Annotated in this window: 31 protein-coding genes and 6 pseudogenes; 28 read left to right on the forward strand and 9 right to left on the reverse strand. The window is 42.4% G+C overall.

All coding sequences use genetic code 11. The features are described 5' to 3' along the window. The first annotated feature begins 143 nt into the window (after positions 1 to 143). The 5 genes and pseudogenes from DXA15_RS11525 (at position 144) to DXA15_RS11545 (ending at position 8,848) form a co-directional block, all read left to right on the forward strand. Complete coding sequence (locus DXA15_RS11525; protein WP_233567196.1) at positions 144 to 785, forward strand: RNA polymerase sigma factor; 642 nt, start codon at positions 144 to 146, stop codon at positions 783 to 785. Between the two features lie 59 nt (positions 786 to 844). Beyond that, complete coding sequence (locus DXA15_RS11530) at positions 845 to 2,038, forward strand: FecR family protein (RefSeq protein WP_128134111.1); 1,194 nt, start codon at positions 845 to 847, stop codon at positions 2,036 to 2,038. 143 nt (positions 2,039 to 2,181) lie between these two features. Further along, positions 2,182 to 5,574 (forward strand): TonB-dependent receptor, encoded by a 3,393-nt coding sequence (locus tag DXA15_RS11535; RefSeq protein ID WP_128134112.1) that lies wholly within the window; start codon positions 2,182 to 2,184, stop codon positions 5,572 to 5,574. 20 nt (positions 5,575 to 5,594) lie between these two features. Beyond that, positions 5,595 to 7,480: pseudogene (locus DXA15_RS11540) on the forward strand (RagB/SusD family nutrient uptake outer membrane protein). Between the two features lie 27 nt (positions 7,481 to 7,507). Continuing rightward, the gene (locus tag DXA15_RS11545; protein ID WP_128134113.1) at positions 7,508 to 8,848 is read left to right on the forward strand and encodes a DUF1735 domain-containing protein; all 1,341 of its coding nucleotides are present in this window, start codon (positions 7,508 to 7,510) and stop codon (positions 8,846 to 8,848) included. 124 nt (positions 8,849 to 8,972) lie between these two features. On the opposite strand, the pseudogene DXA15_RS11550 reads toward DXA15_RS11545, so the two are convergent. Further along, positions 8,973 to 9,089, reverse strand: a pseudogene (locus DXA15_RS11550) (helix-turn-helix domain-containing protein); the annotation flags it as partial. 66 nt (positions 9,090 to 9,155) lie between these two features. Here DXA15_RS11550 and DXA15_RS11555 point away from each other — a divergent pair. The 13 genes and pseudogenes from DXA15_RS11555 (at position 9,156) to DXA15_RS11615 (ending at position 26,891) form a co-directional block, all read left to right on the forward strand. Continuing rightward, complete coding sequence (locus tag DXA15_RS11555) at positions 9,156 to 9,704, forward strand: RNA polymerase sigma-70 factor (protein WP_122326698.1); 549 nt, start codon at positions 9,156 to 9,158, stop codon at positions 9,702 to 9,704. A 114-nt stretch (positions 9,705 to 9,818) separates the two neighbouring features. Then, the gene (locus DXA15_RS11560; RefSeq protein ID WP_128134114.1) at positions 9,819 to 10,754 is read left to right on the forward strand and encodes a FecR family protein; all 936 of its coding nucleotides are present in this window, start codon (positions 9,819 to 9,821) and stop codon (positions 10,752 to 10,754) included. Positions 10,755 to 10,963: 209 nt separating this feature from the next. Further along, entirely contained in the window at positions 10,964 to 11,515 is a 552-nt protein-coding gene (locus DXA15_RS11565) for a SusC/RagA family TonB-linked outer membrane protein (protein ID WP_158579653.1), read from the forward strand. Next, positions 11,512 to 14,361, forward strand: a complete 2,850-nt coding sequence (locus tag DXA15_RS11570) for a SusC/RagA family TonB-linked outer membrane protein (protein WP_128134116.1) — start codon at positions 11,512 to 11,514, stop codon at positions 14,359 to 14,361. Before DXA15_RS11565 ends, DXA15_RS11570 begins: the two co-directional genes overlap by 4 nt. A 19-nt stretch (positions 14,362 to 14,380) precedes the next feature. Beyond that, complete coding sequence (locus DXA15_RS11575) at positions 14,381 to 16,240, forward strand: RagB/SusD family nutrient uptake outer membrane protein (protein ID WP_128134117.1); 1,860 nt, start codon at positions 14,381 to 14,383, stop codon at positions 16,238 to 16,240. A 20-nt stretch (positions 16,241 to 16,260) separates the two neighbouring features. Next, positions 16,261 to 16,710: a hypothetical protein gene (locus DXA15_RS11580; RefSeq protein WP_128134118.1), complete on the forward strand. Its 450-nt coding sequence runs from the start codon at positions 16,261 to 16,263 to the stop codon at positions 16,708 to 16,710. A gap of 144 nt (positions 16,711 to 16,854) precedes the next feature. Then, positions 16,855 to 18,375: pseudogene (locus DXA15_RS11585) on the forward strand (sulfatase); the annotation flags it as partial. 779 nt (positions 18,376 to 19,154) lie between these two features. After that, positions 19,155 to 19,370 (forward strand): hypothetical protein, encoded by a 216-nt coding sequence (locus DXA15_RS11590; RefSeq protein WP_128134120.1) that lies wholly within the window; start codon positions 19,155 to 19,157, stop codon positions 19,368 to 19,370. A 111-nt stretch (positions 19,371 to 19,481) separates the two neighbouring features. Then, on the forward strand, positions 19,482 to 21,416 hold the full coding sequence (locus tag DXA15_RS25520) for a glycoside hydrolase family protein (RefSeq protein ID WP_199676297.1): 1,935 nt from the start codon (positions 19,482 to 19,484) through the stop codon (positions 21,414 to 21,416). Positions 21,417 to 21,424: 8 nt separating this feature from the next. Continuing rightward, on the forward strand, positions 21,425 to 22,345 hold the full coding sequence (locus DXA15_RS11600; protein WP_158579654.1) for an endonuclease/exonuclease/phosphatase family protein: 921 nt from the start codon (positions 21,425 to 21,427) through the stop codon (positions 22,343 to 22,345). A 12-nt stretch (positions 22,346 to 22,357) separates the two neighbouring features. Then, positions 22,358 to 23,842: a sulfatase gene (locus tag DXA15_RS11605; protein WP_122326705.1), complete on the forward strand. Its 1,485-nt coding sequence runs from the start codon at positions 22,358 to 22,360 to the stop codon at positions 23,840 to 23,842. Positions 23,843 to 23,884: 42 nt separating this feature from the next. Next, positions 23,885 to 25,274, forward strand: a pseudogene (locus DXA15_RS11610) (alpha-L-fucosidase). Positions 25,275 to 25,304: 30 nt separating this feature from the next. Further along, entirely contained in the window at positions 25,305 to 26,891 is a 1,587-nt protein-coding gene (locus DXA15_RS11615; RefSeq protein WP_122326832.1) for a sulfatase, read from the forward strand. Between the two features lies 1 nt (position 26,892). Here DXA15_RS11615 and DXA15_RS11620 read toward each other — a convergent pair whose 3' ends face one another. After that, positions 26,893 to 27,780 carry an AraC family transcriptional regulator gene (locus DXA15_RS11620; RefSeq protein WP_048316865.1) on the reverse strand — a complete coding sequence of 296 codons (888 nt, stop codon included), beginning with the start codon at positions 27,778 to 27,780 and terminating at the stop codon, positions 26,893 to 26,895. A 161-nt stretch (positions 27,781 to 27,941) separates the two neighbouring features. On the opposite strand from DXA15_RS11620, the gene DXA15_RS11625 reads away from it, so the two are divergent. From DXA15_RS11625 to DXA15_RS27610, 6 genes and pseudogenes are all read left to right on the forward strand, one after another. Continuing rightward, entirely contained in the window at positions 27,942 to 29,315 is a 1,374-nt protein-coding gene (locus DXA15_RS11625) for a sugar porter family MFS transporter (protein ID WP_048316868.1), read from the forward strand. 10 nt (positions 29,316 to 29,325) lie between these two features. Next, positions 29,326 to 32,612: pseudogene (locus tag DXA15_RS11630) on the forward strand (DUF5107 domain-containing protein). A gap of 73 nt (positions 32,613 to 32,685) precedes the next feature. Then, positions 32,686 to 35,472, forward strand: a complete 2,787-nt coding sequence (locus DXA15_RS11635) for a glycoside hydrolase family 2 protein (protein WP_128134121.1) — start codon at positions 32,686 to 32,688, stop codon at positions 35,470 to 35,472. A 20-nt stretch (positions 35,473 to 35,492) separates the two neighbouring features. Further along, positions 35,493 to 37,637 (forward strand): alpha-galactosidase, encoded by a 2,145-nt coding sequence (locus DXA15_RS11640; protein ID WP_128134122.1) that lies wholly within the window; start codon positions 35,493 to 35,495, stop codon positions 37,635 to 37,637. Positions 37,638 to 37,640: 3 nt separating this feature from the next. Next, complete coding sequence (locus DXA15_RS11645) at positions 37,641 to 38,483, forward strand: aldose epimerase family protein (RefSeq protein WP_255419955.1); 843 nt, start codon at positions 37,641 to 37,643, stop codon at positions 38,481 to 38,483. Between the two features lie 41 nt (positions 38,484 to 38,524). Continuing rightward, the gene (locus DXA15_RS27610; RefSeq protein WP_255419956.1) at positions 38,525 to 38,749 is read left to right on the forward strand and encodes a hypothetical protein; all 225 of its coding nucleotides are present in this window, start codon (positions 38,525 to 38,527) and stop codon (positions 38,747 to 38,749) included. A gap of 88 nt (positions 38,750 to 38,837) precedes the next feature. On the opposite strand, the gene DXA15_RS11650 is transcribed toward DXA15_RS27610, so the two are convergent. Next, positions 38,838 to 40,010 (reverse strand): aminopeptidase C, encoded by a 1,173-nt coding sequence (locus DXA15_RS11650; RefSeq protein ID WP_128134123.1) that lies wholly within the window; start codon positions 40,008 to 40,010, stop codon positions 38,838 to 38,840. Between the two features lie 31 nt (positions 40,011 to 40,041). Continuing rightward, a pseudogene (locus DXA15_RS11655) lies at positions 40,042 to 41,651 on the reverse strand (dipeptidase). A gap of 106 nt (positions 41,652 to 41,757) precedes the next feature. Between DXA15_RS11655 and DXA15_RS11660 the strand changes: the two are divergent. Continuing rightward, the gene (locus DXA15_RS11660; RefSeq protein ID WP_009860602.1) at positions 41,758 to 43,332 is read left to right on the forward strand and encodes a beta-N-acetylhexosaminidase; all 1,575 of its coding nucleotides are present in this window, start codon (positions 41,758 to 41,760) and stop codon (positions 43,330 to 43,332) included. Positions 43,333 to 43,401: 69 nt separating this feature from the next. On the opposite strand, the gene DXA15_RS11665 is transcribed toward DXA15_RS11660, so the two are convergent. The 5 genes from DXA15_RS11665 to DXA15_RS11685 form a co-directional block, all read right to left on the reverse strand. Next, positions 43,402 to 45,189 carry a DEAD/DEAH box helicase gene (locus DXA15_RS11665; protein WP_128134131.1) on the reverse strand — a complete coding sequence of 596 codons (1,788 nt, stop codon included), beginning with the start codon at positions 45,187 to 45,189 and terminating at the stop codon, positions 43,402 to 43,404. A gap of 123 nt (positions 45,190 to 45,312) precedes the next feature. Beyond that, complete coding sequence (locus tag DXA15_RS11670; protein WP_128134124.1) at positions 45,313 to 46,371, reverse strand: tyrosine-protein phosphatase; 1,059 nt, start codon at positions 46,369 to 46,371, stop codon at positions 45,313 to 45,315. 76 nt (positions 46,372 to 46,447) lie between these two features. Continuing rightward, positions 46,448 to 47,371: a carbohydrate kinase gene (locus DXA15_RS11675; protein ID WP_128134125.1), complete on the reverse strand. Its 924-nt coding sequence runs from the start codon at positions 47,369 to 47,371 to the stop codon at positions 46,448 to 46,450. Positions 47,372 to 47,391: 20 nt separating this feature from the next. Then, positions 47,392 to 48,003: an SIS domain-containing protein gene (locus DXA15_RS11680; protein WP_009860606.1), complete on the reverse strand. Its 612-nt coding sequence runs from the start codon at positions 48,001 to 48,003 to the stop codon at positions 47,392 to 47,394. Between the two features lie 58 nt (positions 48,004 to 48,061). After that, positions 48,062 to 48,856: a DnaJ domain-containing protein gene (locus DXA15_RS11685; protein ID WP_128134126.1), complete on the reverse strand. Its 795-nt coding sequence runs from the start codon at positions 48,854 to 48,856 to the stop codon at positions 48,062 to 48,064. A gap of 747 nt (positions 48,857 to 49,603) precedes the next feature. Between DXA15_RS11685 and DXA15_RS11690 the strand changes: the two genes are divergently transcribed. The 3 genes from DXA15_RS11690 (at position 49,604) to DXA15_RS11700 (ending at position 51,946) form a co-directional block, all read left to right on the forward strand. Further along, entirely contained in the window at positions 49,604 to 51,091 is a 1,488-nt protein-coding gene (locus DXA15_RS11690; RefSeq protein WP_233567199.1) for a hypothetical protein, read from the forward strand. Positions 51,092 to 51,299: 208 nt separating this feature from the next. Next, a complete protein-coding gene (locus DXA15_RS11695; RefSeq protein ID WP_128134128.1) occupies positions 51,300 to 51,674 on the forward strand; it encodes a DUF3244 domain-containing protein in 375 nt (124 codons plus the stop codon). Positions 51,675 to 51,685: 11 nt separating this feature from the next. After that, a complete protein-coding gene (locus DXA15_RS11700) occupies positions 51,686 to 51,946 on the forward strand; it encodes a hypothetical protein (RefSeq protein WP_128134129.1) in 261 nt (86 codons plus the stop codon). The last annotated feature ends 6 nt before the right edge of the window (positions 51,947 to 51,952 follow it).

Genomic DNA, 51,952 nt, shown 5'->3' on the forward strand with positions numbered 1-51,952 from the left:
AGAACTATGGAATAATAAATACAAAAATAGGGTAAAAAAGTATTATATCCTTTATAAAGGATGATATTCTATGAAAAAAAGAGATTTGTTACAAAAATGCAGTCTCTTAGGCCTGATTTTTTGGTCTGAATCAATAATATCTCATGCATATTTGGTCAATTTCTAATAAAAATGCATTTGTTCTACAAGAACCATGGAATAATGGTCCATTGCATAATAAATTAGGAAAAATGTTGAGAACAAAACAATGTGACTATAAAAGACTATATGAAAAATATGTAGGTCAGATGTATTCATATGGTAAGGCACTCGGTGTTGATGATGATGCGTTGTATGATCTGATTCATGATGTATTCCTACATTTTTTTGAACATCAGAATGAGATTGTTGATAATGATAATGTAAAATATTATCTTTTCCGGTGTTTAAAAAATCGAATGATTTCTGAAAAGCGAAAGGAAGTTACTATGGAAGATATCGATGAATCAGATGATTATCTGTTTTCTATAGCTGTGTCTGGACTGGATTATATAGAAGAAGAGGAGGAGCGAAAGGAAATTGCGGAACAAATTGAAAATATGTTATGCAGTCTTACGGGACGACAAAGAGAAGCCATTTATTTACGCTATATGCAAGAGTTAGAGTATGATGAAATTGCTGTATTACTGAATCTTACGACTAAGGGAACACGTAAATTAATATATCGCGCAATCGAACGTATGCGTGAGCAATATGGTCCTGTTTTATTTTATTTTTTTCTTTCCAATCATTTTTTTTCATTTTAATGGGGTCATATTTCTTCTTTGTGCGTATTTATTTAAATGAATACTCATAAAAGTAAGGAATGAGCGATAAACAAATACCAGAAATAGTACATCGATTGTTACATGACCACAGTTTTGTCATGTGGTGTATGGTACCGACCCAAGAGTTGGATATTAAATGGCATGCTTGGATAAAAGAACATTCGGAAAACCAACGGGCTATTGACGAAGCACGTTTAATATTAAGATCTGTACAGTTGAACGAGTATTCTATTCCGGATGAAAAATCAGAACAAATTTGGCTGAGGTTGCAAAACGAAATGCAGCAAAAGCGTTTTAAAAAGCGTAATCTATTTATGAGATATGCAGCGGCTTGTGCTGTTTTTGTAACAGTTAGTCTGGCAGGATACTGGTTAATGGATAGAGGTCTGTTTTCAGGAAATAATCTGATGACAGGTATCGGTATGGCTATTGACACGGTTCATACAGAGGTTACATTGATAACAAAGGATCAGAAAATTATAAATGTGGAGGACAATGCCTTGATCTCTTTCAACTCTGATGTAACGATGAAAAACTCTCAGAATGAAGGACTCATTGTAAAAAAAATTGAGACTGAAGGGATTGAAAAGAATATTGATGAGACAGTGATGAATACGTTGGTCGTACCCAAAGGGCGCCGTTCTTCATTATTATTGGCTGATGGTTCTAAAATTTGGATAAACTCAGGGAGTGTGTTGCGTTTCCCTTCCCGGTTTGATGGTGACGATCGTACTATCGAAGCGGAGGGGGAGATTTATATCGAGGTCGTAAAAAGTGGCAAACCTTTTCATGTGAAAACGGCTAATTTTACAGTCAATGTGTTGGGGACTAAATTCAATCTTTCTGTTTATGGTGACGAGCAGGCACAATCAGTGGTTTTAGTAGAAGGTAGCGTGATGGTTAACACAAAGGAAAAAGAAAATATACAATTAACTCCAAATCATAAGTTGACCCTTCAACCTGATAAACACGAAATTAATGAGGTAGATGTTTTAGACTATATCTCCTGGAAAGATGGCATACTTATTTTTAAAGGAGAAACAATGGAAAATATCCTGATGCGTTTAAGTCGTTACTATAATGTGCAAATTGAATGTGCTCCTGGTATTGCCCGGCGGACAAGTTCCGGTAAACTCGTCTTGTTTGATAACATAGAGCAGGTCATGGAAACTTTTTCAATGCTTTATAATGTTCATTATCGCTTTGAATCAAATACATTACTAATAGAATAATAACCTAAAAAGAATTGCCTATGGAATATAGAATATGAAAAACGCTTGAAATTAAAAGTCCGAACGATGGGCAAGATCGTCCGGACTTGTCAGAGATTTAAATTTTCCAATTAAAAATGAAAAACCTAAAGACATACAAATGTATGAAAAAAATCAGACATATTATTGTATTACTGCTGAGTATGGGTATAACCTGTGCTTATGCAAATAATGAGTCGTTTATTTCGATAGAACAAATACTGGAACAAAAACAGTCCACTATGCTGGACGTTCTTAAATTCATAGAGACCGAGACCGGTTATGTGTTTTTCTATTCCGATGAGATCAAAAGCGAGTTGAATAGAAAAGCGCAAACTGGAGTAGTGAAAGGTTCTATACAAGAAATTCTTAATCCGCTGTTTGAGAAGACAGAACTAACTTATCAGATAAATGGAAATCAGGTCGTGGTAAAAAGAAAAGCGATTTCTGGTCCTGCTTCTTTGCCTTCGGTTTCGCAAAAGAAGAGTATAACGGTAACTGGGGTTGTCAGCGATGCGACCGGTGAACCTTTGATTGGGGCGAATATCTGGTTGAAGAACAGTTCTGTTGGGGCTGTTACTGATATTGATGGTAAATACACGATTAAAGTTGACGGAGTTGGCGGAGTGTTGACCTTCTCTTATATGGGGATGAGGAGTGTCGATATCGCTGTAAATAATCAATCGACTATTAATGTGACATTGGAGTCGGATGATGAAGTGCTTGACGAAGTTGTGGTAGTAGGCTATGGGCGTCAAAAGAAAGAAAGTGTTGTCGGGGCTATATCTACCGTTGATGTTGCGAACCTGAAAGTACCAGGCGCTTCAATATCCAATGTTTTGGCCGGACAGTTAGCAGGTGTCGTGGCAATGAGCCGTTCGGGTGAACCCGGCAAAAACAGTGCAGCCGATTTTTATATTCGTGGCGTATCTTCTTTTAAAGGAAATTCGACTCCTTTAGTGTTGGTTGACGGTATTGAACGTGAACTGGATTTGGTTGATACAGACGATATTGCATCTTTTTCTATCTTGAAAGATGCTTCTGCTTCAGCAGTATATGGGGTACGTGGGGCAAATGGAGTCATCCTGATCACGACTAAAAAAGGAAACGTAGGAAAGCCTGTTATCAACGTACGTACTGAAGCCGGCATTACCAGTCCGACCAAAATGCCTAAAATGGTTAATTCTGCTCAATGGGCTGACTTGTATAATGATATTCAACCAGGTTATTATACGCCGGAAACGATAGAAATGTACCGCAACGGATCTGATCTGGATCTTTATCCAAATGTGAACTGGATTGATGCATTGTATAACGATCTGGCATCGAACCAGCGAGTAAACCTAAGTATTACAGGTGGTACGGAAATAGTTAAATACTATATTTCAGGATCATTTTATAATGAAAGTTCAATTTTTAAGAGTGCAGGCGATATATACGATTATAATTCATCGATTAATTATAATAAGTTTAATTTCAGGGCGAATGTTGATTTGGCTTTGACAAAGAGTACAACTTTGAATTTAAACCTTGCGAATATTTATGAGAAGTCTTTTGGTCCGGGTTTTGGCGATAATGATGATACTATTTGGCAATATACCTATTTAGTTTCTCCTAATGCTTTTCCTGTTCAGTATTCAGATGGTACAATTGCTGCGCCTTCCAGTGATTCTGGTTATAATCCTTGGAATATGCTTGTACACTCGGGCTATCGTCAACAATTCTGGAACTCTTCACAGTCGCTTGTCGGATTGACTCAGGATTTTGGGGTACTTTGGGAACCTTTGAAGGGATTGACCGGAAATTTCAAATTTTCATGGGATGCATGGAATACAACTATTCAGCGCCGTAGTAAAGAACCGACCCAATATCATGCCACAGGAAGGGATGAAGAGGGTAATCTGATTTTCGGTACTCCAATCCGTACGGGTAGTGGAGAGTTATCGTACGCAATCGGTCGTGACGGAACAATGACCACTTATATGGAGGCCTCTCTTAATTATGAACGCTTATTTAATGAAAAACACCGTTTGGGAGCACTGTTTTTATACAATCATAAAATACACACTCGCACACAGGAAGGTGATAAATTTAAATCATTGCCTTATAAGAACCAAGGTATTGCGGGACGTATGACGTATGCATTCAATGATACTTATTTTGCAGAAGTGAATGTCGGTTATAACGGTTCCGAGAACTTTGCGCGTGGGCATAGGTTCGGATTCTTTCCTGCTGGTGCGATCGGATGGATGATTTCTAATGAAAAGTGGTTTCAACCGCTGACAAAAGTGGTCGATATGCTTAAGCTGAAAGGATCATATGGTATTGTCGGAAATGATGATATCGGAGGACAACGTCGCTGGGTCTATGAATCGACAATTCTTGTAGGCAATGATGCTGGTGCTGGAAATTGGAACTATGGTTCTGCCGGAGGAAATGGAGGCGGAGGTATCCGAGTTGGTGATGTTGAGAATTTGACAGCATCATGGGAAGAGGCTCATAAACTTAATGTCGGAGCTGAATTTTCTTTATTTAATAAACTGCGTATTCAAGCAGATTATTTTTCAGAAAAGCGTACCGGCATTTTTCTGCAGCGTGCTGGTTTGCCTGCTATTGCAGGTTTATCCGTAATTCCTTATACGAATATTGGTGAAACAAAAAATCAAGGTTTTGACGGAACAATGGAATACTCACAGAAAATCGGACAAGTATTTCTGACCGGACGGGCTAATTTTACATATAATAGAAATGAATTGCTTAATAATGATGAGCCTGACTGGGAGTATAAATACCAAAACAGAATAGGAAAACCTTTTGGATCGGGTGGTGCTATGCAACCATTCGGACTTGTTGCACTTGGACTTTTTGAAAGCCAGGAAGATATTGATAATAGTCCAAAACAAACATTTGGTGAATATCGGGTCGGTGATATTAAATATCAGGATGTAAATGGTGATGGTGTAATTAACTCACAGGATCAGATAGCGATGGGATATACCAATTTACCTGAAATGATTTATGGTTTTGGTGCAACTGCTCAATGGAAGAATTGGGATGTGAATGTGTTTTTCCAGGGTGTTAATCATGTAAACTTCTTTTTAAGCGGATCAACCATAAAGACTCCTTTCGGTTCCGGAAATATGGAACGTGCCGCAATTAATGAGGATGTTTATAATAATGTATGGAGACCAGGTAATACCCCGGAACAAAATGCTGGAGCGATTTATCCCCGCCTGAGTTGGAGTGGATCGTCAGGTTCATCCAATAATGCCCAGACTTCTGACTGGTGGATGCGGGATGGCAGTTTTCTTCGTTTGAAAAACTTCGAAGTAGGATATACGATGCCGAAGAGCCTGATGAGTAAAACTTTTATTAAATCGGTTCGCTTCTATTTATCAGGAAATAACTTGCTTACATTCAGTAAATTTAAGTTATGGGACCCTGAAAAGGGGAATGGAGACGGTTCCGGCTATCCTCCGAACAGAGTAGTAACAGTTGGTTTTAATGCTAATTTTTAATCCTCTAAATAATTATGAATATGAAAATATCAATCATACAATCTTTTCAAATCATTTGTCTTCTGGTCGGAACCTCTTTTTTCGTATCTTGTGATGATTTTCTGGACAGACAGGAAGATGAAAAACTAACATTTGATAAAATCTGGGAAACCCGTAATAATACCAGAAGTTATTGGCTTAATTCGATGAGTTTTTTGCCGAATGATGCTGATGACTTTAATTATTCCCCTTGGTTAGGTGCATCTGATGAAGGATCGATTACTTATGACCGGGACACACGCTGGATCAATTTTGGCTCTTGGAATGCCAGTAGCGTTCCTTATTATAAAATGGATTTCTATTATAAAGGTATTCGTGAATGTAATATTTTTATGCAGAATGTCGACCGTTGTTCCGATCCTATTGTGACAAAGGAAGAACTGGCGCAATGGAAAGTACAAAGTCGATTCGCACGCGCTTATTATTATTTTATGATGATGCGTATTTATGGGCCGGTCTTCTTACTGGGGGATGAATTACTGGACTTTACAGCTTCAACTGAAGATCTTTACCGGCCACGTAATACATGGGATGAATGTGTGAATTATGTAGTGAGTGAAATGGAAGCCTGTATCAATGACCCGGCAATGGCTGAAAATTATTCGGATGCAGAAAAAGGATTGGCAACCAAAGGTGCTTGTCAGGCTCTTATCGCTCGTTTAAAACTTTATTCGGCGCGTGATCTGTTTAATGGAAATAAATTATATAGTTCCGTGATAAATCCGGTGACTGATAAATTCCCGGAATTATCAGGAGTACATTTATTTCCTCAGGAATACGATGCAAATAAATGGCTGGAAGCAGCTAAGGCTGCTAAAGTTTTGATTGATAATTCACTGTATAAATTATACCGTGCCGGCGACGGTTCTGACCCGTATGCAAATTATTATGGGATAACTCAGGAACATTGGAATTCTGAATTGATCTGGTCGACCGGTTATAAAGGCCGTTATACAATGGGCGTACATACAGTTCCGACCGGAATTTCCGGAACTGCTTATGGTGGCGTTGGCCCGACTCAGCAACAGGTGGATGCATATGCTATGTCTAACGGGCGTTATCCGATTTCCGGATATAGCGGAACAAATCCAGTTATTGATACACAATCCGGATATAGTGAAGATGAATTTGAAAAGACAACATGGGAATATCCGGCTTGGGGAGGTGCCGCAGCGTATGATTTGAATGCTCCGAACATGTATAAAGATCGTGAACCACGTTTCTATGTTTCTGTATTTTTCGGTGGAAATAAGTGGCACCATGGTAGTGGTATGACTTTGATTTCTTTTGCTAAAGGGGGGAATGGAAATAAATCGCATGATTATCCGAAATCCGGATATCTGATCAATCGTTTTTATGATCATACGCTTAACTCTGCCAGTGGTCAATGGGGAAATATAGTCTTTCCGACATTCCGTCTAGCCGAGATGTATCTCAACTTTATAGAATCGGTGCTCGAGTGTAAAAAACGAAATGTCGCTTTGCCTCGGGGTATGAAACACAAGCGATGGAGCTTTGGGGTGATCTACGTGACCGTGCCGGTTTGGCTTCGATTACTGATGTTTATCCTAATGCAACTACAGAAGAGTTGATCGAACTTTGCCGTCGTGAGCGTCGTATTGAACTCGCTTTTGAGAATCATCGTTATTTCGATACTCGTACATGGATGATTTCCAAGGAGGTTGATGGAGGACCGATATATGGTATGAATACGCAATTCCCCGGAAGTGGAGATGAGACTCCCGATGGTTTTTGGGAAAGGGTTGCTTTTGAAACACGTGTGTTTGAAGATAACCATTATCTGTATCCTTTTTCACAAAGAGAGTTGGATAGAAATAAATTGTTAACTCAGAATTATGGTTGGTAATTCTGATAATCTTAAAAGACATTGTTTATGAAGAATATATTAATAATATCATTCCTGTTTTCTTTAGGTGTGGCATTTACAGCCTGTGAAGATAATAAAGGTGAGTTTCTGAGTGATTATAGTACGATACTTTATTTCAGGAATAATGGTGAAATACTGGTTTCACTTTATAAAACAGGTGAGGATGGTGATTATCAATTGGTAATTAATAAATCAGGTTCTGATTTAGGAAGTATTACTGAAGTCGAGATCGAAGTATCGGATGATGTGTTGGCAAATTATAATGCTCAAAATGGTACTGGATATGTAAAACTGCCTGATAATTGTTATCAGATTGCAGAGGATAGAGTTGAGTTTGGAGCGGACAATTTGTATAAGCATGTAAATGTAGCGTTCAAAACTGATATTATTTTCAGTTTACCGGCAGAAGTAAAATATGCATTGCCTGTTTCTTTGAAAAACTCCAAAGATTCAATTAATGCAGAAAAAAGTCAGATGATTCTGGTTCCAACTGTATCGATCCCTTCTGTGTATTTCAGCCAAACGGGATATGTATCTAATTCTTTTACGGATGAAGGTGCTCAACAGGCTAAATTCACTTTACCGGTTACAATGCCATTAACAAATAAATGGACATTCGATTGTAAGGTTGAAGTTGACCAGGCATTATTGGATGAGTATAATAAGAAAAATGATACGAATTATTCATTGCTACCGAAAGATGCTTATATGTTGAGCGGGGATGGTGTTGTCGGATTTACACCTGATTCAAGTCTGGTAAATCTGGAAATTACGGTAGACCGTACAACACTGGAGTACGGTAATTATGTTCTGCCATTGCGACTGGCTAATTGTACACAGGAATATTTTGTTATTGATCCGGGTAAAAACGCATGTCTTTATGGTATTTCATATGTACCGGACGAAAGCAAATTGAAAAAAGTGGAATTGACAGCCGATATGCTTTCTTCAAATGCCGTTGAGCCGTCGGAAGGTTCATTGGCAAATCTGTTGGATGGAGATGTGGAAACTTACTTCCATTCTGCCTGGAGCGTTGCTGTGGAAGGTTCTCATTACCTTCAGGTTGCATTACCGGCAGAGACTACTGCGTTTAATTTCTATTATACGACACGTTCGGCAAATGGCAGTGCCGCACCGGCAAAGATCATTATTGAAGGTAGTCTGGATGGTGTATCTTTTAATAAGATAAGCACGCTGACCGACGGACTGCCGACTGGTGGTAAAGAAACTTATAATTCGAAGATTATGGTAGGAAAGCCGTTTAAGATTATTCGTTTCTCTGTTCCGGAAAATGCGACAGGAGGTAATTTCTTCGTATGGAGTGAATTTGGAATGAAGGTTTTCTAGACTTTATTTCCCAGACATAAGTCTTTTGTTATCAAAGGCGGAAGTATGGTTCATTAGATTCCATATTTCCGCTTTCTTTGTAATTGTTTTATAAAATAATCGAATATTGTAACTTGAAAAAGACTTATCCTTTCTTCTGCTTTTTATACTCCCTCGGCGACATCCCCATCATTTTACTGAACAGACGGGAGAAATAATAGGTATCTTCTATTCCTATCTTATAACAGATCTGGTTTACTTTCTATCCGAATATTTATATATACCGAATATTCTTTTTATTTTTGCCCCAGGAGGAGATGTTATAAATATGCCTGTAACCACGTTATTCAATAGTATATATGCACAATATTATGCCAAATCGTTCCGGTTTGCAAATTTGTATGTCCGGAATGATCTGGCTGCGGAAGATATTGTGACGGAATCGTTGCTCAAATTATGGGAAACGATGAAAAAAGAATCTGTGGAAAAACCACAGGCATTGTTATTGACTATTTTGAAGCATAAATCATTGGATTATTTGAAGGCGCGTGCTCACGAACAAGAGGCATTCGATGCTATGCAGGAGTGGCGCAGTCGTGAACTGGCAATTCGTATCTCGACTTTGGAGGCGTGCGATCCGGATTATATTTTTTCAGACGAGATACGTTCGATCATGGCTGATACGTTAAAAAAGCTTCCGGAGCAGACCCGGAGAATCTTTATTATGAGCCGTTTTGAGAATAAGTCGGGTAAAGAAATAGCCGACATATTGGGTATTACTGTTAAAGGAGTGGATTATCATATGGGCAAAGCCTTAAAAGCCTTGAGAATTTCGTTGAAAGATTATTTACCTATCCTCTATTTTCTGTTTTATTGATTTCCTGTTTTATCCGAAAGGAGAAAAAAGTTTCATTCGGATGGAAATTTTTTTTTCATTCGGGACTAGTGAACTTTCTCCGGTTGTCGTCTTATATATGTAAAGAGATAAAATATGGACGATAAACTATTGCAATTATATTTTGAAGGACGTACAACAGAGGAGCAATCACGTCTGATTACGGAATGGTTGGATGCTGATGCGGCAAACATGAAGCATTATCAGCAACTGTGCCGCTTGTATGAAATTGGTTTTTGGCATGAAAAACCGGAAACTGTCACACTGCCGTTGAAAGGAAAGTTCAGGTGGCGGAGTATTATGCGGGAGGTGGTGAAGATCACTGCTGTTTTTATGTTGGGATTTGCATTGAACTATTGGCTCAATCCAGATACGGAAGAAAATATTGCCATGCAAACCATACATGTCCCGGCAGGCCAAAATGCACAGTTGACTCTGGCGGATGGTTCAAAAGTCTGGCTGAATGCCGGGAGTACACTGAATTTCCCGACTCGCTTCGTTGAAGGAAAACGGCAGGTAACTTTGGTTGGAGAAGGTTTTTTTGAAGTAAAGGCCAATAAGGAAAAGCCGTTTATTGTTTCGACATCTACTTATGATGTTAAAGCTTTAGGTACATCTTTTAATGTACATGCTTATAATCAGTCAAAAGAATTTGAGACAGCATTGTTAACAGGGAAAGTCGAAATTTCAGATCGCATGACCAATCATTCCATATCCCTGACCCCGAACAACCGGGCTGTGATTGGAGATGATGGATTGTCGGTTATACCTATCGAAAGTGCGGACTATTTTTTGTGGCGTGAAGGTATTCTTTATTTTGATGAACCATTGACAGAAGTTCTGGAAAAGCTGGAATTATATTTCGATGTAAATATCCATGTGAATAATAAATCCGTATTGGAAAACAAGCGACATTGTACGGGTAAGTTCCGGACAAGGGATGGTCTGGATCATATTCTGAGTGTGCTGCAATTGACCAATCATTTTACTTATAAGAAAGACGAGGAAAAGAATCTGATAACTATTAACTGATTTTGATGTGTAACTTTTAAATTCTAATAGCCTATGATACAAACGTAAAGATATGAGAAAACCGGCAAGCGCTGCAACGCTTACCGGTTGTGGGTCAGAACCCCGAATTGGGAGATTTATCGAAGTACTAACTAATTATTAATTACAAAATTATGAATTATATTTTGTACAGGCAATCTATACTTAAATTTAAACATATATTTCGAATTATGAGAATCACTGTTGTTGCCTTATTTACTTGTATTTATACGCTTTTTGCGGTTGAAGCCGATTCGCAAAATGCGAAAGTATCCATACAGGCGAATGGTTTTTCCATCCAGAAAGTGATGCGCGAGATAGAGAGACAGACCGATTATTTGTTTGTGTATGACAAGAATGAAGTCGATGTAAATAGAAAAGTTTCAGTTGATGTGAATAATGAATCGGTATCAGAAGTTCTTAACAGAGTTTTTGAAGGTACAGGTGTATCTTATAAGGTGGTAGGTAAGAATATCACTTTAGTGAAAGGTGCTGTTGCCCCAGAAAATATGGTGAAACAACAAACCGGAAAGAAAGTAACGGGAACTGTTTTGGACCAGAATGGTGAACCGGTTATCGGTGCCAACGTGGTTGAGAAAGGAACTACGAATGGGACGATAACGGATGTAGATGGGAAGTTTAGTTTGGAAGTTTCAAATAATGCAATTCTTCTTGTTTCTTATATCGGGTATAATCCGATAGAGATACAAACGGGGAAGGACTCTGTTTTAGGGTCGTTATGAAAGAAGATACTCAGGCTCTGGATGAAGTTGTAGTTGTGGCCTATGGTACTCAGAAGAAAGTAAACTTGACTGCTGCCGTAGAATCGGTGGATAGTAAAGTTTTGGAGAATCGTCCGGTTAGGACTGCTACGGAAATGTTGGAAGGGGTTGTGCCTAACTTAAATATTTCGACAACTTCCGGTGCTCCCGATGCAAGTTCTTCTTTGAATATTCGAGGTTTTACGGGAATAAATACAAAAGGGGAGCCCCTTGTATTGGTAGATGGTGTAGAACAAGACATGGATTTTGTGAATCCCAACGATATAGAAACTATTTCCGTATTAAAAGATGCGGCAGCTTCTGCCATCTACGGTTCACGAGCTCCTTACGGTGTTGTTCTTATCACTACTAAAACAGGGGAAAAAGGCAAAAAAGCCTCTATACAATATTCCGGTACATATCAGATAAGCCAACCGTCTATGTTACCTAAATCTGCATCCTCTGTCGATTTTGCAAACATTCATAATCGTTCGTTCAGAAATAGTTTACAGGAAGGTCCCTATTCGGAAAATGTAATTCAGAAAATGCAGGATTACATCGATGGTAAACTGGCTACGTATAATGAGATTCAACCTAACGGCTGGTGGGGCGAACATTGGGATGCTTATGCTAATACGGATTATTACGATTATGCTTTTCGTGATGTAGCTCATAGTACGACGCACGATTTAAGTGTTTCAGGTGGAACAACCAAATCCTCTTATTATGCCGGTCTAGGGTATAACTACAAGCAAGGTATTTATAATTCGGATATAGATAAATACAAAAAATATTCAGCTATATTGAAGGTTGACACTGAAATAGCAGACTGGTTGTCGTTTAATATGAATACTCGTTATGTCCGTCAGGAAACGGTTCGTCCGAACTATAGAGGAGCCGATAGTTCTTCCAATTCTGATAGTAATTTCTTAAATAGCTTAGCTTATTTCCCCAATATACCAATTAAAAATCCGGATGGGTCATGGCATCGTCTCTCTGCTATGCCTGCTTTAACAGGAGCACAAGGACGTATGGATAAAACGATAGATGATTTTTGGTTATCTGGGGGATTGAAATTAACACCAGTCGAAGGACTGACGGTAAAAGGTGATTTTTCATGGAATATACAAAGTGCTTTGGATGACCGTTCCACACTGGTTGCTTATGTTGATGAACCAAATGGAGATAAAGTTCGTTCGGCACGTTCTTCTACGGTTGATAAATTGTGGAAAAAATCATACAGAAGTAATTATTACACAATGGATTTGACTGCCGACTATCATAAAGCGTTCGGAAAACATGATTTTAGCGTATTGGTAGGTTTACAAACGGAATACAAGCAAAATCATAATATGATAGGAACTCTCACCGGTTTATATACACAGAATATACCATCCTTTAATGTCTCATGGGGAGATAACATGAAGTTGACAGATGAAAAAAATCATTGGTCTACTATGGGTACATTCTTTAGGCTAAGTTATAATTATGACAGCCGCTATTTGTTGGATGTAAACGGACGTTATGACGCAGCTTCCAAATATCCTGCTGATACCCGTTGGGCTTTCTTCCCTTCCGTTTCTGCCGGTTGGAATATTGCTCGTGAAGCTTTTTGGCCAATCGAGCAAATATCAACGTTGAAAGTAACCGGTTCTTTCGGAAAACTGGGCGATCAAGCCGGGGGTAATTATTTATACATTCCGACTATGGGGACAGGTACTGTTGGTGGAATGGTGCTTGATGGCAATGCTCCCAAATATGTTTCTATGCCTGGAATTATTGCTAACCAGATAACATGGGCAAAACCACAAACATTAGGGTTCGGAGTGGAAGCTGCCGCTTTAGATAATAGACTGAGAGGTGAATATTATTGGTATCAGCGCACTGTTTACGACCAATTAGGACCGGCTAGTACTTTGCCGGAAGTTTTGGGAACCAATCCTCCGCAAACTAATAATGCCGTATCTGAAACAAGGGGGTGGGAAATGTCATTGTCATGGAGAGACCAAGCTTGTGTATTGGCCGGTTCTCCCTTGAATTATAACGTGCGGTTTATTTTATCTGATTATATAGGTTATGTTGTAAGTTATCCGAATAATGTAACAGGTTCGAGAAATTCATGGACTCCCGGACAAGTCTTCGGAAAATTGTATGGTTACCAATCTGCCGGAATTGCAACAGATAAAAACCAGTTACAGGGCAGTGTATTACCCGGTAATGGTTGGTATTATACCGGAGACTTGCTTTTTCAGGATTTGAACGGGGATGGACGTATTAATACCGGAACAGGGGGAACCTGGTATTCCATGGGCGATCTGAAAGAATTAGGATATACCTATCCCCGTATGAAGTATGCTATCAATCTCGGAATTGATTGGAAGAATATCTCTTTTTCCATGTTCCTTGACGGGGTGGGTAAAGAAGTCAGGTATATTAATAATTTCAATACATTCGGAGCGACGGGGAGTGCCTCTTCCCGAAGAATGTTCCAGCAGCATGTCGATTTAGCCTATTGGTCCGAATATTCAACAGGTGCATTTTTCCCCCGTGCATATACCGATAGCAAAAACTTTGCAAGTGCGAATAATCAATATATGATAGATTTGGCTCATTTGAGGATTAAAAATATCAGTCTGGGATATACGGTTCCGGCATCATTGATCAGCAAACTGAAGGTCAGCCGTCTGTCATTCAATTTAAGTGTTGAGAATTTAGGCTTTATCTACAATAAATCTTGGTTGGACTTGGATCCGCAAATGATTCGTCAGAGTGGTAACGGATATCCTATCCAAAGAACTTATTCTATAGGAGTTAAAGTCGGTATTTAATAACATAAAACGAAAGAATATGGAAACAGTAAAATATTATATTATGGGGTTGATTGGACTTTGTAGTCTGGCCGGATGTTCGGACTTTCTGGATCGTTACCCGCAAGATGCCATGAGTGACCAATCATTTTTTACCAGTGAAACAGACTTGGAGTATTATATGAACGGTCTGTATAATGAGAATATTATTCGGAAACAAAATGCTTATCGTTGGAACAGCTTGAATAATGCAAATGACGATGTTGTTGGCGGTAGTCCGGCGGATGCCCTAATGAAGCATTCGACATCGGGAGTGGCTAGTGAAAAGAATGATACTTGGAATAACTCTTATGATTATATCCGCAAAGCCAATTATTTTTTAGCAAACGCACACAAGGTTGGCAACATGTCTGCTGTAGGTAAGCATTTTCTTGGAGAAGGCTTTTATTGTAGGGCTGCCAAATATTTCGATTTGTTACAAACATTTGGTGGGGTACCTTATATAGATAAAGTATTAAATACCGAAAGTGAAGAGTTATATAAGCCACGTGATAGTCGCCAATTTGTTGCGGAACGTATAATTGCAGATTTGGATTCTGCCGTTATGTATCTACAGTGGAAAGGCGAAGGCAAAGCGAAGGCCGGTCGTATAAACAAAGAAGCTGCATTGGTTTTGCAAACCCGTGTTGCTCTTTACGAAGGGTCGTGGGAATATTATCATGGACGGAAAGGAACGAAGTTTCAGGTAAGTGGCCAAGATGGGACAACTTTTTTAAAAAAAGCTGTAGAAGCCGGTGAAATGTTGATACAAAAACATGGAGGCAACCTATATAAGGGTAGCGAAGGAAATGAGTATTTCGAATACTTCAATCAAATGGATTATTCCAATATTCCCGGAGCTTTTTTGTACAAATGTTATTCACGCTCTTTGGCTGTCATACAAACATGGTGCCGTTCTTATGCAGAAGGTATGGGAAGTCTTACTAAAAGTGCAGTTGATTCCTATTTAATGAGAGACGGGAAACCGGTAGAAATATCCAGTGTCATTTTCGATCCCAAATTGATGAATAGTTTGGCCGAAAATAAAGATCCACGTCTGGCTCAAACAATTTGGGTACCCCAAAAAGGACGTTTTTACGATTATTTGCCGACTATTCCCAATGCGTATAAAACAAAATATCCGGGTTTGATTCAAAATCAACAACGTAATCCATGTTACTCAGGATACCGGATATGGAAAGGGGTCTCTTTCGATGCTGCCGAATTTGATAACGGGGAGGTGGACGACCTGATCATACGTTACGAAGAGGGATTACTCAATTTTGCAGAAGCAAAAGCCATCTTGGGGACAATCACACAGGAGGATCTCAATAAATCGGTTAACTATATCCGTGCCAGAGTCGGCATGCCGGGCATGAACCTGTCGGAAATAAACAGTTGGAATATAGCATACAAGAAGCAGGAAGGATATGACACCGGAGCACCCAATATTGTCAATGAAATCCGCCGTGAACGCCGTGTAGAACTTATGTTGGAAGGGTTCCGGTTGGCAGATATCAAACGTTGGGCCATGTTTGACGATGTATTCAACGGATGGAAACCTGTTGGAGCGCACGCTCAGGAATATCTTGATTACTGGAATGATGCAGAAAAAGTATTAGCCGACGGTTTTGACTGGAAAAAACCGGAAGAAGTTCTCCTTGCTCAAGGAAAAAACTTCGATGCAATTGACGGATGGATTAACCCTCTCTACAAAAACGCAGATTTTAAAGCGAATAGCGGAAGAGGGTATTACATCGATCCGGACAGGGACTATCTGAGTTCTATCCCGAGAAGTGAAATTTTATTATATGAAGAAAAAGCCGGGGTTACGCTTGAACAGAACCCGGGATGGTATTGATAACTAATAAAGATAACAGTATGAAAAAGATATTATTTGCTTGTATCATTACATGTTCTACATTCCTTTTCTCTTGCGAACCGCGTATTGAAATGGATATGAGCCAATGGGGTGACCATGCTTACATTGATAATGTAGAAATAATAAAGTTGGAAACAGACGATGAGGTTAAATTGCAGGAATATTATCAGAACGAAACCCCGTTGGCTGTCACTGGAGTCCGCAATATCACGATTTCCAATGGAACGGCCGTTATTGATTCTGTTGATTTCGTGGCGAAGGTGAAGTTAAAAGCTGGTGAAGATTTGAAATATGCTGGATTCCGCATTTATCACAAAGGAACTTTAGTCGAACCTATCAACGGTACACCTAAAGCTGGTATCGTAACAGATCTGTCAGCCAAAGAGTTTACTTATCGTATCTCTTCTGCAGACGGTTCGAAACATGATTGGAAAATAGTTATTGAGTAACTCGATTGGTTATAGTGCAGTAACTCGATTGATTACTTCCCCTTAATTAATCGAGTTACCGCTCCTTAACGAACCTCGTTATAGGGCTGTAACGAGGTTCGTTACAAAATACACATCAAACATTCAATTAAACATCGTTTTATTATGAACAAATGTTCCTTTATAACCACTTCCCTTCTCCTTGCCGGAAGTATAAGCATGGAAGCACAACAAAAACAACCCAATATCGTCCTTTTTTTAGTAGATGACATGGGATGGCAAGATACTTCGCTGCCTTTTTGGAAAGAACAAACCGAATTGAACCGCCGTTACCATACTCCTAATATGGAACGGCTGGCTAAACAAGGAATGAAGTTTACCTCGGCTTATGCTTGCAGTGTAAGTTCCCCTTCGCGGGTGAGTTTATTCACAGGTATGAATGCTGCCCGACATAGAGTAACTAATTGGACACTTTATAAGAATCAGGAGGTAGACAGTAAACATCATTTGTTGGGTTATCCGGATTGGAATGTAAATGGTCTTTCTCCAGTTAAAGAAACAGAAAGAACTTGTTATGCTTTATCACTTGCACAAGCATTAAAAGATGGTGGATACTATACCATTCATTGCGGAAAAGCTCATTTCGGGGCCATCGGTACACCTGCGGAGAATCCGCTTGCCATCGGATTTGATGTGAATATCGCCGGACATGCCTGCGGAGGTCCCGGTTCTTATCTCGCTGAAGAAAATTATGGGAACAAACTGGTTGATGGCAAGAAAAGCGTGTGGGGAGTTCCCGGCCTTGAAAAATATCATGGAACCGATGTTTTCTTGACAGAAGCTCTTACGCGTGAAGCTATCGATCAGTTGGATAAACGGGAACAGGAAAAACCATTTTTCCTGTACATGTCACACTATGCAGTGCATGTTCCGGTTGCAAAAGATAAACGTTTCTACCAGAAATACTTAGATCTGGGTCTTGATGAAAAAGAAGCTGCCTACGCAGCATTGGTGGAAGGTATGGATAAAAGTTTAGGTGATTTGATGGATTATTTGGAAAAGAATAATTTGGACGAAAATACCATCATTCTTTTTATGTCAGACAACGGAGGATTGAGTGCGACTAACGCCTTGGGAGGGAAATTACATACCCATAATCGCCCGCTCAACAGTGGCAAAGGTTCGGCCTATGAGGGGGGTATCCGTGAACCGATGATTGTTTCATGGCCGGGAGTTGTCAAACCTGGGACATGTTGCGACGATTATCTGATCATAGAAGACTTTTATCCTACTTTGTTGGAAATGGCACAACTTAAAACTCCCGATGTCCCGCAAACGATAGACGGAAGAAGTTTTGTTCCTTTGCTCACAAGAAAAGGGCCTAACCCTAGTATAGGTAGATCGCTTTATTGGAATTTTCCAAATAATTGGGGACCAACAGGACCAGGTATCGGGGCTACTTGTACCATACGTAAAGGCGACTGGAAACTGATTTATTATTATGAAGATGCTCGGAAAGAGCTGTTCAATATTAGGAAAGATATCGGTGAAAAATATAATTTGGCCGGACAAGAACCTGAATTGGTTGAAACGTTATCCAAAGAGTTAGGTACTTATTTACGCGAAGTGAATGCACAACGGCCTTATTTTAAAGAAACCGGACGAGAAGCTCTTTGGCCAGATGAAACGGTTAAAGCAGAAGTAACGCTATCTGACAAAACAACTCCTGTCAGCGAAGATAACATCTTCCGCGATCCTGATTATTATAACTGGTGCAATTCTATTATAAAAGGGGACGATGGAAAGTATCATCTGTTTTATTCTCGTTGGGAACGTTCGAAAACATTTAATGCTTGGTTGACACATTCTAAAGTAGCCCATGCGATAGCCGACCGCCCGGAAGGACCTTACAAATATGTGAATACGGTTATCGATCTGGATAAAAAGCAATACAAAGCCGGAGATATGATAACCGCCCACAACCCTAAAATTAAATATTTTAATGGGAAATATTATCTCTATTTTTGTAGTACAAAAATGGAACGTGATGTAACAGACAAAGAAATGACAGAAACAGCCCGGACAGGATACTCTCATCCGAATTGGAAACCTTTACGTGTCAATCAACGTACATTCGTCGCTTCAGCTTCTTCTTTAAATGGAAAATGGATCATAAACAAAGAACCATTGTTGGAACCAAACGGTCCCATCGAAACGTTAGTTGTAAATCCGGCTATCACTCAAGGCCTGATAAGCGTTATTATCTTATTATCAAAGGAGATAAGCCTGGTTCTACTAAATTTGAACGTAACCAGGCTGTTGCTGTCTCTGATTATCCGGACCGTGATTTTAAGATACAGCCAGAACCTGTTATCCAAGATTGGGATACCGAAGATGTGTCTATGTGGTACGACCAGTTTTCTGCACGTTTTTATGCCATTTTTCATGCGCACACTTATATAGGAATGATGACATCAATCAATGGAGTAAATTGGCAAAAGGCCATCGATTTTACAGTCATGAACAAACGTATCGCCCAAACCGGAGGAAATCCGGATATCCTTCCCGATAGGATGGAACGTCCTTTTGTTTTCAACGAAAATAACAAGCCTATAGCTTTATCGCTTGCCGTAAAAAAAGATAACGATGCTTATATAGTGATAGTTCCTTTAAAACAATAAAAACAAATTCATCTCTACCATGAAAAGAAAATATCTGATATTAACTATTTTAGCTTCTATGCTAACATCTCGGCTTTTGCCCAATCAACCGACGACCTCAACCTGTCGGCCATGATACAACCTGCCGACCCAGCGTTGTTCGTGCATGATTCCACGTACTATAACTGGTGTAATTCTATCATCAAAGACGATGACGGAACTTACCATCTGTTCTATTCACGATGGCCTAAATCCATCGGTTTTTACTCTTGGTTGACACACTCTGAAATAGCACATGCTACAGCTTCCAAACCGGAGGGACCTTACAGAATGGGCAAAACCGTCCTGAAAGCCCGAAAAGGATATTGGGATAGCGTCACGGCCCATAATGTAAAAGTAAAGAAATTCGACGATAATTATTATATGTATTATACTTCCACCAATACCGGTAAAGAAAAGTTGTCGGAAAACGATCTGGTCGAAGCTGCTAAAACAGGATATTCACACAAATACTGGCCTTTGTTGCGTTCTAATCAACGGACTGGTGTCGCTATGGCACAATCGCTGGAAGGGCCTTGGGAAAGAATGGACAAACCTATGATAGAACCTCACGGTCCTATCGGAACCGTAACGGTCAATCCCGCAATATGTCGGGGAGAAGATAGTAAGTATTACCTGATTATTAAAGGTGACGATGTAAAATCCAGTAAACCTCGTTTAATACAGGCGATAGGAACTTCCGATAGTCCTACCGGTCCATTCCGATTGGAAGATAAACCGGCTTTTGCCGATATACCCACCGAAGATGTATCCATGTGGTACGACAAAAACAGGAAACGCTATTATGCCATTTTTCATGCGCATGGAGGTAATTTTATCGGATTGATAACTTCTGAAGACGGTGTCAACTGGCAAAAAGCTAAACATTACGAGGTCTGTAAAAAAGAAGTCCCGTTGAAAGATGGTACAGTCATGAAAGTGGACCGGATGGAACGTCCTTTTGTGTATGTGGAAAACGGAGTACCGACGTTGCTTAGTTTCGGTGTCAAGAAAGGAAATGATGCATTTATCGTATTCTTTAAATTAACGGAGCCAAAAGAGAAACAGAAGGTTTTGGCTGACCGATGGGAGTTTCGAGGGATAGCCATTGACGAACCCGGTTACCACGTATGGGGCTCATCGCCCATTAAAGGTGAAGACGGTAAGATACATCTGTTTGCTACCCGTTGGAAAATAGAGCACAAGTTCGATCCCGGGTGGCGTTCGCATAGCGAAATAGCTCATTACATAGCCGATAAACCGGAAGGTCCTTTTCGCTTTTTGAATGTCGTGCTTACCGGGACAGGGAAAAAAACTTGGGATAAATGCGGCATACATAACCCGGCCATCCATAAAGTGGGAGACAAATATGCTTTACTCTACATTTCTAACGATAATTACAAACAACCGCCTCATCCTAAAAATCAAAAGATAGGCATGTTGATAGCTGATAACTTGAACGGTCCGTGGAAGAAGGTTGGAAAAGATGGTTGTATCCTTTCTCCCTCTTCTAACCCGGATCATTGGACTAATAATGCCGGTAACGGTGTTGTCAATCCCGCCCTGCTGGTACACCCCAAAGGGGGATACTTGCTTTACTTCAAATCGAATAAAGCTAAAATGGGGGTCGCTTTTGCTGAACATATCGAAGGTCCCTATGTGATGTATCCCGAACCTGTCACCCGTAACAATTTAGCCATAGAAGACGGATATGCCTTTATCTGGAAAGACAAGATCTGTTTACTGACTACCGACAACCATGGTATACTGAATGAAGGAGGAGGTATCTTGTGGAGTTCGGATGACGGCATTACTTTTGACAGAAAAGAAGCCGGTTTTTATCCGTTCGAATATTATGTAGGGAAAGACCGATTGAAAAATGCGAAAGGTATTTATGGAAAAATGCCTAAATTTGAACGCCCGCAGGCGTTAATGGAAAATGGAGAACCTGCCTGGTTGTATGTCCCTTCCGGCTTCAACATGAATGGAGATGATCATACAATTGTACATGTGTTGAAATTGAAATAATTATGTTTATGAAAAATATCATTTGTATCTTTTTTTTAAATATCTTTTTGGGAATATCACTAAAAGCTCAAAATGAAATTCAACGGACTTATGAGCGGCATTGGGAACAAGGGTATGAAAAAATAAGGATTATTTCATACAATGTGTTTAATGGTTTTGATTGGAAAAAAGACAAAGACCGTCAGAACCGTTTTGTGGAATGGATCAGAAAACAAGATCCTGAGATATTAGCATTACAGGAATTGTGTGGCTTTACTCAAGAAAGTTTATTGGTAATGGCACAACAATGGGGACACCCTTATGCTGTTATATTGAAGGAGGATGGTTATCCGGTCGGGATTACTTCAAAAAAACCGATAAATCTTAAAGCAAAATTGCTAGAAAACTGTGGACATGGTTTATTGCATGTGGAAACTTATGGATATGATATTTTGGTTACTCATTTGAATCCGGGAGATACAGATAAACGTCGTGCAGAAGCTGGGTTTATTGTTCAATATATAAAAGAAAAGGCATTAGATAAATGCTTTTTGATGGGAGATATGAATGCACATTCTCCATTTGATGCAGATTATATGGAAGCGAATGCTATTGAGTTGTTAATGAAATACGGAGGAAAACAAAGTCATAATTTATTGGATGGAAATTTTGATTATTCTGTTATTTCAAGACTTTTGTCATTGCCATTCATTGATGTTTGCCGACGTTATGTTCCCGAAGATAAGCGAACAACATTTCCAACTGCTATATTGATGTATTTGTCTCGACATCAAGAAGTCCGAAAACGAGTAGGTGAACGGTTAGATTTTATACTTGCAACGCCTTTGATTGCCAAAGAGGTGACAGATGCGTTTATTTATAATGAAGAAGATACGGATTATTTGTCGGATCATTATCCGGTAGGTATAGATCTGATGTATAAAAGATAAACAAGATAAAATATGAAGAAAATTTGCACAAGATTGATGTTTTCGATGATGGGAGTTTCCCCTTTGATGGCTCAGGAGAAGCCTAATATCATCTTCTTTCTGGTAGATGATATGGGATGGCAGGAGACCTCTGTCGCCTTCCATACGGAAAGAACTTGGTTGAACAACCATTACAATACGCCCAATATGGAGCGTCTGGAGTTGCAGGGAGTAAAGTTTACCCAAGCGTATGCTTGTCCTCTGTCTTCACCTAGCCGCATAAGTTTGATGACCGGGCAGAATGCTGCCCGGCATAAAGTGACGAACTGGACATTGTTTAAGGATAAATCTCCCGACCGGCATACAAAGAATGAAGAGGTGGCCGTTTCGGAATGGAACGTAAACGGCATGTCCATGGAACCCGGCGTTAAACATGCTTTATATGTGCGTGAAACACTGCCTTCCGTCTTAAAAAAGGCAGGTTATAAAACGATACATGTCGGGAAAGCCCATTGGGGGGCTATCGGGACACCGGGCGAAGAACCGTTGAACCTGGGATTCGATGTCAATATAGCAGGGCATGCAGCCGGAGGTCCGGGTAGTTATCATGGGACACGTAATTTCAGTGCCGCTTTTCGAAAAGGAGGTGCTGAATGGGATGTTCCGGGATTGGAAAAGTATCATGGCAAAGATATTAATCTCACTGAAGCATTGACTTTGGAGGCTACCCGTGAGATGGAAAAGGCGGTAGATGAGAAAAAGCCGTTTTATCTTTATATGTCCCACTATGCTATTCATGCCCCGTGGGAAGAAGACAGCCGTTTTCTGGATAAATACAAGCAGATGGGTCTGACGGATTTCGAAGCTATTTATGCCTCTATGTTGGAAAGCATGGATAAGTCTTTGGGTGACCTGATGCAACATGTCCGTCGTTTGGGGATTGAAGACAATACGATAATCATATTTATGTCGGACAACGGGCAACCGCGCCAAGCTAAAAAATATCCCCCGCTCAGGGGACATAAGATAACGCCTTACGAAGGCGGTATCCGTGTGCCGATGTTGGTAAAGGTGCCGGGAATGACGAAGGCGGGGTCGGTTTGTGACGTTCCGGTTATCATAGAAGATATTTATCCCACTATTTTATCTTTGGCTTCGGCAACGGAATTTGCAGAAAATATGGAAACGGTAGACGGTCGTGATTTCTCTCCTTTATTGAAAGGGAAGAAGTCTATGGACAAGAACCGGTCTTTCTTCTGGCATTATCCGCATATTTATGACATAAACGATCCGTACAGTGTCATCCGTAAAGGGGATTGGAAACTGATCTGGCATTATGCCGACCAACGGGCGGAGTTATTTAACTTGAAAGAGGATATAGGTGAAACGACCGATTTGATAGAAAAGGAACCGGCGAAAGCGGAGGTTTTGCGGAAAGAGTTGCGTGAATACCTGCAATCAGTGAATGCCTCTATCCCCTTGTCGAAGTCGGCCAATAAGTCTTTGGGGATGCCTTAATTATGAAAGATATAGATGAAATAAAAAACAGATAAATAGTATATGAAGAAAATTGAATTATTGTTCTTGTTGTTGTTCTTGGTTTTGTCTGTAAACGGGCAAGTGAAAGAAAGAATGCTTCCATTGCCGACCCAAGCCCAATTGGATTGGCAAGACGCAGAATTAGCGGTTCTTGTTTCTTACGACTTGCATGTGTTCGACGGAGTCAAATATAACCAGGCTTATAACCGTATCACCCCGATTCCTGATATAAATATCTTCAATCCGGAACAGTTGGATACGGATCAGTGGATTCGTTCGGTAAAAGCAATGGGGGCCGGAATAGCTATTCTTACGGCAACCCATGAAACCGGTTTTGCCCTTTACCAGTCGGATGTGAACCCGTATTGCATGAAAGCTTTAAAGTGGAAAGACGGCAAGGGGGATATTGTTCGTGATTTCGTCAATTCTTGCCGGAAATATGGCGTTCGGCCGGGTATCTATATCGGTATCCGTTGGAATTCTTTTCTGGGAGTACATGATTTCATGATGCCTAAAGACGGTACTAAATTTCAGGAAAACCGACAGGCCTTCTATAATAAAATGTGTGAAGGTATGACGGAAGAGTTGATGTCCCGTTATGGTGACTTGGTTATCGTTTGGTATGATGGTGGAGGTCATGGTCCGGAGTTGGGAGGAGCAGATATCCTTCCGATTGTAGAGAAATACCAAAAGAATATAATCTTCTATCACAATAGCCAACGTGCCGATATCCGCTGGGGAGGTTCCGAGTCGGGAACGGTTCTTATCCTTGCTGGGGAACATTTCCATTTCCTTATTCCCATTCCAAAAGCCAGGATATAATCTTCAAGGATAATTTTAAGTTGTTGAAAACAGGTGATCCGGAGGGTAAATACTATATGCCTGCCATGTCGGATGCCCCGTTGAGAGGTTATAACGGCCGTCATGAGTGGTTCTGGGAGCCGGGAGACGATGCACATGTCTTTCCGTTGGAGCATCTGATGAAAATGTATCATGGTTCGGTGGGCCGTAATTCGACATTGATTTTAGGAGTAACGCCGGATGACAGAGGATTGCTTCCGGATGTGGATGTGGCTCGCCTGAAAGAGTTTGGTGAAGAAATACAACGTCGTTTGGGAACCCGATAGCTACAACCCAAGGAGAAGGGAAGCGTTTACAGTTGAAATTGCCTGCAACGACAAAGATCAATGCCATTGTCATTGCAGAAGACATTCGCCAAGGTGAACGTGTCCGTAGCTATAAGGTGGAAGGAAAAGTGAACGGAAAATGGAAAACTTTGGCTACGGGAAGTTGTATCGGACATAAACGGATCGAGGAGATAGACCCCGTAGAGGTTTCTGCTCTCAGATTACAAATCGGAGAATCATTGGATCTTCCTGTCATTGCCGATTTTTCCATTTATTCATACTAACGTCTTATTCTGAAAAATATAATGAATGTCATGAAAAACAATTTATTCGTTTTATGTTGTACAGGTGTCGGACTTCTGTCGGCATCTGTTATGCAAGCCAAAGAGAAACCTCGTAATGTCTTGTTTATTCTTGTAGACGATTACGGTTGGAATGATACCTCCTGTGGGGGCAGTCGGTTTTACGAAACTCCGAATATCGACCGGATTGCCCGGCAGGGAGTGATGTTTACGCAGGGCTATGCTGCCTGCCAGGTGTCCAGCCCGTCACGTGCCAGTATCATGACCGGTAAATCGCCAGCCCGCCACGGTATCACCAACTGGATCGGAGAAGCTTCGGGAGAGGCATGGCGTAAAATGGGCCGCCATTCCAAACTGCTTCCGGCTGAGTATGCCTGGAAAATGTCCCAGGAAGAACAGACATTGCCGGAAACATTAAAACAACATGGTTATAAAACCTTTATGGCAGGCAAGTGGCATATCGGAGGGGAAGGATCTACTCCGGAAGATCATGGCTTTGAAATCAATATCGGTGGTTTCGAAGCCGGTAGTCCTGTCGGAGGTTACTTCTCTCCTTATAAGAATCCTAAATTGCCGGATGGTCCGAAAGGAGAAAATCTTTCCATGAGGTTGGCACAAGAAACATCTAAATTTATAGGAGAACAAACGAAGAAAAACAAAAAGCAGCCTTTCTTTGCTTATTTGTCTTTTTATGCCGTGCACGGTCCTATCCAGACCACGGAAGAAAACTGGAATTACTTTCGGAATAAAGCCGACTCGATGGGGATAGCTCCGGAAGGTTTTAAGGTAGACCGCACATTACCGGTTCGGCAGAGACAGGATAATCCGATTTATGCCGGTCTGATCAAACAAATGGATGACGCGGTAGGTGTGGTATTGGATAAACTGGAAGAATTGGGATTGATGGAAAATACATTGATTATTTTCACCGGTGATAATGGAGGCGTGTCTTCCGGCGATAATTATTCGACATCGTGTTTGCCGTTGCGTGGTGGAAAAGGTCGTCAATGGGAAGGCGGTTTGCGTGTCCCGTTTATTATTCAGGATCCGGACTGTCCGCTTCACGGAACAACGACCGATGTTCCTGCTATCGGTACGGATTTTTATCCAACTATCCTTGAGTATGCAGGTTTGCCGTTATTACCAGAGCAACATGTCGATGGGCGGAGTCTGATACCTGTATTGGAAGGATCAGAACTTCCGTCGAGGGCACTGTATTGGCATTATCCTCATTATGGGAACCAAGGTGGTGAACCCTCTTCCGTAATTCGTGACGGTGATTGGAAACTGATTCATTATTATGAAGACGGGAGAAACGAATTGTATAATCTGAAGATAGATGAAACGGAATCGGAACCATTGAATGCACAATATCCGGATAAAGTGGAGTTTTTGAGTCAGAAGTTATCTGTATGGCTGACAGAAGCCGGAGCCAGGTATCCGGTTGCAGATCCCCAATATAATCCGGTAAAAGAAGCTGAATATAAACTGAAGCAACAAACAGTGACGTTGCAACATCTGGAAGATCAGCGAAAACAACAGTTGTCTAAAACGTTCATACCCAATAAAGATTGGTGGGGTAGTAGCGTTGAAGATTAATCTATCCTTTCTTCTGCTTCTTATATTCCCTCGGTGACATCCCCATCACCTTGCTGAATAATCGGGAGAAGTAATAGGTATCTTCTATCCCTATTTTATAACAGATCTGGTTTACCTTCATATCCGTAAAGTCCAGTAGCTGGCAAGCCTGTTGTATTTTCAGTTGGTTGAAATAAGTCAGGGGGGCATATCCGGTACGCTTGCTGAACAGGACGGAAAAATGGGAAGGGGAATAGCCTATATGGGTAGCCAGGTCTGCTAATGTTATTTTCTTTTCCAGGTTTTCTTTCATATAGTGGATGGCAGCGGTAACGATATCGTTCTGATCCGATTCGTTACGGGCTGCTTCACGATATTGTTGGAGATAGCGTAAAGAACCTAAGTAATAATGAAAAGCAGAACAGGCATACAATAAGTTTTCATGGCTGTATCCCATCTCCAATGTGCGGAATATCTCTTCGAAAAGATCGTTTCGGTTGCTGATCCGGGACTGGACGCTCGGTTTTATTTCGATCGGACGGCTGGCCTGACCGGCAAAGTAAGAGGCCAGCTTCCCCTTGAAATGTATCCAGTAAATGGTCCAGGGATTCGTATCATCCGAACCGTAGGCATGCGTAACTCCGGCTGGCAGGATAAAATACTGGTTGGCTGTGACCGTATATTCCTGGTCGCCGCAACGGAACCATCCGGCTCCCTCTATACAATAAATGAAGACGAACTGGCAGATCGGCTCTTTCCGTTCACGGAAATGATGCAGGGCCTTCGGGTAATAACCGATGTCCGTAATGTGCAGGATTGATGAAAGCGCGTCTTTCTCCATCTCTTGTACGATAGACTGAGGTAATACAAGGGCCCGTTCTCCGCTAAAACCGTCTTTGAGTTTGATCATGATACTGGATTTATAGATGTGCACAAAGATATGTTATTTATATTATATCTTGTTATTTTTGGAATGTAAATCGAAAGATTGTCCATCCCTAAGCCGGTTTTATCTATTTCACTATTAACCGGAAACCTGTTTCTTTGCACCATAACTTTAATACTAATGTCATGAAGCGAACAACAGCTTACTTATTACTTATTTGCCTGGTCTCAGCTATGGGCGGATTATTATTCGGTTACGACTGGGTAGTGATCGGAGGTGCCAAGATATTTTATGAACCCTTTTTCGGACTTGAAGGCTCTGCTGCCCTTCGTGGGTGGGCGATGAGTAGCGCCCTGATCGGTTGTCTGGCCGGTGCGTTGCTTTCCGGTGAATGGAGTGATAAGTACGGGCGAAAAAAGATGTTGATTATCGCTTCTTTCCTTTTTGTACTGTCTGCCTACGGGACGGGGGCGGTCAATAGTTTTAACTGGTTTATCATTTATCGTATAGTCGGTGGGTTCGGTATCGGTATCGCTTCGAACATTTCACCGGTATATATTGCTGAGGTCGCTCCGGCCTCTGTCCGGGGAAAGTTTGTTTCCCTGAATCAGCTGACGATTGTTTTGGGTATCCTGATGGCGCAGCTGGCTAACTGGCAAATCGGAGAGTACTTTACACAGGGAGGTGAAACGCTGAGTGCCAACAGCATCGAGTGGGCCTGGCGATGGATGTTCTGGGCGGAACTGATTCCGGCCGGATTGTTCTTTATCCTTTCTTTTATTATTCCTGAAAGTCCGCGTTGGTTGGCAACCGTGCAAAAGACGACTCAGGCACGGGCTATCCTGTTGCGTATCGGTGGAGAGCAATATGCCGATCAGACGTTGGATGAACTGGCGCAACTGACCGATAAGAAAGAAGAAAAAGTAAACTGGGGAGCTCTGTTAAAGCCGGGTGTCCGGAACGTGCTCATTATCGGAATCGTATTAGCGATCTTCCAGCAATGGTGCGGTATCAACGTGATCTTTAATTATGCTCATGAGATATTTTCGGAAGCCGGTTATGCGGTGTCGGATGTCTTGATGAATATTGTAGTGACAGGGGTGACTAATGTGATCTTTACTTTTGTTGCCATCTATACGGTTGACAAATGGGGTAGACGAAGCCTGATGTTCGTCGGTTCGGCAGGACTAGCTGTTATCTATGGAATATTGGGAACCTGCTATTTCTTTGAAGTAAGCGGTTGGCCGATGCTTCTGCTGGTAGTGATGGCGATTGCCTGCTATGCTATGTCTCTTGCACCGGTGGTTTGGGTGGTTCTTTCCGAGATATTCCCCGTAAGGATACGCGGGATGGCAATGGCTATCTCCACATTCTTCCTGTGGGCAGCCTGCTTCCTGTTGACATATACTTTCCCGATATTGAATGAAGCGGTGGGTGCTTCCGGAACGTTCTGGTTGTATGGTGCCATCTGTTTGAGCGGATTCTTCTTTATACGTGCAAAACTTCCTGAAACAAAAGGAAAAACATTGGAAGAACTGGAAAAAGAATTAACAAAATAAATATACTGAAATGACTGAAAATGTGAAAGTGTGGGAAGAAGATATCCTTCTTCCTACCTATGGTATTGGCAAAGCCGAAAAGAATCCGATGTTCCTGGAGAAGCGTGTTTACCAGGGAAGCAGCGGAGTGGTGTATCCTTATCCGGTAGTGGAAAAGATTGAAGATACCTGCGAAGAAAAGAGTTATCATGCTGTTTATCTTGAAAACGAATATATCAAAGTCATGATCCTTCCGGAGCTGGGTGGACGTGTACAGATGGCATACGATAAGATCAAAAACCGCCATTTCATCTACTATAACCATGTGATTAAACCGGCTTTGGTCGGTTTGACCGGTCCGTGGATTTCCGGTGGAATCGAGTTCAACTGGCCGCAACATCATCGTCCGAGCACATTCCTGCCGATCGATTATACAATCGAACGTTGTGCCGACGGCAGTGCCATCGTTTGGGTGAGCGAGCGCGAACGTATGTTCCATCAGAAAGGGATGGCCGGTTTTACCCTTCGTCCGGGACGAGCTGTTTTGGAGATTCAGGGTAAACTGTATAACCCGACACCGATCCCGCAGACTTTCCTTTGGTGGGCGAATCCGGCTGTGGCCGTAAATGATGCCTATCAATCGGTGTTCCCTGCCGATGTAAATGCCGTGTTCGATCATGGTAAACGTGATGTGTCACGCTATCCGATTGCTACCGGTACTTACTATAAGATGGATTATTCGGCAGGAGTGGATATTTCCCGCTATAAGAATATACCTGTTCCTACCTCTTATATGGCAATCCGTTCCAACTATAACTTTGTGGGAGGATATGAGAATGATACCCGTGCCGGTGTGCTTCACGTAGCAAACCATCATATCTCGCCGGGTAAGAAGCAATGGACCTGGGGTAATGGCGATTTCGGACAGGCCTGGGACCGTAACCTGACAGATTCCGACGGCCCTTATATCGAACTGATGACCGGTGTTTATACCGACAACCAGCCTGACTTCACCTGGCTTCAGCCTTATGAAGAAAAAACGTTTACCCAATACTTCATGCCTTATCGCGAACTGGGGGTGGTGAAGAATGCCTCTTCCGACCTTCTGATGAACCTGGAACCCGATGGAAAGGGCGCTTTATTAAAAGTTTTTGCTACTTCCGTACAAAATGATTTGCATATTGTCGTGGAGAAAGCCGGAGAGGTTTGTCTGGATATTACCCGTGATATTACTCCCGAAAATATACTGGAGGAATTTGTTCCGGTTGCAGATTTGTGCGATGTGAAAGTCTGTATCCGTAATGCTAAGGGGAAGCAGATGTTATCCTGGGAACCGGAACCCGATGTTATTAAGGAAGTACCTGAACCGGCCAAAGCGGCTCTTGACCCGAAAGATGTGCGTACTACCGAACAGCTGTATCTGACAGGCTTGCATCTGGAACAATACCGCCATGCCACTTATTCGGCAACCGATTATTATGAAGAAGCACTTCACCGTGATGTGACCGATGTACGTAATAATAATGCGATGGGATTGTGGTTGATTCGTAAAGGTCAGTTTGCCAAGGCAGAACCTTATTTGCGACAGGCGGTGAAAACACTGACGGAACGTAATCCGAATCCTTATGATGGCGAGCCATTATATAATCTGGGCCTTTCTTTGAAATATCAGGGAAAAACAGAAGAAGCATATGACTTTTTCTATAAAGCCTGTTGGAATGCAGCCTGGCAGGATGCCGGCTACTATTCCCTGGCTCAGTTATCGGCAGCACGCGGAGATTGGGAAGAGGCTCTCTATGAAATAGATAAATCTTTACTTCGCAACTGGCATAATCTGCGGGGACGCCATTTGAAAGCGGCTATCCTTCGCCATCTGGGACGGAAGGATGAGGCACTAGCTTTGATTGAGGATTCTCTGCGTATCGACCGTTTCAATTTCGGTTGTGGTTTTGAAAAATATCTGATTACCGGAGTTGAGGCTGACCTGAAAGAATTGCTCGCTCTGATGCGTCCGGAGGCCCATAATTATGAAGAATTGGTCTTGGATTATGCATCTGCCGGCTGTTGGGAGGAAGCATTGGTGGTGGCTGAAACGGCTATCGGCCAAAATGTTTCGGGGCAGACTATGCTTCATTATTATAAAAGCTGGTTCCTGATTCAACTGGATCGTAAAGAAGAGGCTCTGGCAGCCATCCGTGAAGCTGAACAGCAATTGCCTGATTGTTGTTTCCCGAATGTATTGGAGGCAATTCTTGCTCTACAGTCTGTTATCGGGTTTGCAACAGAAACTCCGAAAGCCTTGTATTATTTGGGTAATTTGTGGTACGACAAGCGTCAGTATCCGGAAGCAATCACCTGCTGGGAGACTTCCATGCAGCAGGATGATACCTTCCCGACCGTCTTGCGTAACCTTTCCCTGGCTTATTTCAATAAACTGAATAGGCAGGACGAGGCGGTTACTCTACTTGAAAAGGCTTTTGCGCTCGATATGACGGATGCCCGTATCCTGATGGAGCTCGATCAGTTGTATAAACGTCTGAATCGTTCGCATGAAGACCGTCTGGCTTTCCTAGAAAAGCATAAAGACATAGCTTTCCAGCGTGATGACCTGTATCTGGAATATGTCACCTTACTGAATCAACTCGGACAATATGAAGAAGCAATCCGTATGATCGATGCCCGTAAGTTCATCCGTGGGAAGGGGGAGAAGGCAAGGTCCCGGCACAATACCAGCTGGCTCGTGTAGAATTAGTAAAGCAGTTGTTAGCTGAAAAGAAATATGAAGAAGCTCTGGCCTTGATTGAGGAATGTTTCATCTATCCGCATAATCTGGGCGAAGGCAAACTATATGGCGCACAGGAAAACGACTTCAATTATTATAAAGCCTGTACTTTGTCAGGGTTGGGACGCAAAGAAGAAGCGACGGAGTTATTCCTGGCTGCCAGCATCGGAAACAGCCAACCGGCTGCCGCTATGTATTATAACGATCAGAAACCGGATAAGATATTCTATCAGGGATTGGCTTTACGCAAACTGGGACGTGAAGAAGAGGCTCGCGGACGCTTTAATAACCTGATTTCTTATGGCGAAAAGCATCTGTATGATGTCTTTAAGATGGATTATTTCGCTGTATCCTTACCTGATTTACAGATATGGGAAGATGATATGAATAAAAAGAACCGTATCCATTGTAATTACCTGATGGCATTAGGCCACTTGGGATTAGGAAATAACGAGAAAGCAATGAAATATTTCAATATCGCTGCCGAAATGGATAACAACCATCAGGGAGTACAAATACATCAGAAGATGATCTGATCTTTTCCGATAGCATGAGCAGTGCTTTTTATAGTATTTTTGGAGATACTCATTTAAGGAAGAAATAATAAATATGTTGAAGGTTTTTTTATCTATATGTATAACACTGATGTTGCTGACTTCTTGCCAAAAGCCATCGTCAGAGATCTCTTTGGCGGGCAAGTGGCAGTTTGCTATGGACAGTACCGATATCGGGATAACGGAGAAATGGTTTGAACGTTCGTTTGCTGATAAAATACAGCTGCCCGGAACGACCGATGAAGCGGGATATGGCATTCCGAATACACTTCTTCCTTCAGTGGAGAAACCGCAGATTCTTCACCTGACCCGTAAAAATAGTTATGTCGGTCCGGCCTGGTATTCGCGGGAAATATCCATTCCATCGAATTGGGAGGGGAAGTCAATAGAACTAAAACTCGAACGTGTTATCTGGCAAACTTCTGTTTGGGTAGATGATAACCCTGTGCAGGGAAGTTGTGAAAGCCTGATAAGTCCGCATCGATTCGATCTGACTGGTTATCTGACACCCGGTAAGCACAAACTGACGATTCGTGTGGACAACAGGAAACAACATGATATTACTGTAAACGATATGGCGCATGCCTATACCAATGAAACACAGATTATGTGGAACGGTATAATCGGTGATATCTCTCTGATAGCAAAAGAAGCCCTTTCCATCGAAGATTTGCAGGTTTATCCGGACGTATCAGGCAAACAAATCCGTATAAAGGGAAAAGTTTCCAATACGGGTGAAGCTACAGAAGGTTCGCTCTCGGTAAAGGTAGAAAATCAAAAAAGTGGATTGGTCGTATCTGTCCTTAAACAAAAAGTGGATTTTCAATCAGGTGAAAACCTTGTAAATCTAACCTGTTCAATGGGGGACTCGATAGAAATGTGGAATGAGTTTAACCCTGTTTTATATAAAGTGGATTTAGAGGTGAATGCAGGTTCGGTTAAAACGGAAAGGAGTACAAAGTTTGGCATGCGCGAATTCAGCCGGAATCAATCGGATTTGCTATTGAACGGAAATAAGGTCTTTCTGCGAGGTACACTCGAATGTTGTATCTTCCCGCTGACCGGACGTCCTCCGATGGAACCGGAAGGATGGAAGAAAGTGTTCCTTACGGCTCGCGAATGGGGATTGAACCATCTGCGTTTCCATTCCTGGTGTCCACCCGAAGCCGCTTTCCAGGTGGCAGATTCATTGGGATTCTATTTACAGGTAGAGCTTCCGCTATGGTCGGTAAAAGTGGGAGAAGATTCTCATACAAACGACTTCCTGTATGCTGAAGCTGACCGTATACTTGCAGAGTATGGCAATCATCCCTCTTTCTGTTTCTTCAGCCTGGGGAATGAACTGCAACCGGATTTTGAATTCTTGTCGCGGTTGTTGAAGCATACCAAAGAACAGGACTCGAGACATTTATATACAACCACTTCTTTTACATTTGAAAGAGGACATGGTGACTGGCCTGAACCGGATGACGATTTCTTTATCACGCAATGGACTAAGAAAGGCTGGGTGAGAGGCCAGGGTGTATTTGATTCCCAATCTCCTTCGTTTGACAAGGACTATATCGCTTCTGTCGAAGGAATGGATGTTCCGCTTGTTACTCATGAGATCGGGCAATATTCTGTTTTCCCTAACCTGAAAGAGATAGATAAATATACCGGAGTCCTGGATCCTTTAAACTTTAAAGGCGTAAAGCAGGAACTGGAGAAAAAAGGCTTATTGGATAAGGCTGACGATTACCTGAAAGCATCCGGTTATCTGGCGTCTATCTTATATAAGGAAGAGATTGAACGTGCGATGAAAACGGCAGGTTGCAGCGGTTTCCAGTTATTGGACCTGCATGACTTCCCGGGGCAGGGAACTGCTTTAGTCGGATTGCTGGATGCCTTTTGGGATAGCAAAGGTGTAACTGATGCAGAAACATTCCGCCAGGCCTGCTCGCCGGTAACACCTCTGGTTCGTTTCCCGAAAGCAGTTTATACGAGTGGGGAATCTTTTACAGCGTCTGTCGAAGTTGCTAATTTCACAGATAAAGAACTGAAAGATCAGTCTGTTTCCTGGATACTGAAAGATGAAAAGGGAAAAGAAATTGGAAAAGGCATGATGTCCTGCCCTTCGCTGTCAATTGGATTGAATAGATTGTCGGAGGTGATTACCTGTCCGTTGGCGCAGCAGGAAGCGGCTCGGTTACTCTTGTCCGTTGCTTTGGATAATACTCCATATAAGAATGAATGGAGTATTTGGGTTTATCCGTCCGAATTGAATCCGGTGAAGGATGATGTCGTTGTTACCCGTGATTTACGGGAAACTCAGAAGGCGCTTGCCGATGGAAAGAAGGTTTTATATAATCCGGACTATAAAAAGATAGAAGGGTTGGAAGGTAAATTTGTCCCTGTATTTTGGAGTCCGGTTCATTTTCCGAAGCAGGCAGGTTCGATGGGAATCCTTTGTGAGGCGTCTCATCCGGCATTCGCCCATTTCCCGACAGGCAATTATACCGATTGGCAATGGTGGTCGCTGCTGAAGCAATCAAAAACGATTGTTATGGATAACCTGCCGTCCGTGACCCCTTTGGTGGAAGTTGTCGATAACTTTGCTAATAACCGCCGTTTGTCAAACCTGTTTGAAGTAAAAGTAGGTGAAGGAAAATTGCTTTTCTGCTCAATGGATATATTGTCGGACTGGGAACAGCGTCCGGAAGCCCGGCAGTTGTATTTTAGTTTGCTTGAATATATGAAAAGTGATTCGTTTGATCCGTCAAGTGCGATGGAATCGGATGTTTTGGCTCAATTGTTTAAATCCGGTCTCTCTTCGGGAGCAAGTAATCCGGAAGATATTTATTGATTAATGTAAAGATGTAACTTATGAAGAAGCTGTTTATCGTATTATTTGCTTTAATGACAGGGATGACTTGGGCACAGCAATCTCCTGTTACTGCCGGCAGCGACGGAAAGTCGTGGACATTGGCAACACGTTCTTTTATCTATCAGATCCGTGTTTCGGATCAGGGAAAGGTGAATATGTTCTATTTTGGCGATAAAAGTCAGAATCCGGACATGCTGCGGAATCCGCTGGGGGAAGAAGTGACTGTCCGTGGCGGTTATTCTGCTACGACACCGATGTTGGAAGCCGTTTTTAAAGACCGGGTAAGGGATATCGAACTCACTTACGAAGGGTCGGAAATGCTGACGCAGGATGGGTATGCCACATTGGTTATCCGTCAGAAGGATAACTATTATCCGTTGGCTATTACCGAATATATCCGTGTTCTGCCGGAATACGATTTGCTTGAGAAATGGATAGAAATAAAGAATACCGGAAAGAAAGGGAATATTGAAATAGAAAATGCCCAGTCCGGAACGTTCTTCCTTCCGAAGAACGCTTATGAGCTGACGCATCTGTCCGGCAGATGGGGCTATGAGTATCAAATGAATGTAACCAAACTGACACAGGGCTTGAAGACGATTCAGACAAAAGACCTGCGTTCGTACGGTTCCTCTTTCTTTGCAATCAGACCCGAAGGCGAACAGGAAGAGACTTATGGCGAAGTATGGTTCGGCTCTTTACAATATAGTGGTAACTGGCGGATGGACTTTGAGAAGTATGCTCCCGGAGAAGTTCAGGTTACCGGAGGAATAAATTTCTGGGACCAGTTGTTGGTTCTACAGCCGGGAAAGAGTTTTACCACTCCTAAGATGATGATCGGATATACCAGCCGGGGGATGGAAGGCGTTTCACAGAACCTGGCTTCGTTTACCCGTGAAAAAGTCCTGTATCCTTCTCATCGCGATCAGGTTCGTCCGGTTTTATATAACAGCTGGTATGCCACCACTTTTGATGTGAATGAAGAACATCAGTTGGCTTTGGCAAAGATCGCAAAAGATTTGGGCGTTGAAGTCTTTGTTATTGACGACGGTTGGTTTAAAGGCCGTATCAACGATAAAGGTGGTCTGGGTGACTGGACGGTCGATAAGAATAAATTCCCTAACGGCTTGCAACCGATGATCGAGAAAATCAATGCTCTGGGACTGGATTTCGGTATCTGGATAGAGCCGGAAATGGTAAATCCGAACAGTGACCTGTACCGCCAGCATCCCGACTGGGTGTTCCATTATCCGAACCGTACCCGGCATGAAACCCGTAATCAGTTGATGCTGAACCTGGCACGTGAAGATGTCTATCAGTATTTATATAGCTGCTTCTCTACGTTGTTACGTGAAAACAATATAAAGTTTATCAAATGGGATATGAATCGGGGTGTGACAGAACCTGGATTCCTGTCAGCTCCGACCGATGAACAGCGGGCCGTTCGTATTAAATACATCGAGAATCTGTACCGTTTGTTTGAAACATTGCGTGCGGAATTTCCCGAAGTATGGTTCGAAAACTGTGCCGGAGGTGGCGGTAGGGTTGACCTGGGTATGATGGCCCGTACCGATTTCTGCTGGGCAAGCGATAATACCGACCCGGTGGAACGCACGTTCATCCAGTATTCTTTCCTGAATGCCTTCCCGTCTAATTCTATGATTAGCTGGGTGACGCAGGAGGACTGGCATAACCAGAGGCATCCGCTTGAATTTAAGTTCGATGTATCCCTGTGCGGTGTCCTGGGTGTTGGTTATGATATTACGAAATGGTCTGACAAGGAAAAAGAGGTTGCCCGTGAGAAGATTGCTCTTTATAAAGAAATTCGTGAAACGGTTCACAAAGGTGATCATTACCGTTTGGTGTCGCCTTACGAGAATAACCGGAGCGTGCTTCAGTTCGTCAATAAACCGAAATCCGAATCAGTTGTGTTTGTGTATAATCTGGCAGAATATCCGGATAATGCCATACCGGAAACCAAACGTCCTAAAAAGGTAAAACTGCGTGGTCTGGAACCTGATGCCTCTTACCGGATTGAAGGTATGGATGGCCTTTATGCCGGTCGTCAGTTGATGAATATCGGAGTGGAATTTCCCTTGTACGGAGCATTCAAAAGCCGTATATTTAAGATTGTAAAACAATAATACATGGTTTGTCAGTTGAATTTATTGTCTGCATCAGTATTCAGCGGAGAGGGTTCAACCTCTTCCGCTGAACTGGTTACATTAAAGAACCGTAACGGCCTTGTCGCCCAATTCACCAATTATGGTGCCCGCTGGGTGAGTATGTGGACACCCGACCGTGATGGCTGTATGGGGGATATTCTCCTTGGTTTCGATACGCTCGACGGTTATTTGATGGCAGGCGAGCAATATCATGGTGCGATAGTAGGCCGTGTCTGCGGACGAATTAATAATGCCCGTTTTACATTAGAAGGACAAGAGTATTTACTGGCTTCCAATGATGCTTATGGAAAACCTGTCCGCAATCATTTGCACGGTGGAATGGCCGCTTTTCACAATCGTTTCTGGAAATCCCGCCTGTTTGTCACTTCTTCCGGAGAGGAAGCCGTCGAATTTACAACCTGTTCCCCAAACGGGGAAGAAGGCTATCCGGGAAACCTCGAAGTAAAGGTGACTTACCTGCTGAAAGATAATAATACCCTGCGGATGGAGTGCGAAGCAACAACCGACCGCCTAACACCTGTCAATCTCACGAATCATGCTTTCTTTAACCTGCAATCATCCTTTGGTATTACAGATAAAAAGAATGTTTTATCTCACAATCTTACCCTGAATGCTTCCGCTATCATTGAATGTGATAATGGATTAATCCCTACGGGCCGGTTATTACCTGTAAACGGTACCTTGCTGGATTTTCGTTTGCCCCACACTATTGCTTCGTCTTTGACAGAAGAACATTCACAAATACAAAAAGGCAAAGGTTTTTCCCTGGCGTATGCCTGGATAAAAAAGAAGCGAGCGAACTAAGTTTTGCCGCTTGTTTGTCGGATGAAATCAGCGGAAGAAAGATGGATATTTATACAAATCAACAATCTGTGCAGGTATATAACGGTTATTTTATGGACGGAACGGATATTGGAAAGGGGGATACTCCTTATTATGCCAGTGCCGGCATCGCCATCGAAACCCAGGGATATCCGGATGCTCCGAACCAACCGTCTTTTCCCTCCATTTTAATAGATAAAACAGAAAAGTATAGGCATGTCGCTGAATACCAGTTTGGAGTTGATTGAGTTTGAAAGAAGGAACAAAAAATATTGAGGGTACGCCGCCTGGATTTTTATCAGCCAGGGACGTACCCTCTTTTATTTGTAATCAGATTTACTTTAAGCCTAATTTTGTTTTGATAGCTTTTGGGATAGCGTCTTTATGAACCATTACATAAATGGTTTTAGCGCGGACGAAGCTTTCCGACATATTCAGGTAGCCACCGAACTTATTACGATCTGTGCCCCATGAATTTTTGGTGATGTAATACTTGGTGCCGTTCTGGTCCTTGGCGATACCGGTCAGATGCATCAGATGGTCATCGGTAGTCACGAATGCTTCGAAACCTTCCTGACGGACTTCGGGGGTTACTTTTACTTCCGGATACGGCTGTTCGAATTTGTATACTTCTTCCAGGCGCTCTTTCTCGTCCATCTTTTCGAAACGGGCGCGGTCGGTATTCGAAAGGTCTTCCACCTTCTTTACTTCCGGATTGATGGCTACACCGTTCTTGAAGGAAAAGCCTTTTTCGCTGACATCACCGTCCCAGCATACGGTGAAACCGTTGTTCAGGGCATAATCGACTGTCTCGATCATTTCGTCGAGCGGCAGGTTATACATGAGCTGATGTTCCCAGTTGTCCGGTACTTCGACGTCGAATTTTACATAATACGGATGATGGGTGAAGCTCGTCAGTTCGATGTAATCGTCCATATTCAGACCCAGAGATTCGGCAAATGTCTTGGGAGTATATTCTTTCCCTTTGTAAGTGAATGTTGCCGGAAGCTGTCCCAGGTAGGTATCGAACAGGTTTTGTATCAGCTTGTCGTATTCAGGGCTGCGTTTCTTATTTTTTACCGCAACATCAGCGATAGCTTTCATATATTGAGCCATTTCGCTGTGATTGTGGCGTTCGGAATTGTAGTTGATCCCTTTGTAAACCTCTTCAGGAACGATTCCTACCTGACGGTATGCATTTTTAAAAGTATGTGCCAGACTGCCTTGTCCGATATTTCCTTCGCCACGTCGCAGGTAATTGTCCTGTAACTGGTTCATATATTTCTGGCGTACGATGAACATTTCGGAGAGGTCGTATTCTCCCTTTCCCATGCGTAACAACTCCGATTCCATAAATGAGGTGGTGGCGAAACACCAGCAAGTACCGGTGGCTGCCTGATTTTTTACCGGGGTAGCCGGAACTGTCACGACTTCGGTAAACTGATAACCTTGTGCGAATGTGCTGAGTGCGGAAAGCAGCAAGGCGCAGGATATGAATAATGCTTTCATAAAATATGATTTAATAGTTTGTAATCGTTATTTAGAAACCTCGTGCAAACATCTTCCAGAACTCGTCAGCCATTTCGCGCCAGCGTTGCATGGTAGCCCCGGCAAAGTCGGAAGTATAGCCGGTCAGATAGGCATTTGCAGCTTCATCGCCTTTCGTTTGTTGAATTTGTTTGTATTGAGCCTCAACAAAAGGTAATTCTGTTTGTCCTTTTTCTTCGAAATGGGCGATAGCCGTTTGCATTTTCTCTTTTGTCAGTCCCCAGCGTACGGTTGCCAGTTTATTGGCTTCGCGGAACGACCAGATGGCGGCATCAGTACGATGGCGATGCTGTCCGCAGATACCGAAACTGGGAGGAAGTGCGGTGGAGCCGGAGAAAACAGGAATACGCGGGCTCTGTCCCGGATTGTCGAATGACAACCAGGCAACCCCTCCGACTGCATCAGGCAGCCAGTTTCGTAACTGGATAACATGGGAGTAAGAACATTGGGGAACGGCTACCAAACGGTTGCGGTCGACCGTCCCAGGCTTTATTTCATTCAACATATTGATCATATCGGTTGTCATCCAGGGATTGGCGGCCGGGCTGGTGATAGAATCTTTATCCGAACTGTCTTTCTTTTTGGATGGGACTTTCAGATTTTTGGTTGTATCCCAGTCTGTCCCTTCATAGGTTGCACGCAAAAGAGCCATTACATCGGTTACGGCTACCTGCTTATCCGGTTTTACGCTCAATGGCAGTTCTTCCGAATCATACGATAGCTTCAGGGAAGGAGCAAGGCTGTTCAGGATAAAGAACTCACGCAGGCTAAACGATTTCAGTTCGCCGAAATAGTTCCCTCCGCTGTAAGCCTTCCAGAAACGGAACGGTTCTTTCCCATCCCAGAATCCCATCTTTTTGGCAACATCGAAGACATTGGCGGAAGCCATATAATTGTCTTTATCCTTTAAATCCAAAGTAGATATGCGGGAGATATTAGCCGATACGCTGACATGGTCGTCCGGAATGCGGACAGCTGCCCAAACTCCGCCGATTTTGTCCGGCCCTTCGCCGAAAACTTCAAATATCCAGACTTCATCCGGGTCGGCAATTGTCAGGCATTCGCCGGAATCGCCATAACCGTGTTCTTTGACCAGTTCACCGATCAGGCGAATGGCATCGCGGGCAGTCGTGCAACGTTGAAGAGCAATCTTTTCCAACTCTTCGATCATGAACATACCTTTCTTGTTAACCAGTTCTTTCCGTCCGGAAATAGTCGTTTCTCCGATGCCCAGTTGTTTTTCGTTGAGGCAAGGGTAGGAGGTATTCAGGAACTGATAGGTGGAACGGGCCTGCGGGATGGTTCCTTTTAATTCGACGTTGGTCTGGTCGTCCGGATATTCCGTATGCATCAGCCGTTCCGGATGGCGACGGTCGTGTCGCGGTCATAGGTGGCGGCTGGGACAATATCCATCCAGGTACGGTAATTTCCGTCGCAAGTGTGGCTGGTCATTACCGAGCCGTCGGCAGAGGCTTTCTTGCCGACCATAATACTAGTGCAACTTTCCGGTGTGTTGACCGGCTGGGCGTATTCTATCTCCTGCGCTGATGTAATAAGACAGTGGCAGATAAGTGTAAGAGTAAAGATAAACAATCTGTTCATGTGTTTGTCATTTGATTTAATGGCTAAAGATACAAACTGTATCGGAATAATTGCATATATTTGCCCAAATCTAAGGTGTGTACGATAACATAACAATTATAATCCCATGAGAAAACTATTATCTATTGTAGTATTGCTGGCTTTTCTTGCTTTGCCGGCATTTGCACAACTTGCTTTGTTCCCCACACCGGCGAAAGTTTCGGGAGGCAAAGGATCGTTTACAATCGGCACGGCTTCCCCGATCAGCGGGAATGGCGGATATGCCGATGAATTGGCTAAAAAACTACAGTCTGAACTGAAAGGACTGGGTTTATCAGGAACACCTTCCAAAGGCACGGTTCGACTGGTATTGGATGAAAAACTGAAAATGCCGGATGAGGCTTATTCATTAACAGTCAGTCAGGAATCCGTTTTACTGGAAGCATCTTCGGAATCCGGCCTGTTCTATGCGAAAGAGGCCCTGAAACAACTGGCCCGTTTTGGAAAAGGAACAGTGAGAGCTTGTAAGATCACTGACCAGCCCCGTTATGGCTGGAGAGGTTTTATGCTGGATGAAAGCCGTCATTTCTTCGGTAAGGAGAAGGTGAAACAATATCTGGATATTATGGCTTCCCTCCGTATGAATATTTTCCACTGGCATTTGACCGACGAACCGGGCTGGCGTATCGAGATCAAGAAATATCCGAAGCTGACCTCTGTCGGTGCTATCGGTAACTGGCATGATCCGGAAGCACCGGCTAAATTTTATACCCAGGAAGAGATAAAGGAAATCGTAGCTTATGCTGCAGAACGTCATATTATGGTAGTGCCGGAATTCGATATGCCCGGACATGCTACCGCTGTCAGCCGTTCTTATCCGGAACTGTCCGGTGGCGGCGAAGGCAAATGGGACGGTTTTACTTTCCATCCTTGCAAGGAGACGACTTATCAGTTTATCAGCGATGTTCTCGATGAAATCGTTTCTTTATTCCCTTCCCCTTATATTCATATCGGTGGGGATGAGGTTCATTACGGTAACCAGAGCTGGTTTACCGATCCCGAAATCCAGCAGTTCATCAAAGATAAAGGATTGCAGAATGAAACCGGACTGGAACACTATTTCGTGAAACGCGCAGCCGATATCGTTGCCTCTAAAGGTAAAACCATGATCGGTTGGGACGAAATCATCGATGCCGGCGTTTCTCCCGATAAAGCAATTGTAATGTGGTGGCGTCATGACCGCAAACATCAGTTGGTAAAAGCTCTCGAGAATGGTTACAATGTGATAATGACACCGCGCCGTCCGTTTTATGCAGACTTTGTCCAGTATGGCGAACATAAGGTGGGCCGTCTGTGGAACGGCTATAATGCGATTGAAGATGTGTACCGTTTCCCGGAACCTATTATTCACCTGACGAAAGATTATGAAGACCAGGTGATGGGCTTACAGTTCTCATTGTGGACAGAACGTGTGGCAGATGAGAAACGTCTGGATTTTATGACCTTCCCCCGCCTTGTCGCTGTTGCCGAAGATGGCTGGACACCTGCCAAGGCAAAAGAATGCAGTCTCTTTATGAAGAAGCTGCCTGTTTTCCTGCAATATTTGGATTCATTAGGCATCTATTACTTCAACCCGTTTGATCCGGCTTCGACTCCTGAGCCGAATGCTCCGGAAAAAGAAGATGTGTTGCAGAATGGTTGATCTAAAATAGAAAGAGGGGGCGTAATCGTTATAGATTTCGCTCCCTCTTTTTGCTATCTATAATATAGATTAGTATCTTTTCTTACGGGCATTGCGGTCTGACGTTTCACGTCTCCACGGCTTTTCGCCGTTACGTCTGTCGGTTGTGCTGCCGCTGAATCCGCCTTCGCGTTTGCCTTTATAGCCACCGCCACCTTTATAACCGCCTCTGGAACCACTGCCACCGCGTGAGTTTCCTCCACGGCTGAATCCTCCGCCCCGGCTGCTTCTGCCTTCGCCTTTGCCCTGTGCAGGCTCAACGGAGATACGGCGTCCTTCGATCTCGAAACCGTTCATGCTGTCCATTACGCGCTGTGCTTCGCCTTCCTCTACTTCAAAGAATGAGAAGTTGTCGCGCAGGTCGATCTTACCGATACGAACCTTACCCGGAACACATTTGTTGACCAGTTCGATCAGTTGGTTCGGGAATAATCCGTCAGCTTTACCGAAGTTCAGGAAGAAGCGTGAGAAACCTTCTTCTGCATTGTGCGAACGGCGTTCGCCACGTTCTCCGTAATCGCCACGTTCACTGCGGGCCGAGCGCTCGTCTACGTCTTGTATCTCGTCAGCATCTTTATAATAGTCGATCATACGGTTGAATTCCAGCGAAACAACACGTTTGATGATGTCTTCCTTATCCAGCCATTCCAGTTTACGATAGATCTGCGGCATCAGTGTTGCGATCTCTTCTTCGTCTACCTTCACTTTTTCGATCTGGTCAACGAGGTTGAAAAGCTGCTTTTCACAGATGTCGTGTCCGGTCGGCATTTCACCTTTCTCGAATTTCTTCTTGATGATATTCTCGATCAGGCGTATCTTGCCTTTTTCCTTTACGTGGCAGATGGAAATAGAAATACCAGTCTTGCCGGCACGACCTGTACGGCCACGGCGGTGAGTATAAGATTCTACTTCATCAGGTAAACCGTAGTTAATTACGTGAGTCAGGTCATCCACGTCCAGTCCGCGAGCTGCCACATCGGTAGCTACCAGTAACTGAATGTTTTTAACACGGAACTTCTGCATCACATAGTCGCGCTGTGCCTGGCTCAGTTCGCCATGCAGCGAATCGGCATTGTAACCGTCCTGTATCAGTTTGTCGGCAATTTCCTGTGTTTCCTTACGGGTACGGCAAAAAACGATACCGTAGATGTTCGGATAGAAGTCTGCGATACGTTTCAGTGCAAGATATTTATCTCTTGCCTGTACCATATAATAGATATCCTTGATGTTCTTGTTACCTTCGTTTTTGTTCCCGATAACGATTTCTTTCGGGTTCTTCATGTACTTCTTCATGATGCTGGCAATACCCTGCGGCATTGTAGCGGAGAAAAGTAACATGTTACGTGCGGGGGGAACCTCAGCCAGAATCGCATTGATGCTGTCGGTGAATCCCATGTTCAGCATTTCGTCCGCTTCGTCCATAATAACGTTCCGGATCGTACCCAGATCGACTGTCTTACGGTTCATCAGGTCGAGCAGGCGTCCCGGTGTCGCTACAACTACATGTACGCCACGTTTCAATGTCTTGATCTGACTTTCAATGCTGGAACCTCCGTATACCGGCAGCACCTTCAGGTTGTCGATATATTTGGAGTAATCATTCAGGTCGTCGGCAATTTGCAGACAAAGTTCCCTGGTGGGACAAAGTATGAGTGCTTGAGGCTGATATCTTGTCACATCGATCTTCTGCAGGATGGGCAGACCGAAAGCGGCTGTTTTTCCTGTTCCTGTTTGTGCCAATGCAATTACGTCGTTGTCTTCTCCCAGCAAGAAAGGAATCACTTCTTCCTGTACCGGCATGGGCGATTCGTAACCCATTTCCTGGATTGCCTTCAATATGGGGGCGGCAACTCCTAATTCTTCAAATGTTTTCAAAATGTGATATATGTGTATATAATAAATTCAGAGGGTACAAAGGTAGATAAATAATTCGGATTCACATTAATATAGTAAAATATCTTTTAATGCATCCCGCTTCTTATCTGTCAGATGTAATCCTTTTGACAGATATTTGTCTACCGAGCCGTAATCTTTCCGGATCCGTTTCAGGACCAGGTCGATCAACCCTTCGTTGACAGTGACCAAAGTGGTGATCGTTTCCTGTGCATTTGTGCTCAGATCACGTGCCATATAGGCCAGATGTCCGATATTGATGTTCTCGTTGGAAGCCATATAATCTTTTATGATCGTTTCTTCCGGTATTCCGAGAGCAAACAGCAGCATGGCGGTCAGGTAACCCGTACGGTCTTTTCCCATTGAGCAGTTAATCAGGATCGGATAATTATCCTTGTCCAGAAAAACATCGAGCGCCTTGGCATATTGTTCGCTGTAATCAGTAACGTACTGCAAATAAGTGTCCTGCATGAACAGGATTCCGTCTCCTTTACGCATCCGGTCTTCCTGTATGCGGGCAACTACGTGATCCATATTCTTTATGGGAATAGGGATGTGTACGATGTTTGCATTGGAATAACGTAGCGGACTGGCTGCTACTTCATCATTCCCGCGCAGGTCTATAACTGTTTTGATATGCAGATTGTTCAGACGGATCGAATCCCATTCGCTCAGGGAGCTGAGTTGTCCGGACCGGAATACCTGTCCCCAGCGGGTCGTTTTATGGTTGTGGGCAGTCCCGTAGCCACCGATTTCCCGTAGATTCTGGAGGCTGTCCATCGATACGGAGCGGGCACCGATCGTCTTGAAATATTTATCGTTGAAAGACAACAGGAAATATTTGCGCGACATATTATCGTTGGTGATATAAGTCGTGACACCGTCTTTTATGTTGGCATATCCTGAGGGAAGAGATCTGTTGAACGATTCGGGATCGTCGGAAACATACATCTTGAGTATACCTTCCATTTGCGGTTCGGTTTCCCATTTCAGAATATAATTCCCTATATCATCGCGCAGGCAGAGCGTCCGTATTTCCGGACTGTTAGAGGAACAACCCGTTATCAACGTAACACAAGCAAACAGAGAAAAAATCTTTACTAACATCGTCTTTCTAGCATACATACATTACAAAGATAATAATTCCTGCCCTTTGTCGTACCGGAGTTAATGATATTTAAGACTACTGGCGGTATGAGGTTGCAAATTCTTTAGAAATGTAATTATCATAGCTTTGGCATACTTCAGACGCAAGGTCCATGCCGCAACGGATAATCTTTTCCCAGGTTTCTTTGCTCATAGTCGGAAGATCATGATATCCGATATTATATTTCAATAATCCGTAAATGATGCCGGCATTGAAATTATCTCCGGCACCGATGGTACTGACCGGATTGATCATGTCCGTATCGAAATGTTCGGACAATTTGCCTGTGTACAGATTCACCCCGTTTGCTCCGTGTGTGGAGATGAACCGTTCACAGTAAAATTTGATATGGTCGGTATAGACCCGTTCTACCTCTGTCTTTCCGAAAATATTGAAGAAGTCTTCGTCCGAACCACGTACGATATCTGCATATTCCAGATTTTCGAGGATGGTGGGAGTGAGGTATATCGCTTCATGTGCATGCGCTTTCCGGAAGTTCGGATCATAATAAATGATCGCTTTCCGTTCTTTCGCATATTCCAGAAATTCAACCATCCGTTCTCTCAGAGCCGGATTCAGGGAATAATAGGAACCGAAAATAAAGATATCGTCCTCATTGATGACCGGTAGCGGTACTTCCAGCCGTTGTTTGGGATAATCCTTATAAAAAGTGTAATTGGCATTGTTTTCATTGTCGAGGAAAGCCAGCGATATCGGACTCTTCCCGTCCGGGAAACGGTCTACAAATTCTGTCGAGATATGATTCTCTTCCATGAATCTACGGATGATCTCACCTACATGGTCGTTGCCGACTTCGCTGATGAAAGAAACCGGGACTCCCAGACGCCCCAACGACACCAATCCGTTGAAGACTGATCCGCCTGGCACGGCTGTGTGTGGCTGGTCGTTCTTAAAGATAATGTCGAGAATCGTCTCTCCGATGCCAATAACTTTTCTCATATAATGGGCTTGTTTATAGTCTATTCGTTCTTGCTCTGTTCGCGGCTTTTCGATCCGAGGTAACCGCCGTGATGCCGTTTGGCATAATCTTTATTATTGAAATTGATCCTTTTCATCGTACCTACCACCAAAATATCCCCGATAACGGTCATCACCGTCGTTGAAGTGGTCGGAGTGAGTCCCAGCGGACACACTTCTTTCGGAGCTCCCGTAAGCAGGCATACGTCGGCATCTTTTGCCAGCGAACTTTCCGAATTGCTGGTGATAACGATAAATTTCATGTCGGGCACCAGGCCGCGTGTCAGTTCTACCAGTTCCAGCAATTCGCGTGTCTTTCCGGAATTGGAGATCAGTAACATGATATCATTGTCACGCACGATACCCAGGTCGCCATGTTGTGCTTCGCTGGGATGCAGGAAAAAGGCCGGCGTACCGGTCGAACTGAAGGTGGTAGCAATGTTCATGGCAATCTGGCCGGCTTTTCCCATTCCGCTGGTAATCAGTTTTCCTCCCAGTTCGTGAACATATTTGACAATAAGAGTTACTGCTTCTTCATAGCCGGAGGTTACCGGGATATTCAGTACTGCTTCAGCCTCCTGTTGCAGGATGCAGGCGATTGCTTCGTGTGACATAGATACTTTATTAATTATACAATTATCCTAACAGTGTGCAAAAATACGATTAAAAAAATCAATTCATTCCCCGGGCTTTATAAATTTTTGCCTTAGCATCATTGATGCGCTGGAATTTTTCGTTGGCTGCTTTGTGGATATCTTCTCCTAAGGCGGCCACTTTGTCCGGATGGTGTTTCAGGGCAAGCCGGCGATAGGCGGCACGTACTTCTTCGTTGGTTGCTTCCGGTGTTATTTCAAGAACCTTGTAAGCCTCTTCCAGCGTATTTGTTTCCAGATTAAGCATCGACTCGACCTCTCTGTCCGATAATCCCATGGATAAGGTTACTTCTTTGAGAGCTTCTATCTCTGCCGCGCATACATGTCCGTCGCTTTTTGCGATCTGAGCCAGAAAAGCCAGGAGTTGCAGGCGTTCTTCGTAACTCAGGTTGTATGCGATCTGTGTTCCGCATTCCCGAATGGTATTTTTGAAAGCCATCGGATTTTCACGGTCCATGCGTTTCTGCTGTTCGAAAAGGTTCAGTAAAATCTGTTCCCCCTGGGATACGGCCATTTCTCCGAAATTTCTTCTGAGGAACTGGCGCACAAACTCCATTTCACTGTGCATGATCCGCCCGTCGGCTTTGATGATGTACGATGCCATCACGAGCATGGAGAAAAGGAAGCTGTTCCGCTGGCCCGTGTATCTGTCTTCCGGGGAGGGTTCACTTTCATAACTCCTTCCGCCGTATGCCTGTCCCGCCTGATTGATTCCTTCATCAAACAAAGAGCCGAATACGATTCCGGCCAGAGCGCCCAAAGGCCCTAAAGCCATAAATCCGATAATGCCGCCGATCCATTTTCCTATTCCCATACGATTTTTGTATACTTTTCCGGCAAAGATATGAATTATTTTATTGGGATGATATATGATATGTATAAGGAGGATGAGAAACCGTTTCTTTGTTCCTGAACAAATATAAAATAGATCCCGATGTTTTTGGATTTACTATACGTACTAAACAGAATTACTACGGCAGCTAATCAATGGTTGATAACCATCAACCGATTGGCCGACAATCATCAACCGTTTGGTTCATAATTATCAACCATACGGCTGATAATTATCGGCCGCTGAAATGTAACGCTTGTCTCAAAGAAGAGAATGGAGTAACTGGTTGGTAATGAAGTAATAACTTTGACAAGCGAAGATAAGGATAAAACTGCTGTGTTGCAAGAAAATTTTGCTTTCTTCAAAACCATTGCGGGTTTATTTTAACCGATGAAAGGGAAACCTTGAAATTCCGCGAAAGAAATTGTTTATATCCACATATTAATGTAATATAAATCTTATATTTGCCACATAACGAGAATCGTTGATCTAAATGCTCTGAATATGAAACCGTTTAAGCAAGTTTACCTTATTATTATTGTGATTGGCCTTTTGTCTTGTCATTCAGGGCAACTCGATAAAGTATTACAGCAGGCAGATTCTCTGATGGAGAATGAACCGGATCGTGGATTGGCACTTTTATCGTCTTTTCCTCATCCGGAAACATTGAACCAGGCGGACTTTGCCGCTTATCAGTTGATGTATACGAAGGCGAAGGATAAATGTTATATGGATTTATCCTGTGATACCACCCTTATTTTAAAATCATTGGTATACTACAAGGAACAAGGCAATGCTTCTCAAAAAGGCTGGTTGAATTATTATGCAGGCCGTGTTTATGAAGGGGCCGGAAAGCTATTTGAATCCGGATTGTATTTCCTGAAAGCGGCGGAATATGCAGGAGAGATACCTGACCCTCTTTTGGGGATGATGGCGAATTATTATTTAGGAGAGTTACACGATAAGCAGTATGCTTTTGATAAATCGCTGGAGGCTTATAAAACATCGTATGCTATTTACGGTCAAATTTCCGGAGAGAAGTATACAGGTACATTACTACATTCGATAGGCTCTGAATATGGGATAAACGGCAATCGGGACAGTGCTTATTTTTATTTAGAGAAGGCATTAGATATTGCCCGCGAACAGAAAGATACGATAGAAATGGCTGCTATATATAATGATATAGGGCTTTATTTGAGAGAAGATAGTATGTTTTCTAAAGCAAAATATTATCTGCAACAGTCTTTATCTTTAGAGAGTGATAGCAATTGGATGGTACATCAAAAGACAACTTTAGCTGAAATTTATGCAAATTTGAGAGAATCTGATTCAGCTCTTTTTTTATTAAATGGAGTGAAATATGCTGTTGAAGCATCGAATGATATAGGATTGCAGGCTATTTATTATTCAGCTTTAGCTGAAACAGAAGCTGTAAATAAAAATTATGAAGCAGCATTTCTGAATCAGAAGCGATATGTAACTTGTGTCGATTCTGTTTATCAATTTCAGCGTAAAAGTTCATTGGCTGAAACGGAGCGAGTTTATAATTATATAAGGTATCAGGAAGAGAATGAAAAATTACATCTGATACAATATTATGCAGTTGTGACAATTATTGGAATTGGTTCGTTGGGATTGATCATTTTGTGTATTGTAATTGTCTGGAAAAAATGGAAAAAGAAACAGGATTTGTTGAATGCGGAAGATACGGTAGATACTTTACGGAAGATGGAAAAAGAAAAGCATAGTAGTGGTCATGCGGATAAGCAAGTCATATCATCCCGTTGTTCAGCCGAAGAAAAGGATAAGATGGTAAAAAAAGCATTGCTCATGCAGTTAAATATAACGAAGGTTTTGTCCCAACTCAATGAGAAATCAGACAAAGATCAAACCTTTCTTGAAAAATTTAATACTTTGTTTTATGGAGAGCAACGTACAAATGATGTGAATTGGAAAGATTTTTATGTGTCAATCAATATACTGTATGATGGCTTTGCTGAAAAGGTACAGGCTGCTTATACTGATATTTTGAATGAGCGGGAAATACAGCTTTGTTGTTTGTTGAAAGTTAATATGGATACTACTGAAATAGCCTGTGTAATGAAACAACAAATTAATACGGTCCGTGCCCGAAAGACCAGTATACGAAAAAAACTGCAGGCTCCTGATGCCGCTGATATTGTAGCTTTCATTGAAGGAGAAGTTGAGAAATAAGAGGTGAATTCGTTAATATATCGACCTGCATTTGCCAAATATTAATCATTGGAGGGGGAATATTGATTTTTCTTAAAATAGTTTCTTGTATAGTGCTGATTTTTAGTTGATTGTGGAATTAACATATTGGTTAAATATATGTTAATAGAGGGGTTATATTCATGTGTATTTTATTAATTTTACGGTGTCACTTTAAACGAAAATAGTTATGAAAACAAGAATGATTAGTATCATGCTAACCCTTGCAATGATTTGCAGCACGACTTTTTTCGTGAAAGCAGATGCGGTAAAACTTCAGAATGCAAAGAAAAATTCTGGTGGAGTATGTTCCATCCGTTTGGATCCCCCTCATCTCATGGTTAATTTGAACAATAATGTAATCCATGTTGATTTTCTCTTTTTACTGCGAGAAGTCAATGTGTCTGTAGTCAGTTCAGACGGTCGACAGGTCTATCAACAAGTCGTTTCTTTACAGACGACTTCAGTGGATATTGACTTAAGCGGAGAAGAGGCGGGAGTATACACGGTTTATTTTACTGATGCGACTGGTGTTTGTTTGTATGGTGAATTTGTTATATTATAAATTTTTTATTTATGAAAAATATTTATTATCTTTTCTTTTTGTGTCTATCATTAGTCTCTTGTGCAGAAGATGATAAAGAGTCGTTCAACCTAATCTTGAATCAAACATCTTGGTCAGGAGAGTTAACACTAAGTAATCCAGAGGAGATAGTATATAATATAAACATAGTTTTTGAAACAGAAAATTCAGGAGAATATTATATAGATAAGTTTATTCCGGAGCTTCCATTTTCCTATAAAACAACATTAAAATATAAATTGATTCTGAAATAATACTTA

Origin of the sequence: Parabacteroides sp. AM58-2XD, assembly GCF_003463685.1 — a bacterium.
Lineage (GTDB): Bacteria > Bacteroidota > Bacteroidia > Bacteroidales > Tannerellaceae > Parabacteroides > Parabacteroides segnis.

Bases quoted from the DNA above. Each gene is read 5' to 3' on its own strand.
- DXA15_RS11525 (WP_233567196.1), top strand. From the start codon at position 144: ATGCATATTTGGTCAATTTCTAATAAAAATGCATTTGTTCTACAAGAA.
- DXA15_RS11530 (WP_128134111.1), top strand. From the start codon at position 845: ATGAGCGATAAACAAATACCAGAAATAGTACATCGATTGTTACATGAC.
- DXA15_RS11535 (WP_128134112.1), top strand. From the start codon at position 2,182: ATGAAAAAAATCAGACATATTATTGTATTACTGCTGAGTATGGGTATA.
- DXA15_RS11545 (WP_128134113.1), top strand. From the start codon at position 7,508: ATGAAGAATATATTAATAATATCATTCCTGTTTTCTTTAGGTGTGGCA.
- DXA15_RS11555 (WP_122326698.1), top strand. From the start codon at position 9,156: ATGCCTGTAACCACGTTATTCAATAGTATATATGCACAATATTATGCC.
- DXA15_RS11560 (WP_128134114.1), top strand. From the start codon at position 9,819: ATGGACGATAAACTATTGCAATTATATTTTGAAGGACGTACAACAGAG.
- DXA15_RS11565 (WP_158579653.1), top strand. From the start codon at position 10,964: ATGAGAATCACTGTTGTTGCCTTATTTACTTGTATTTATACGCTTTTT.
- DXA15_RS11570 (WP_128134116.1), top strand. From the start codon at position 11,512: ATGAAAGAAGATACTCAGGCTCTGGATGAAGTTGTAGTTGTGGCCTAT.
- DXA15_RS11575 (WP_128134117.1), top strand. From the start codon at position 14,381: ATGGAAACAGTAAAATATTATATTATGGGGTTGATTGGACTTTGTAGT.
- DXA15_RS11580 (WP_128134118.1), top strand. From the start codon at position 16,261: ATGAAAAAGATATTATTTGCTTGTATCATTACATGTTCTACATTCCTT.
- DXA15_RS11590 (WP_128134120.1), top strand. From the start codon at position 19,155: ATGATGACATCAATCAATGGAGTAAATTGGCAAAAGGCCATCGATTTT.
- DXA15_RS25520 (WP_199676297.1), top strand. From the start codon at position 19,482: ATGATACAACCTGCCGACCCAGCGTTGTTCGTGCATGATTCCACGTAC.
- DXA15_RS11600 (WP_158579654.1), top strand. From the start codon at position 21,425: ATGAAAAATATCATTTGTATCTTTTTTTTAAATATCTTTTTGGGAATA.
- DXA15_RS11605 (WP_122326705.1), top strand. From the start codon at position 22,358: ATGAAGAAAATTTGCACAAGATTGATGTTTTCGATGATGGGAGTTTCC.
- DXA15_RS11615 (WP_122326832.1), top strand. From the start codon at position 25,305: ATGAAAAACAATTTATTCGTTTTATGTTGTACAGGTGTCGGACTTCTG.
- DXA15_RS11620 (WP_048316865.1), bottom strand. From the start codon at position 27,780: ATGATCAAACTCAAAGACGGTTTTAGCGGAGAACGGGCCCTTGTATTA.
- DXA15_RS11625 (WP_048316868.1), top strand. From the start codon at position 27,942: ATGAAGCGAACAACAGCTTACTTATTACTTATTTGCCTGGTCTCAGCT.
- DXA15_RS11635 (WP_128134121.1), top strand. From the start codon at position 32,686: ATGTTGAAGGTTTTTTTATCTATATGTATAACACTGATGTTGCTGACT.
- DXA15_RS11640 (WP_128134122.1), top strand. From the start codon at position 35,493: ATGAAGAAGCTGTTTATCGTATTATTTGCTTTAATGACAGGGATGACT.
- DXA15_RS11645 (WP_255419955.1), top strand. From the start codon at position 37,641: ATGGTTTGTCAGTTGAATTTATTGTCTGCATCAGTATTCAGCGGAGAG.
- DXA15_RS27610 (WP_255419956.1), top strand. From the start codon at position 38,525: ATGGATATTTATACAAATCAACAATCTGTGCAGGTATATAACGGTTAT.
- DXA15_RS11650 (WP_128134123.1), bottom strand. From the start codon at position 40,010: ATGAAAGCATTATTCATATCCTGCGCCTTGCTGCTTTCCGCACTCAGC.
- DXA15_RS11660 (WP_009860602.1), top strand. From the start codon at position 41,758: ATGAGAAAACTATTATCTATTGTAGTATTGCTGGCTTTTCTTGCTTTG.
- DXA15_RS11665 (WP_128134131.1), bottom strand. From the start codon at position 45,189: ATGGGTTACGAATCGCCCATGCCGGTACAGGAAGAAGTGATTCCTTTC.
- DXA15_RS11670 (WP_128134124.1), bottom strand. From the start codon at position 46,371: ATGTTAGTAAAGATTTTTTCTCTGTTTGCTTGTGTTACGTTGATAACG.
- DXA15_RS11675 (WP_128134125.1), bottom strand. From the start codon at position 47,371: ATGAGAAAAGTTATTGGCATCGGAGAGACGATTCTCGACATTATCTTT.
- DXA15_RS11680 (WP_009860606.1), bottom strand. From the start codon at position 48,003: ATGTCACACGAAGCAATCGCCTGCATCCTGCAACAGGAGGCTGAAGCA.
- DXA15_RS11685 (WP_128134126.1), bottom strand. From the start codon at position 48,856: ATGGGAATAGGAAAATGGATCGGCGGCATTATCGGATTTATGGCTTTA.
- DXA15_RS11690 (WP_233567199.1), top strand. From the start codon at position 49,604: ATGGATTTATCCTGTGATACCACCCTTATTTTAAAATCATTGGTATAC.
- DXA15_RS11695 (WP_128134128.1), top strand. From the start codon at position 51,300: ATGAAAACAAGAATGATTAGTATCATGCTAACCCTTGCAATGATTTGC.
- DXA15_RS11700 (WP_128134129.1), top strand. From the start codon at position 51,686: ATGAAAAATATTTATTATCTTTTCTTTTTGTGTCTATCATTAGTCTCT.